This is a genomic window from Pedobacter sp. CG_S7 (genome assembly GCF_040544395.1).
GTDB lineage: Bacteria > Bacteroidota > Bacteroidia > Sphingobacteriales > Sphingobacteriaceae > Pedobacter.
The window spans coordinates 57,672-115,342 of sequence record NZ_JBEONS010000001.1 but is presented as its reverse complement, the minus strand read 5'-3'; the positions used below and the strand labels follow the sequence as shown (position 1 = coordinate 115,342).

The following is a 57,671-nucleotide window of genomic DNA, read 5'->3' as shown; positions in this document are numbered from 1 at the left end:
TTATTGTCAGCCTTTAATCATCCTGATCGCTAAAGAATTTAATTTGACAGAAAGCTATGCTGGCCGAATGACCTACCTCACCCAGGCAGGTTATGCGATTGGTTTATTTTTGCTGGTGCCTTTGGGGGATATGTTTGAACGCAAAAAACAGATTTTAATCATCACCGGCATTGCCGTACTGTCTTTGTTGCTGGCAGGTTTTTCGCATTCTTTTTTTGTGTTGCAAATTGCCAGCGTACTCATTGGAGCCAGCTCTATTGTGCCTCAACTTATTTTGCCTATGGCAGCTAACTTGAGTACGGACGAAAACAGGGGGCACACCATCGGCATCATTATGAGTGGCTTATTAGTGGGTATTTTGGGCTCGAGGGCTATAAGCGGAACGGTAGGCTATTACCTGGGCTGGAGGGCTATGTTCTTTATTGCTGCAGGCCTTTGCTTTCTACTGTTGTTTTTAATGTTCAAACGCTTCCCTAAAAGCTTGCCGACTTTTTCTGGTACTTACCGGAAATTGATGTCAACCATGTTTGGCTATATTAAATCACAGCCTGTACTCAGAGAAGCTTCTCTTATTAATTTCCTCGCCTTCGCTATATTGAGTTCTTTTTGGACAACCATGGTGCTCTTTCTGGCCAACCCGCCTTTTAATTTCCAGTCCTTACAAATCGGACTGTTTGGAATCGCTGGCGCTGCAGGTGCCCTTGCTGCTCCTATGGTTGGTAAATTAAGTGATGGCAAGGATCCCCGTAAAAACATCATTTATGGTTTAATATTGCAAATTATCAGCATTGCGGCTTTTTACTTCACCGGCACACAGCTCTACTTGTTTATTGCAGGAATAATATTAATTGATATCGGTCAGCAGGCCATCCACGTAACCAACCAAACCAGAATTTACGCTTTAATACCTGCAGCACGCAACCGCTTAAATACGATCTTTATGTCGGTAAGCTTTGTAGGTGCTTCCGCAGGCTCTGCGCTGGGTTTATGGCTGTGGGACAAAGGTCAATGGCCTCTTTATTGTTTAGGGGCTGCTACTGTTATCATTTTAAATATTTGTATCTATAGGTTTTATAGTAAAAAATTCAAAGCTTAATATGGCAAACATCCAAATAGAACAAATTCATCCGGCACTGACCTGGAGAATTAGACACGAAGCCATGTATCCTGATATGCCTTATGATTCGGTAAAGCTGAAGAATGACGATGACGGCATTCACTTTGGATTATATGCAAATGACCAGCTCAGCGCTGTAGTTTCTCTTTTTGAACAAGGTGATACTTGTCAGTTCAGAAAATTTGCCGCCCTCCCTGAGGCTCAGGGCAAGGGTTTCGGCCGATTGCTTTTAGCTCATATCATCAGCTATATCAAAGATACTGGTGCTAAAAAATTATGGTGTAATGCCCGTGTAAATGCATCAGGATTTTATGCGAAATTCGGTTTCCAGGAAACAAACAAAACCTTTTTTGAAAATGGGTATGACTTTGTCATTATGGAGTTAGAACTTTAATCTTTATATATTTGTCTATAAATAAAAATCAAATGACTAAAAAGAAAGACGATAAACAAGCACACGTATCTGTAGTCAATGCGAATTCCCTACAGTTTTTAGAAGCTTATATTAATAACCCTTCCCCTACGGGATTCGAATACCCTGGTCAGAAATTATGGCTAGACTACCTTAAACCTTATATCGATGAAAGCTTTATTGATAATTACGGCACTGCCGTCGGGGTAATTAATCCTACGGCAGAATTTAAAGTAGTTATTGAAGCACATGCTGATGAGATTTCCTGGTTCGTGAATTACATTACACCAGAAGGGTTAATTTATGTAATCCGTAATGGTGGTTCTGATCACCAAATCGCTCCTTCCAAAAGAGTTAATATTCATACAGAAAGCGGGATGGTTAAAGCCGTTTTCGGCTGGCCAGCAATTCATACCCGTAATGGTGAGAAAGAAGAAGCACCTGCAATAAAGAATATCTTTTTAGATTGTGGGTGTACCACGAAAGAAGAAGTTGAAAATTTAGGGATACATGTAGGTTGTGTAATTACTTATGAAGATGAATTTATGGTGTTGAATGACCGCTATTATGTTGGTCGTGCTTTAGATAATCGTGTAGGTGGTTTCATGATTGCTGAGGTGGCAAGGTTATTGAAAGAAAATAAAAAAGTACTTCCTTTTGGTCTATATATAGTTAACTCGGTTCAGGAAGAAATTGGGCTTCGAGGTGCAGAAATGATTGCTCACCGCATTAAACCTAACGTGGCCATTATTACTGATGTTACCCATGATACCTCAACCCCTATGATCAGCAAAATTACTCAAGGTGACCTGGCTTGTGGTAAAGGACCGGTGGTTTCATATGCTCCTGCTGTACAAACTAATTTAAATAAGCTTTTAATTGAAACTGCAAAAGAAAATAACATTCCTTTCCAGCGCCAGGCTTCCTCCCGCTCTACAGGTACAGATACAGATGCTTTTGCCTATTCTAACGGTGGTGTACCTTCTGCATTGATTTCTTTACCATTACGGTATATGCATACCACGGTAGAAATGACGCATAAAGAAGATGTGGATAATGTAATCAGTCTGATCTATCATTCCTTATTAAATATTGAGAAAGATCACGACTTCTCTTATTTCAAATAGTAAAAATAAAGAGTTCTTTTCAAGCGCGTATGGGATGACCATACGCGCTTTTCTTTTTATATTTTCTGCACTTCTTTTATTATATTAGAAAAAGCATGTCATAAAGGTTTTTACACTGAATGATGCCGATGCTTTAAAGAAAACAGTGAAGACTTATCCCAATTCTGTATTTCATGAAATTGATAAGGTCTTAACTTCCTTAGCAACCGGACAAGCACCATGCTCGCCCCACCTAAAGCAGTTATGGGCTCCTTAAACAATGCTGATTTCGAGAAACTGGTGGAGTCAAGCCTCATAAAAGCAAAATATGCTATAGCAGTTGATCCGGAAAGCGCTTATGAGATTTTACCGAAAAGGATTAACGAAAAACTAGCAGAACAGAGTGAATTACCAATAGAAACTATGTGATCACCGAAGAGAACCCAGAAAACAACCGTAGATAAAGTGATGAGTGCCACCATTACCAAGCAGATTGGCAAAGAAATTGTACGTGGATTGTTCGGAATGCTTACAGGTAAAAAAACACGTTAGCAGAACTAACACAGGTTTGTTTGGATTTTAAGCTTAATAACCATATTAAAGAAAAATAAATACTTATATCATAAAAAAGTATTTACTTTTACAAACCATATAACTTATAATTATTGTATTTAAATGAAACCAACGTTACTAATATTAGCAGCAGGCATGGCAAGTCGCTATGGCAGCATGAAACAAATAGATGGCTTTGGCCCTAATGAAGAAACTATTATTGACTATTCAATATATGATGCTATTAAAGCAGGCTTTGGAAAAGTAGTATTTATCATTAAAGAAGAGTTTGTAGAAAACTTTAAAGCCATTTTTGAACCTAAATTGAATGGCAAAATTGAAACAGATTATGTATTTCAAAACTTTGATTTAAAACAATTCGGAATTGAAGAGGAAATAGAAAGAGCAAAACCATGGGGTACTGCGCATGCAATTCTTGCTGCTAGAAACACCATTAAAGAACCCTTTTGTGTGATCAACGCGGATGATTTTTATGGTTTTGATGCTTACCAAAAAATGGTGCACTTCTTAAATGAGGAAGTTAATGGAAGTAATTACTCCATGATTGGCTATGAAATTGGAAAAACTTTATCGGAATATGGATCTGTGTCACGTGGGGTTTGCAAAGTAGACGGCTCAGGAAATTTAGAAGAGATTGTGGAACGCACAAAAGTATTTAAAGATGGAGATCATATTGTTTACGAAGAAAATGATACGAAACACCCATTAGCGGTAGATACCAGGGTATCAATGAATTTTTGGGGTTTTACACCTGAAGTTTTCAAAACTACAGAAGACCTTTTCTGCAAATTCGCATTAGAAAATAAAGACAACCCTAAATCTGAATTTTTTATCCCACTTGTAGCTGAAAATCTGGTTAAAAGCAGTACTGCAGATTTCAAAGTAATACCTACAGACAGCAAATGGTTTGGCGTAACTTATAAAGAGGATAAACCAATTGTTCAGGCTAGTATAGACCAATTGATCAAGGACGGTATTTATCCTGATAATTTGTGGAACTAATAAAAAATTAAACAGTCATAAAAAAAGAGCCCTGAAAAATTTCAAGGCTCTTTTTTAGTTTATCGACAATTACTTATTTTTTGTCGTCTTTTACTTCTTCAAAGTCAACATCAGTTACATTATCACCACCATTTGAAGGTTGTTCACCTGTAGGTTGACCAGCATTAGGTTGTGCACCACCTTCTTGACCTGCTTTATACATTTCTTCAGAAGCTTCGTTCCATGCTGCTTGAAGTTCAGCCTGAGCTGCATCAATATCAGCAAAATTTCTAGTAGCATGCGCATCTTTCAGTTTTTTCAAACCGCTTTCGATAGGCGCTTTTTTATCTGCAGAAATCTTTTCACCAAACTCTTTTAATTGCTTCTCTGTAGAGAAGATTAAAGCATCAGCACTATTGATTTTATCGGCTTCTTCCTTTTGAATTCTGTCAGATTCAGCATTTTGTTCTGCTTCTTCTTTCATTTTTTTGATTTCTTCTTCAGTTAAACCAGATGAAGCTTCAATACGGATTTTTTGCTCTTTACCAGTAGCTTTATCTTTTGCACTTACGTGTAAAATACCATTTGCATCAATATCAAAAGCAACTTCAACCTGTGGAACACCACGTGGAGCTGGTGGAATACCATCTAAAATAAAACGACCAATTGTACGGTTTTGAGCTGCCATAGGACGCTCACCCTGTAAAATATGGATTTCTACTGAAGGCTGGCTATCAGCAGCTGTAGAGAAAGTTTCCGCTTTTTTAGAAGGAATTGTAGTATTAGATTCAATTAATTTAGTCATTACACCACCCATAGTTTCGATACCAAGAGATAAAGGAGTAACATCTAATAACAATACATCTTTAACTTCACCAGTTAATACACCACCTTGAATAGCTGCACCAATAGCAACAACCTCATCAGGATTTACTCCTTTAGATGGTTCTTTACCAAAGAATGCTTTTACTGCTTCCTGAATTGCAGGCATACGAGTTGAACCACCTACTAAAATGATTTCATCAATATCAGTGGTTTTTAAATTTGCATTTTTCAAGGCAGATCTACATGGGTCAATAGTACGCTTGATTAAATCACTAGCTAATTGCTCAAATTTAGCACGACTAAGCGTTCTAACTAAGTGTTTAGGTCCAGTTGCATCAGCAGTTATATAAGGAAGGTTAATTTCTGTAGATGTAGTGCTTGATAATTCAATTTTAGCTTTTTCTGCAGCTTCTTTTAAACGTTGCAATGCCATTGGATCTTTATTTAAGTCCATGCCATTTTCTGTTTTAAATTCTTCGGCTAACCATTCAATAATAATATGGTCAAAGTCATCACCACCTAAGTGTGTATCACCGTCAGTAGATTTAACTTCAAAAACACCGTCTCCTAATTCTAAAACCGAAACATCATGTGTACCACCACCACAATCAAACACAACGATTTTCATATCCTTGTGAGCTTTGTCTAGTCCATAAGCCAATGCAGCAGCAGTAGGCTCATTAATGATACGTTTTACGGTTAAGCCAGCGATCTCACCAGCTTCTTTTGTTGCTTGACGCTGAGCATCATTAAAGTAAGCAGGAACAGTAATAACAGCTTCAGTAACTTCATGACCCAAAAAGTCTTCAGCAGTTTTTTTCATTTTCTGCAAGATCATTGCAGAAATCTCTTGTGGAGTATATTTACGGTCGTCAATTTCAACTCGAGGTGTATTATTATCACCCTTAACAACTTTATACGGTACACGTCCAACTTCTTTTGCAACTTCTGCAAAACTGCTTCCCATAAAGCGTTTAATTGAATAAATCGTCTTTGTAGGGTTGGTGATTGCCTGACGTTTAGCCGGCTCACCTACTTTACGTTCACCATTTTCTGCGAATGCAACAATAGATGGCGTTGTACGTTTACCTTCACTGTTGGCTATAACTACAGGTTCGTTACCTTCCATTACGGACACGCAAGAATTTGTTGTTCCTAAGTCTATACCAATTATTTTTCCCATTTTATTAAATCTTTTAATGTATATTTTATTCGATACATCGAGTTAAACAATGCTTGTGCCAAATAACGTTTGGCAGGTAAATGACATAACTTTACGAGCCAATCAGCTAAAATAGAAATATTAATGCTTTTTATATATGACAGGTTGACAGACACTAACTATTTAAACCAAAAAGCCTCTCCAGATGATGAAAACCTATTCCAAAGTAAGCCTTTGAAGCATTAATCTTTTTCATAATATTCGCTTTGTCGACAACATTATGCTTATTTTTAATGCCAACAATTAATACATTTTTTGGAGTATGAACGTCTGCCTTGAATTCCATAATTTTGGTTTTGTAGCCAAAATACTCCAATATTAAAGTTCGAATTCCATCAGTAACCATTTCCGCCTGGCGTTCCATAAAAACACCATGCTTCAATAGAAAATCTAACTCATTATTGGCTTTACCATGCACAATTTCCTTTCTAATTTGTTTGTGACAACAAGGTGCCACTACAATTAACTTTGCACCTGCCACAATACCTTTATAGATGGCATCATCTGTCGCAGTATCGCAGGCGTGAAGCGCAATTAGAAGATCAATTCCCACTGCTTCAAAACTCTGTATTGTACCTTGCACAAAGTTCAAATCATTGAAACCAGAATTTATAGCAATACCATTACAGAGGTCAACCAAGTCTTTACGGTATTCCACGCCCATCACCTTAGTATCCCAATTCATAACCTGGTGCATATAATCGTACAAAGCAAAAGTCAAGTAACCTTTGCCAGACCCCATATCAGCTACATGCTGGACTTGCTCACTTTTCAATTGGTTGAGCATTGGGCTCAATAATTCAATAAATTGATTAATCTGTTTAAATTTTTCCTGAGCATTTTTAAAGACCGTACCATTTACATCAGTAATCCCAAGCTCGAATAAATATTTTTTTTCATGAGAAGCAATAAGCAACCGCTTTTTTTCTTTATTATGCGAAGTAGCACTTTGTGTGTTAAGGGAAGGAGGATTTTTTCTTAATACACTTTTAGCTAAATCTTTAATTTCTAAAATAAAGTCCATTTCAGTACTAAACAAGGTAGCCACACCAAAACCATTATTTATATGATCGACAATTAAATCAAGGCCATCAATTATTCCTAAGTTTTTAACAATATCCTTTGTTTTATACCTAAAAGTAAAGGACAACAAATCGGCTCTTTTAATATTAACGATCCGGACATAAATATTTTTCAAGTCTAATTCAACCCCATTATAATTACTAAGGGAAACTTTTATAAAACAACCATTAGAAATGGAATCAAATATACCCGCTTTAAATTGTTCAATTGTAGTAGACTTATTCATGATGGAATTAGATTTTTAAACAAAAAAATAAATTAGGAAACATCAAAAATAGGCAATTAGAAGGTAGGAAAATACTACTATTAGAACAATATTTGTCTACAAGTGCTTAGTAAATAAAATTGAAATCTATGAGTTCGCAGATCTTGCGAAGATGATCCTCTTTGAAAAAGATCCGGTCATGTAAGCCGGAAAACGCACTTGATTGGACTTTTTGTTGTAGAGCTAACCACTAAAAGCAGTTCTAAATTAACTTTAAGATAACGAAAAAGGAGTAGAAAAATTGATTTTCTACTCCTTTTTTTTTCTCTTATTGTAAAATACTTTTTCACTGACCTCGAATAAAAAAAAGAGGCCCTTTAAGCAATTAAAAAGAAGTATTAAGCTTCTTTAGTTTCTTCTTTTACATCAGGAGTTTCAGACTCAGGTGCTTTTTCAGCAACTTCTTCTTTTTCAACTTCTTCTTTTTCAACTTCGGCAGCAGCAACAGGAGCATCAGCTTTCTTTACTTTACTTCTACCACGACGTGTAGTTTTCTTTTCAGCAGCATCAACTTCTTTACCATAAACCTCATTATAATCAACCAATTCGATCAATGCCATCTCAGCATTATCACCTAAACGATTGTTTAATTTAATAATTCTGGTATAACCACCCGGACGGTTAGCTATTTTAGCAGCAACATCACGGAATAATTCTGTAACGGTGTCTTTATCCTGCAAATAACTAAAAACAATTCGACGAGAGTGTGTTGTATCAGTTTTAGATTTAGTCAACAAAGGTTCAACATACATACGCAAAGCTTTAGCTTTAGCCAATGTAGTTGAGATTCTTTTGTGTTTAATAAGTGATGAAGCCATGTTAGCTAACATCGCTCTACGATGTGAATCTGTTCTTCCTAAGTGGTTTCCTTTTTTACCGTGTCTCATTTTTAAATTTATTCGGTGTGTACCGTCTCTTTGAAATTAATCTGAGGGAATTACACACGATTAACAATATATAATTTGTTGTATTATTCTTCGTCTAACTTGAATTTAGAAAGGTTCATACCAAAAGACAAGCTTTTAGATTTAACCAGTTCCTGAATTTCAGTCAAAGATTTTTTACCAAAGTTTCTGAATTTCAACATATCAGCCACATCGTAAGAAACAAGATCAGCAAGTGTACGTATATCAGCTGCTTTAAGACAGTTCAAAGCGCGAACTGAAAGATCTAGATCAACTAATTCAGTTTTAAGGATCTTACGCATGTGCAGAATTTCTTCATCAACTTCTTTAGTTTCTTCTTTTGCATGAGACTCTAATACAAGATTCTCATCAGAAAACAACATAAAGTGCTGAATAAGAATCTTTGCAGCTTCTTTTAATGCTTCTTCAGGATGAATTGATCCATCAGTTGAAATATCTAAAATTAACTTTTCGTAATCTGTCTTTTGTTCAACACGATAATTTTCAATTGTGTATTTTACATTTTTCATTGGCGTATAGATCGAATCGATAGCTATCACACCAACCAAGGCATCATTAACTTTATTTTCTTCTGCAGGAACATAACCGCGTCCTTTATTGATTGTTAATTCAACCTCCAAAGTAACAGCTTTATCCATGTTACAGACAACTAAATCAGGGTTTAGAACTTCAAAGTTAGTTGAGAATTTAGTAATATCTCCAGCTTTAAATTGATCTTGTCCATTTATGATTATGAAAATCTTTTCAGAATCACCTACATCACCAACCTTTTTAAAACGAACTTGTTTTAAATTAAGAATGATTTCAGTTAAGTCTTCCACTACACCTTTCATGGTAGAAAACTCATGAGATACGCCAGAAAAACGAATACTAGTGATGGCAAAACCTTCAAGCGAAGAAAGTAAAATTCTTCTTAAGGCATTACCAATTGTTACACCGAAACCGGGCTCTAAAGGACGAAATTCAAATGTACCATCGAAATCTGTTGATTTCTGCATGATGACCTTATCGGGTTTCTGAAATGCTAAAATTGCCATTTATAATGTTTTTAGATCGTTATTAATTTTTTGTAACGCAAAAAGATTAACTGCCTATAAAGGCAGCTAATCATATTAGATTACTTAGAGTATAACTCTATTATAAGGTTTTCTTTAATATTTTCTGGAATCTCGTCACGGTTTGGATAAGCCAAGAACTTACCAGTAAGTTCGTTTGCGTTCCAATCTAACCAATTAAATTTATTGATTGTTCTACCTGCAACAGAGTTAGTAATTGATTCAAGAGTTTTTGATTTCTCCCGAACTGCAATAACATCTCCAGCTTTTAATTGATAAGAAGGAATATTTACCACTTCACCATTCACTGTAACGTGTTTATGGCTAACTAACTGACGAGCAGCTGAACGTGTAGTTGCAATACCCAATCTATATACTGTATTATCTAAACGGGCTTCTAATAATTGCAATAGATTATCACCTGTAATACCTTGACGAGCTGACGCTTTAGTAAACAAGTTACGGAATTGGCGTTCCAATACACCATAAGTATATTTAACTTTCTGTTTTTCCATTAACTGTACTGCGTACTCAGATTGTTTACCTCTTCTTTTTGAGGCACCATGCTGGCCAGGAGGATAATTTTTTCTATCTAATACCTTGTCAGGGCCAAATATTGGCTCTCTGAATTTACGCGCGATTTTGGATTTTGGTCCTGTATATCTTGCCATTTCTTTTTGTTTTAAAGTATCATACAACCTTAAGCTGCAGACTCTTAGCTTTAAAAATTAATAAATTAAACTCTTCTCTTTTTCGGTGGGCGACAACCGTTGTGAGGTAGTGGGGTAATATCTTTGATAGAGGTTACTTCAATACCAGCAACCTGCAATGTTCTAATTGCAGATTCGCGGCCTGAACCCGGACCTTTTACAAACACTTCCACTTTACGCAGACCTAAGTCAAAAGCTACTTTACCGCAATCAGATGCAGCTTGACCTGCAGCATAAGGAGTGTTCTTTTTTGAACCCTTGAATCCCATTTTACCTGCTGAAGACCATGAAATAGTTTGACCGTTGTTATTTGTTAAGGTAACAATGATATTATTAAAAGTAGCATTGATGTGTGCCTGTCCAACAGACTCTACTATAACAATACGCTTTTTGGTTACTTTTTTACTTTTAGCCATAATTATACTTCGATACTAATTACTATTTAGTAGCTTTTTTCTTGTTAGCAACTGTTTTTCTCTTGCCTTTACGAGTACGAGAATTGTTCTTAGTACGTTGACCACGCACCGGCAATCCTTTTCTGTGACGCAAACCGCGGTAACAGCCGATATCCATTAAACGCTTAATGTTCAACTGAACTTCAGATCTTAAAGCACCTTCTACTTTAACCTTGTCGTTGATAATAGTACGTATAACAGACAACTCGTCATCTGACCAATCTTGTACTTTTTTGTTTAAATCGATACCTGCCTCCGTTAATATACGTTGTGCAGTAGATCTGCCTACACCAAAGATGTAAGTTAATCCTATTTCGCCTCTTTTGTTTCTTGGTAAATCAATACCTGATATCCTTGCCATATTTTATACTAATGTTGATTATTTGATTAAACGACAGATTGAATAACCCGAACATTCAATCTAATCATACTTCAATAATTTCTTATCCCTGACGCTGTTTGTATTTCGGGTTTTTCTTGTTTATTACATAAAGTTTACCCTTACGACGAATAACCTTGCAATCAACGCTACGTTTTTTAATTGATGACCTAACTTTCATTTTATTTATATCTATAAGTAATCCTGCCCTTTGATAAATCATAAGGCGACATCTCTAATTTAACTTTATCTCCAGGAAGAATTTTGATGTAGTGCATCCTCATTTTTCCAGAAATATGTGCAATTATCTCATGACCATTCTCCAGTTCTACCCGGAACATTGCATTTGATAACGCTTCTCTTATTACACCGTCTTGTTCAATTGAGGCTTGTTTAGCCATATAATATTGATTTTTACTGAATTAGCTGCTACTAAACAGGGTTGCAAAATTAAAGAAAAATAATTAACTATTCTCTTTTTTTCTTTAATACTTCTTCAATAGGCAAAAACGATGATAAAACGTCTGCTTTCCCCCTTTTGACAGCTACCATATGTTCATAATGTGCCGAAGCCCGGTTATCTTTAGTAGTCACGGTCCAACCGTCTGACCAAAATTTCACACCAGCACTTCCAGCATTAATCATAGGCTCAATAGCAAGCACCATTCCATCCTCCAGTTTAATTCCACTGCCACGCTTACCGTAGTTGGGCACTTCTGGTTTCTCATGAAGCTGGACACCTACACCATGACCTACAAGTTCTCTCACTACACCAAAGCCATTATCTTCTGCAAGTTTCTGAATGGCATAACCTACATCCCCAATTCGGGATCCAACTACTGCTTTCTCAACACCCAGCTCCAAACACCTTTTAGTAATGTCTATTAGCTTCTGCCGCTCCACATCAATCTCGCCAATAGCGAAGGTATAAGCAGAGTCACTAAAATAATTATCCTTAATGACTCCACAGTCTACAGAAATCAAGTCCCCCTCTTGAATCACATAATCGCTTGGAAAGCCATGAACAATTTGTTCATTAGGCGATATACATAATGCATAAGGGAAACCATTATAGTTCAAAAATGCAGGCACGCCCCCATTATCTCTTATAAAGGTTTCACCCAATTTGTTTAAACTCATGGTAGTTATACCCGGACCAATAACTGAAGCAATTTCAGCCAAAGCTCCTGACAAAATAACACCACTCGCTCTAATTAATTCGATTTCTTCTGCAGACTTATAATAAATCTTCGACATTCTTAAAATTAAATAACAGCGTTGCTACTACTATTAGCCGCAGGAATTCCCGTACGACCAGTAACTCTGCCAGTCTTCATTAAACCATCATAATGACGCATTAACAAATAACTTTCAATTTGCTGCAAAGTATCTAGTACTACACCAACTAAGATCAATAAAGAAGTACCTCCATAGAAGTGTGCAAATTCAGATTGAATTCCAAATTTCACAGCAATAGAGGGTAAGATAGCGATAACGGCCAAAGCAATTGCACCTGGGAAGGTGATCTTGGAAATCACGTCATCGATAAATGATGATGTAGCCAAACCAGGTTTAACACCAGGAATAAAACCACCATTTTTCTTCATATCATCAGACATTTGTGTAGGATTAACTGTGATAGCTGTATAGAAAAATGTAAATGCAATAATTAAAAAAGCAAATGTTAAGCTATAAGCCAATGAAGTATAATCACTGAACTGGATCAACCAGGTATTTTGAAGATTAGGAAAGAAACCTGTTAATGTTGCAGGAATGAACATCAAAGCCTGAGCAAAGATAATAGGCATTACACCTGCAGCATTTACTTTCAAAGGAATGTATTGTCTTACACCACCGAATTGTCTGTTACCAACAATACGTTTTGCATATTGAACAGGCACTTTACGTATCCCCTGCACAATTAAAATGGTAAAAATAACCACACCAAATAGAGCAACAATTTCAAGTACCAAAGCAATTAGTCCACCATCGCCAACAAACCTAGAACTGATTTCTTGTTGTAAAGCAATAGGTAACCGGGCAATAATACCAACCATGATGATCAGTGAAATACCATTTCCAATACCTTTATCTGTTATTTTCTCTCCTAACCACATTACGAATAGCGTACCAGCTGAGAGCACAAATGTAGAAACCACAAAGAATAAAGTATGGTTAATCATGATGGCTTCTGGCGGAACCTGGGTTTTAACATAACCAATTGCTTGTACAGCAGTAATGGCTACAGTTAAATACCTCGTAATTTGGTTGAGTTTATTACGGCCACTCTCTCCTTCTTTTTGCATTTTCTGGAAAGTCGGTACCGCAATACCAAGTAACTGAACTACAATAGACGCAGAAATATAAGGCATAACACCCAAGGCTAAGATTGAGACCCGAGAGAAAGATCCGCCGGCAAACATATCCAATAGACCTAAAAGACCTGATTTTTCATTATCGCCTAGAGCAGTTGCATCAACACCTGGAAGAACCACGTGAGAAACAAATCTATAAACCAAAAGAATGATAAGCGTAAAAACAATACGCTCTCTCAATTCTTGAATTTTCCAAATATTACTTAAAGTAGTAAACAGCTTCTTCATTAATTACAATTTTTCGATTGAGCCTCCAACAGCCTCAATAGCTTTTTGTGCAGTAGCAGAAAAAGCATGTGCTTTAACTTCTATTTTAGATTTTACTTCGCCGCGGCCTAAAACTTTTACTAGGTCATTTTTAGATGCTAAACCATGCGCTTGCAGGGTAGCAAAATCAATGCTAGTTAAGTTGAATCTTTCTGCTAAGCCTTGTAAAACGTCTAAATTAACGCCTACATATTCTACACGGTTAATTGGCTTGAAACCTACTTTAGGTACACGACGTTGTAAAGGCATTTGACCACCTTCAAAACCTATTTTGGTTTTATGTCCTGAACGAGATCCAGCACCTTTATGACCACGTGTGGAAGTACCACCACGGCCAGAACCAGTACCACGACCAATTCTTTTAACATTTTTTGTAGAACCTGCTGCAGGTTTTAAATTACTTAAGTTCATTTTGAAACTTCTTGTGCTGCCCTTCGCTTTCACTAATCAGGGCAACGGTTAAACATATATAAAGGTTGTTAATGTAAATATATACAATTAAACAACCTTTATTATTAAATATTCTCTAAAGCTATTAGATGATTAACTTTTCTAACCATACCTATAATAGCACCCGTAGCTTCAACTTCTACACTTTTGTTTAATTTTGTTAAACCTAAAGCTTGCATCGTCCGTTTTTGGCGTTCGCTTCTGTCGATGATGCTTTTAATTTGGGTTATTTTGATCTTCGCCATAATATTATCCGTTAAAAACTTTATTTAAATCTACACCACGGTGTTGAGCTACTGTATAAGCATCACGCATTTTAGTCAATGCATCAACTGTTGCTTTTACCACGTTGTGCGGGTTAGAAGAACCTTTTGATTTTGCTAATACGTTATGTACTCCAGCACTTTCTAATACGGCACGCATTGCACCACCGGCAATTACCCCAGTACCTACTGCAGCTGGTTTGATTAATACAAAACCGCCTGAGAATTTACCGATTTGCTCATGAGGAACAGTACCGTGTAATAGAGGAATTTTCACCAAATTCTTTTTAGCATCATCGATACCTTTAGCAATGGCTTCTGTTACCTCTTTCGCTTTACCTAATCCATAACCTACTACTCCATTTTCATCTCCAACCACTACGATAGCGGAAAAGCTGAAAGTACGTCCACCTTTGGTTACTTTGGCAACACGTTGTATGCTAACTAAACGATCTTTTAATTCGATCTCGCTAGTCTTAACTCTTTTTATATTGATAGTTGACATTCTTCTCTATTTTCAGATTAAAATACTAGACCAGCTTCGCGTGCACCTTCTGCCAACGATTTAATACGTCCGTGGTATAGGTAACCATTTCTATCGAAAACAACCTCTTTGATACCTGCAGCTATTGCTTTTTCACCAACCAATTTACCTACAGCAATAGATTGCTCAGATTTGTTACCGTTACCAGCAAAATCTTTTGATAAAGATGAAGCTGAAACTATAGTAATACCAGTTACATCATTAATGATTTGAGCATAAATCCCTTTATTGCTTCTAAATACTGATAAACGTGGACGGTTTTCAGAACCGGTAAGTCTTTTTCTGATTCCTTTTTTTATACGATCTCTACGAGATAATTTTTTCCCTGCCATGATGATTATTTTTTAGAAGCTGATTTACCTGCTTTTCTTCTTAATACTTCGCCTACAAACTTGATACCTTTACCTTTATATGGCTCTGGTGCACGTAACGAACGTATTTTAGCAGCTACCTGACCGATTAATTGTTTGTCAATACTTTCTAAAATGATTTTAGGCGTTTGACCTTTCTCAGAGGTTGTTGTTACTTTAATCTCAACTGGTAATTGGAACACATAATGGTGAGAATAACCTAAAACAAGATCAAGGGTATTACCTTGGTTAGTAGCACGGTAACCCACACCTACTAATTCTTGTTGTATTTTATAACCTTCTGTTACACCAGTAACCATATTATTTATCAAAGCACGGTATAAACCATGTAATGCTTTGTGTCTTTTTTGTTCTGTCGGACGTTGTACAGTTAATACATTGTCTTCAACTTTTACAGTGATATCTGTATCTACTGCTTGTGTTAATTCTCCTTTTGGACCAGTAACAGTTACTAAGTTATCATTTGATACCGTAATTGCTACTCCTGCGGGGATACTAATCGGGGCTTTTCCTACTCTTGACATTTTGTTATCCTCCTTTAATTAATAAACGTGACACAAAACTTCACCACCAATTTTTAATTTGGCAGCCTCTTTATCGGTCATTACACCTTTAGAGGTAGATAAGATTGCGATACCTAAACCATTCAATACTCTTGGCATATTCTCAACACCAGCATACTGTCTTAAACCTGGTTTACTGATACGTGTTAAAGTACGGATTGCAGGAATTTTTGTTATCGGATTGTACTTCAATGCAACTTTAATTATGCCTTGAGTATTGGTATCTTCAAACTTGTAGTTAGCGATGTAACCTTTGTCAAAAAGTACTTTCGTAATTTCCTTTTTAAGATTTGAGGCAGGAATTTCCACAATTCTGTGATTTGCCTTAATGGCATTTCTTACTCTTGTAAGATAATCTGCTATTGGATCTGTATTCATTTTATGAAATTGTGATAGTGGTTTCCTTTCCGAACCATTCGGGACGACCTTCCATCGGTTAATATTTAATTTTGAACGTAATAACGTTAGAAGTTCTACGCTATGCGTACAACTCTAACGTAAAATACGAATTTACCAGCTGGCCTTTGTTACTCCAGGAATTTTTCCTGCTAAAGCCATGTCGCGGAACAATACCCTTGATATGCCAAAGGTACGCATATAACCACGAGGACGACCAGTAATTTTACAACGGTTGTGCAAACGAACAGGTGATGAATTTTTAGGTAATTTATCTAGTCCTTCAAAATCACCTGCAGCTTTTAATTCTGCACGTTTTTCTGCGTACTTAGCTACCATTTTTTGGCGCTTAACTTCGCGAGCTTTTACTCCTTCTTTTGCCATTATAGAGTTGTATTTTGATTTTTAAATGGTAATCCGAATTGTTTTAAAAGTTCCAATGCTTCAACATCATTGGTAGCAGTAGTTACAAACGTAATGTCCATACCTAAAATCTTACTAATTTTATCGATGTTAATCTCAGGAAAAATGATTTGTTCTGTAACACCTAATGTGTAGTTACCTTTTCCATCAAACCCCTTATCATTGATACCTTTGAAATCACGGATACGTGGCAAAGCTACGGAAATTAAACGATCTAAAAATTCAAACATGTTGTTATCGCGTAAAGTTACACGTACACCAACAGGCATACCTTTACGTAATTTAAAGTTCGAGATATCTTTCTTAGATTTCGCACTAACTGCCAGCTGTCCTGCAATGGTACTCATTTCCAGAATTGAACTGTCAATGATTTTCTTGTCAGTTACCGAAAAACGTCCAACACCTTGGTTGATCGAAATCTTAACTAACTTAGGAACCTGCATTACGCTTTTGTAAGCAAACTTATCTTTAAGTGCGATTACAATTTCCTCTTTATATTTACTCTTTAATCTTGGTACGTAAGCCATTATTTGATCTCCTCTCCTGATTTTTTAGCAACCCTAACTAATTTCCCATCAGCGTTTAGCTTTCTGCCAACGCGGGTAGTCTCACCAGTTTTTGGATCAACTAACTGTACATTAGAAATATGAAGAGCAGCTTCTTTTTTAATGATACCACCGTTTGGGGTAGCAGCATTAGGTTTCGTATGTTTTGATACAAGGTTAACACCTTCAATAATTACCCTATTCTTAGCGATAACAACTGTTTGTACTTTACCTTGTTGGCCTCTTGAATCGCCAGCAATCACCTTTACTAAATCTCCTTTACGGATTTTAATTTTTGGTTGTGTAGTTACTTTTTCTTTCATTTTATAATACCTCCGGTGCTAATGATACAATTTTCATGAATTGTTTCTCACGCAGTTCTCTTGCTACCGGGCCAAAGATACGTGTACCACGTGGCTCATCTTGTGCGTTTAATAACACTGCTGCATTGTCGTCGAAACGGATATAAGAACCATCTTTACGTCTGATCTCTTTTTTTGTTCTTACAACAACTGCTTTAGAAACTGTTCCTTTCTTAATGTTTCCAGAAGGCAATGCACTTTTAACGGTAACAACGATCTTGTCACCAATAGAAGCATATCGTTTTCCAGTACCACCAAGCACACGGATAACCAATACTTCTTTTGCGCCGCTATTATCGGCTACATTTAATCTCGATTCCTGTTGTACCATGTTATTTAGCCCTTTCTAAAATTTGCACTAATCTCCAGTTCTTGTTCTTACTCAGCGGACGAGTCTCCATGATCAGTACTGTATCACCAATACCGCAATCGTTTTTCTCGTCATGAGCCATAAATTTGGTAGTTTTCTTAACAAACTTACCATAGATCGGGTGTTTCACTTTACGTTCTACCGCCACAACAACAGACTTATCCATTTTGTTGCTTACCACCAACCCGGTTCTTGTTTTTCTTAATTGTCTTTCCATTTCGACTCTAAAGTTATTTAGTTTCAGTTGCAGACTCCGCTTTGCGCTTAGTCAATTCAGTATTTAATCGGGCAATATCCTTCCTTACCTTAGTAATACGAGTAGGATTCTCAATAGCCGAAATTGTATGCGCAAATCTTAATTTAACTAAGTTTTCTGCTTCTCCTGCAATCCTGGCTACTAGTTCTTCTTGTGAAAGCCCTGTAATTTCTGAGTTCTTCATCTTTTAATTTTTTATTATAAGTAACTCTTATTATGCTTCTACGTAATCTCTACGTACCACAAATTTTGTTTGTATTGGTAATTTTTGAGAGGCTAAACGCATTGCTTCTTTGGCAACTTCCAAAGGCACACCTTCAGCTTCAAAAATAATTCTTCCGGGTCTAACAACGGCTACCCAATATTCTGGAGCACCTTTACCTTTACCCATACGTACTTCAGCTGGTTTCTTAGTAATCGGTTTATCCGGAAATATTCTAATCCAAACCTGGCCTTCACGTTTCATGAAACGAGTTACCGCAATACGGGCTGCCTCTATCTGACGACTGGTAATCCAAGTCGACTCTAAAGATTTGATCCCGAAAGACCCGAATGATAATTCAGCACCACGAGTTGCTAAACCTTTCATTCTGCCTTTTTGCATCTTTCTGAACTTCGTTCTTTTTGGCTGTAACATTTTATTTTATATTATCGTAAAACGATCTGTTAACTAATTATTTACGGGGTCCTCTGTTAGGAGTGTTACCGCCTCTGTTATCTCTACCCTGACCAGGAGCACCGCCTTGACCTGGAGCTCTTCCGCCACGACCTTTGTCGTTTCTTCTGTCGCCACCACCAGCACGGCTATCTCTCTCTCTGCCACCACCAAACGCTCCCTCAGGTCTACCACCTTTACCAGGAGCATTATTGGTTGCACCTATGTTTGGAGATAAATCACGTTTACCGTAAACTTCTCCTTTACAGATCCATACTTTAACACCTATTTTACCATAAGTAGTTAAAGCTTCAGCCAATGCATAATCAATGTCTGCACGGAAAGTATGCAAAGGAATTCTTCCTTCTTTATACTGTTCGCTACGCGCCATCTCTGCACCACCTAAACGACCAGAGGTCATGATTTTGATACCTTCAGCACCCATACGCATGGTTGAAGCGATCGTTGATTTCATTGCTCTACGGAAAGAGATTCTCGCCTCTAATTGTTTTGCAACGCCTTCAGCTACCAATTGAGCATCTAATTCAGGGCGTTTAATTTCAAAAATGTTGATCTGAATTTCCTTTTTAGTCAATTTTTTCAACTCTTCTTTGATCTTGTCAACTTCCTGACCAGCTTTACCAATCACAATACCCGGACGGGCTGTGTGGATAGTAACTGTGATGCGCTTTAATGTACGCTCAATAACCACTTTTGCTACGCCACCTTTTGCAATACGGGCAGCAAGATATTTTCTTATTTTATCGTCCTCAACTAATTTATCAGCATAGTTGTTGCCTCCGAACCAGTTAGAATCCCAACCTTTGATGATTCCTAACCTGTTTCCTATTGGATGTGCTTTTTGTCCCATTTCTGCTAATTAGTTTTGAGTTTCAACGTTTTTACTATCTACTATCAAAGTTACGTGATTCGAACGCTTACGAATCCTATAACCACGTCCTTGTGGTGCCGGTCTTAACCTTTTTAATTGGCGACCACCGCCAACCATTATTGTTTTCACAAATAACTGGCTTTCTTCAGGGCGAGAACCTTCATTTTTTGTCTCCCAATTTTTGATCGCAGATAACAAAAGTTTTTCAACTCTTATTGCTGCTTCTTTATTGGTAAATTTCAAAATATGTAATGCTTTCTCTACACGCTCACCTCTGATAAGATCTACAACCAAACGCATTTTACGTGGTGAGGTTGGACAATTGTTTAATTTCGCTACTGCTTCCATCTCTTAATTATTTTTTCTTTTCAGAGTGACCCCTAAATGTTCTGGTTGGAGCAAACTCTCCCAGCTTGTGACCAACCATGTTTTCTGTTACGTATACCGGTATAAATTTATTACCGTTATGTACTGCAAATGTATGATTCACGAAATCAGGTGAAATCATCGATCTGCGAGACCAAGTTTTAATGACAGACTTTTTGCCTGAGTCATTCATAGAGTTTACTTTCTTCTCTACGTTATGGTCAATATAAGGTCCTTTTTTAATTGAACGAGCCATTATTTCTTCCTTTTCTCTATGATGAAACGATTTGAGTATTTTTTAAGCGTACGGGTTTTAAATCCTTTCGAATAAACACCGTTTCTTGAGCGAGGCTGACCTCCTGATGAGCGACCCTCACCACCACCCATAGGGTGATCGACAGGATTCATCGCTACCGGACGTGTTCTTGGACGACGACCTAACCAACGGTTACGACCTGCCTTACCCAATACTTCATTTGCATGATCAGAGTTAGAAACAGCACCGATTGTAGCCAAACAAGTAACCAAAATTAATCTGGTTTCGCCTGATGGCATTTTCAATGTTGCATATTTACCATCACGAGCAGCCAATTGTGCATAGGCACCTGCGCTACGTGCTAACTGTGCTCCACGACCTGGGTGAATCTCCACATTATGTACAATAGATCCCAAAGGAATATTGGATAATTTTAAAGAATTCCCTACTTCTGGAGTAGCTGTTTCTCCCGAAACTACTGTTTGTCCTACTTGCAACCCTTCAGGTGCAATAATGTAGCGCTTCTCTCCGTCCACATAATGTAATAATGCGATACGTGCAGTACGGTTTGGATCGTATTCAACAGTTGCTACTGTTGCAGGAATATCAAACTTATCACGTTTAAAATCAATTAAACGGTAAGATTTTTTGTGACCACCACCCATGTAGCGCATAGTCATCTTTCCTGTATTGTTACGTCCTCCCGACTTTTTAGAAGATACAACCAATGATTTTTCGGGCTTGGTTGCTGTAATCTCCGTAAAATCAGCCCCAACTCTAAAGCGGGTACCCGGAGTAACTGGTTTAAATTTTCTTAAGCCCATAGTTATATATAATTCAATTCTTATTAAAGATTTGCGTAATAATCTATTGTTTCACCTTCTTTCAGTGTTACAATAGCTTTTTTGTATTTTGGGCTACGTCCTGAAACTAAACCACCTTTTGTATTTCTTGATTTCATTTTACCAACTACCACCATGGTGTTAATTGCTAAAATGCTCACGCCGTACATTTTTTCAATGGCTGCTTTAATTTGTAGCTTATTTGCTTTATTATCTACTTTAAAAGTAAAGCGGTTAGACTTTTCCGTTAATGCAGAAGCTTTTTCTGTTAATACTGGTTTTTTTAATAATTCCATATTACTTGGCAAATGCCTCCTCCAATGTTTTAACAGAATCAGTGGTAAACAAAATTGTACCACAGTTTAATACATCATAAGTGTTCAACTGGTCTGCAGTGATTACTTTTGCTTTCTTAAGGTTTCTGCTTGATAAATAGATATTGTTATTTTGCGAAGGTAAAACCAACAATGTCTTTTCATTAGTCAATTCCAAAGCATTAACTAAATTCAAATAGTTCGTAGTTTTGATTGAATCAAAAGTGAAATCTTCTAAAACCACAACATTATTATCTTGTGCTTTATAACTTAAAGCCGATTTACGGGCTAAAGATTTTAATTTTTTATTCAGTTTAAAACTATAATCGCGTGGCTGAGGACCAAATACGCGACCACCACCATTGAACAATGGCGATTTAATACTACCGGCACGAGCACCACCAGTACCTTTTTGCTTGTATAATTTGCGGGTTGAACCTGCAATTTCATTACGTTGTTTCGATTTATGCGTTCCCTGACGTTGGTTAGCTAAATACTGTTTAACATCTAAATAAATTGCGTGATCAACAGGCTTAATACCGAATACCGACTCAGGAAGTTGCACTGTTGCGCCTGTCTCTTTTCCTGAAATGTTTAATACTTTAACTTCCATCTGCTTACTTATCTAAGATTACGTAAGAACCTTTAGCTCCCGGTACGGAACCACTAACTACCAAAAGGTTTTGATCAGCATAAACTTTCAAAATTTGTAAATTCTGAACCTTAACTCTATCTCCACCCATTCTACCCGCCATACGCATACCTTTAAATACACGAGCTGGGTAAGATGCAGCACCTAATGAACCTGGTGCGCGACCTCTGTTGTGTTGACCGTGGGTTTGACCACCTACACCACTAAATCCGTGACGCTTAACAACACCTTGAAATCCTTTACCTTTTGATGTACCAACAACATCCACAAAATCGCCTTCATTGAAAATGGTAACCGTGATCGTATCCCCTAAGGTCAACGAATCTTCAAACGGCTCAAATTCAACCAATTTACGTTTTGGGGTAGTGTTTGCTTTCGCAAAGTGGCCTCTCAAGGGCATGGTAGTGTTCTTCTCTTTAGCTTCGCTAAAAGCCAATTGAACTGAAACGTAACCGTCTTTCTCTTCGGTCTTTACCTGTGTTACTACACAAGGTCCAGCTTCGATCACTGTACATGGTATGTTTTTACCATCAGCGTCGAATATGCTGGTCATTCCTACTTTTTTTCCAATAATACCTGACATTTTCTATTTTAAATTTAACACCCATCGAAGCAGTAGGGCTTCGTTCAAGGTGGATATACATTCCCGTTAAGGGAGGGCAAAAATAAGAAAGAAATCTTAATTTTCAAACAGTTACGTATTATTTTTTTAATAAATCGTAATTATTTTTAGCAAAGGTGGGAAATAACGGTTGACAAAATAATATTTAGCCAACCAATTTATTGCTTAAACTGAATAGGATTACACCAAGCACAAATAAACCGATGAGCACATATAAATAATCTCTCTCAATTAGAAAGCTAAAGATAGAAAACACGACCCTTGTAATTGGTGTAAAAATTAACAAAAGTGTTCCAAACTGTATAATTGCTCTGCTATCCATAGCGTATAAACCTTTAAAAACAGCTTCCAGAGAGGCGTATTTATTATTCAAAGGCTTAAATACGCTGTAGTCCACAACATCACTATGGAAATAAGACAGATAAAGTAAACCACCTATCAGGACTACTGTCATTGATAAAATAACCCCTACCCTTAATAAAGTCCCTAAAACAATTTGTATATCCCGATCGGCCAGGTAATTTCTAGCTAATTTTTTCATAACCTTCCAGATAAGCCGTTATAAACCATTTGCAATGCTAAAAACACAACCACAACAGCGAAAATAATTTTAAGTTTATCAGTATTCGTGCGAACCAGAATTTTTGAACCTATGGTAGCCCCGCATAGAACCCCTATGGTAACAGGCATAGCAATACCCGGGTCAATTTGACCACGGTGCAAATAAACTACCGCACTGGCCGCCGCAGTAACTCCCATCATGAAGTTACTCGTAGTTGTAGAAACTTTAAAGGGCAAACGCATCACATTATCCATTGCTAAAACCTTTAATGCACCAGAACCGATTCCCAGCAGGCCAGAAATTATACCCGCAAAAAACATGATGATAAAACCGCCAACTACATTATGTACACCATAATATTTAATTCCATTAGCAGTTGGATAACTGCCGTTCAACCTTAATAATCCGGCGAGGTGACTACCCGCTATGCCTTCTGTATGATCTGTTTTTTTACGGACCATCATGACTGCAGAAAATATTAATATTATGCCAAATAAAACAGCTATGTAACCTGTGTTGATATAAACTGTTACCACAGCACCAAAAATTGCACTAACTGTGGTTGCAATTTCAAGAAACATCCCTATACGGATATTGGTGATACCTTCCTTTACATAAGCCGCTGCAGAACCAGATGAAGTAGCTATTACCGAGACAATTGAGGCTCCTATAGCATAATGAATATCTACACCAAGCACGAGTGTCAATAACGGAATAATAATAACTCCTCCTCCCAGACCAGTTAGGGAGCCCACTAAACCAGCCAGAAAAGCACCACATAAAACGATAACTGTGAACAATAGAACAGACATTGTTACAAATATAACATCTGCCTTCAAAACACAATAAATTTAAATTTTTATTGTTAAATTAACAGAACAAAATAAGGTTATGAAAAAAATTATACTTCCATTTATCGCTGTGATATGCTTCGCCTTCCTGTCACCAAACACTTATGCGCAAGATAGCACGAAGGTTGACCCTTCTTTGCAAGGACAATACCAATTAATGCTCAGCAAATCAAGGTCTGCAGATGGCAACAAATTGATTAACGCAGGAAGACTTGCCTCTTTTTGGAGAAATGTTAGGGATACTTTAAATTCAGAAAGAAAAGAATTATATAATGCCCGCACCAAAATTACCGAACAGCAAAAAAGTATCATCGACTTAAAAGAACTAATAGATGGAAAAGATAGTGCACTAACCACTTTGAACACAAAGTTGAATGAAATCACATTTCTGGGTATATCCTTTAGCAAGTCCAATTACAATACTATTGTTTGGACCTTAATAATTGGATTAGGTCTGGCGCTTGCTTTTATTGTCATCCGCTCTACTAAACTCAACCATGAAGCTAAATACAGGTCCAATTTGTACAATGAAATTTCCAGTGAATTCCAGAACTATAAAATGAAGACAAATGACAAAGAAAAAAAGCTAGCAAGAGAGTTGCAAGACGAGCGTAACAAATTTGAAGAGTACAGAAGTACCGGAAGGTAATTAAGAAACTGAATTTAACTAACGAAAAAGGCTGTCTCTGGCAGCCTTTTTCGTTAGTTAAATTCAGTAACTTTCCACCAAATGGATCTCCCCAAATCATAGCTATCTACCTGTGTTTCTACAAAATTGTAATATGTTGTAATAGTTAATTTGATAATAAATTATAGCTTTACAATAAAAGTACGGATTAGAAACCAATAAAAACCAAATATAAGCCGATGAAAAAAACTATTCTAATTGTATTACTATTAAGTACGATACTATTAAAAGCACAAATCCCGGTAAAGCTATCTGGCTATGAAAAAAGAGAAGATGGATCGGCTAAGATTACAGGGAACATTCTTGAAGTGATCTGGCCTACAGATGAAACCAATGCTGGCAAAATAAGAATTGACCTTACTAAAGAAAATCCATTAATTAACAGCTTACAGCTGAGGCAGGATGGAGTGTTTAAAGAAATTGCATCCAATATAGATCCTGCTTTTATACTTACTGTTGGTAAGCGTGATCTTGTGTCACAAAATGGCTGGAATATATTCTTCGATAAAACAGCTTATCTACCGCATAAATCCTATGCACTCCATCTGAATAAAAATAGTGTAGAAGTTAAAACTTCAGGTGCCCGTGTACAAATTATAATCTCCTGAGCTACAGCTGGTGATTTTACCGGAGATTTGGAAATCACTTTGTTCAATGGAAGCCCATTATTAAATATTGCTGCAGTTATGAGTACACAGAAAGATTCTACAGCTATTATTTATGATGCCGGATTAACTAGTGCAGCGAATGATACCTGGACCCAGCTACTCTGGGCTGATCCTGAAAATTATCTTCAGGCCGTTAAAGCAGATGTGCAAGCTGAAAGCCAGGACGTAGCTGTAAAATACCGTACGATCATAGGTGAAACTAAAGGCGGAAGCATAGCTGTATTTCCACCTCCTCATCAATATTTTTATCCCTTGGATAATGCCTATAACTTGAAATTCACCTGGTATGGAGCCAACTACCGTCAAATGGCACCATCTTTTGGCTTAGGGATCAGGCAAGATCTCATGGGCGACCGCCGGTGGGTTCCCTGGTTTAATGCACCACCCGCCACTCGTCAAAGGCTGAATTTCTTTTGTTTATTAAGTGCTGAGAAAGATGGAAAAGTGTTGGAGGATGTAAAAAAGTTCACACATGATGACACCTACAAACCGCTGAATGGCTATTATACGATGGCTAGCCATTTTCATACCGAACATATAGATGATGTACTCACGCATAAACCTATTCCTGAGATGCCGGGTTTTGTAAAGTTACTTAGAAATACAGGCGTTAACATTGTACATCTGGGTGAATTTCACTTGGCTGGAAATCCCAGAGATACTGGTCCGCTACGCTTAACAGAGTTTCAGAAAATGTTTGAAGAATGTAAGCGTTTATCTGAAGGTGACTTTTTGTTGCTGCCCGGAGAAGAACCTAATAGCTATTTTGGTGGTCATTGGATGAATATCTTTCCAAAGCCAGTATATTGGATCATGTCGAGGACACCGGACCAGCCGTTTGTAGAAGAAATTAAAGGTTATGGTAAAGTATACAGGGTTAGGAATAAAGAGGACATGTTGAAGTTGTTAGAGGTTGAAAAGGGATTAGCCTGGACAGCCCATGCCAGAACTAAAGGATCCACAGGTTTTCCCGATAAATATAAAGAAGAGAAGTTCTTTCAATCTGATCGTTTTTTAGGTGCTGCATGGAAGTCAATACCTGCCGATTTATCCCAGCCAAGGCTTGGAAAAAGAGTGCTGGATCTGATGGACGATATGGCGAATTGGGGGCATAGGAAACATGTGATCGGTGAAGCAGACTTATTTAAGCTCGAACCAGGTTACGAGCTATATGGACACCTTAATATAAACTATATTCAGCTAGACCAGCTACCTAAATTTGAACAGGGCTGGCAACCTGTTCTGGATGCAATGGAGACTGGTCGTTTCTTTGTTTCCACAGGTGAGGTGCTGCTGCCAACATTTACGGTAAATGGCAAAAAATCCGGAGAGGAGGCACAGCTGGATAAAAATGGAAAAGCAAAAATTACTTTGGAGATTGACTGGACCTTTCCCTTAAATTTTGCGGAGATCATTTCCGGAGATGGTAAGGAGGTTTATCGTCAGAAGATTGATTTGCGAAATACACATGCCTTCGGTAAGCAAAAATTCGATTTTACAGCAGACCTGAAGAATAGAAAATGGGTAAGAGTAGAAGTATGGGATGCCGCCATTAATGGTGCCTTTACGCAACAGGTTTGGCTGAAATAACCAAGTGAAGAATAGGATATAAAAAAAGGCGCTTCATTGCTGAAGCGCCTTTTTTTATTTTGGAGTATAATTAAACTTTAATTTCTACTTCAACACCACTAGGTAATTCAAGTTTCATCAAAGCATCAACTGTTTTTGAGTTAGAGCTATAAATATCTAACAAACGTTTGTATGCACACAATTGAAACTGCTCTCTAGCTTTTTTGTTCACGTGTGGTGAACGCAAAACAGTAAAGATTTTCTTTTCTGTTGGCAACGGAATTGGTCCGCTTACCACTGCACCTGTAGGTTTAACAGTTTTAACGATTTTCTCAGCAGATTTATCTACTAAATTATAATCGTAAGATTTTAATTTGATTCTGATTCTTTGGCTCATCTTATTTGTTTATTTAAGGCTGCCTGTTAGAGCTATTAATAACAGGCGGCCGATTTATTATTATTAATCCGAAGATTTAACTTTACCTTTTGCTTTTGCAATTACCTCTTCCTGAACGTTTTTAGGAGCTGGATCGTAGTGATCAAATTCCATAGTAGACGTTGCACGACCAGAAGTAATGGTACGTAACTGCGTTACATAACCGAACATTTCTGAAAGTGGAACCAAAGCTTTAATTACCTGAGAACCAGCACGCGTGTCCATACCTTGCAGCTGACCACGACGACGGTTTAAATCTCCCATAACATCACCCATATTTTCTTCCGGTGTAAGCACTTCAATTTTCATGATTGGCTCCATTAATACCGGTTTACATTTAGGTAAAGCTTCACGGAAAGCAGAACGAGCTGCAATCTCGAAAGATAAAGCATCTGAATCGACTGCGTGGAATGAACCATCAATCAAACGTACTTTCATATCAGGAAGCGGGTAACCAGCAACAACACCATTAGACATTGCAGATGCAAAACCTTTCTCTACCGAAGGGATAAATTCACGAGGAATTGAACCACCAACAATTTCGTTTACGAATTGCAAGCCACCTTTTTCAAAATCAGCATCTATTGGCGATATAATAACCTGGATGTCGGCAAATTTACCGCGACCACCAGTTTGTTTTTTATACGTTTCACGGTGTTGAGTTGAACCTGTAATAGCCTCTTTGTAAGCAACCTGAGGAGCTCCCTGGTTAACTTCCACTTTAAACTCACGTTTTAAGCGGTCAATAAGGATATCTAAGTGAAGCTCACCCATACCAGAGATAACAGTCTGGCCAGTTTCCTGATCAGTTTGTACCTTAAAGGTAGGATCTTCTTCAGCCAATTTAGCTAAGCCCATACCTAATCTATCTACGTCAGCTTGAGTTTTAGGCTCAATAGCTAAACCGATAACTGGCTCAGGGAAATTCATTGACTCAAGAACGATTGGGTTTTTCTCATCGCAAAGAGTATCTCCAGTTTTGATATCTTTAAAGCCTACAACCGCAGCAATATCACCAGCACCTACATTAGGAATTGGGTTTTGCTTGTTTGCATGCATTTGGAAGATACGGGAAATACGCTCTTTATTCTCAGAACGAGCATTATATACGTAAGAACCTGCTTCAAGGTTACCTGAATACACACGGATAAAGCACAAACGACCAACGAAAGGATCTGTTGCAATTTTAAATGCCAAAGCTGCAAAAGGCTCTTTTACACTTGGTTTACGTTTAACTTCTTCACCTGTATCTGGGTTTGTACCTACAATAGCGTCTACATCCATTGGCGATGGCAATAATTCCATCACGTAATCTAGCATGGTTTGTACACCTTTGTTTTTGAAAGATGAACCACAAACCATGGGTACAATTTTAGCATCCAAAACAGCTTTACGTAATGCGTCTAAAATTTCACGCTCTGTGATCGATTCAGGAGCTTCGAAGAATTTCTCCATCAAAGACTCATCATAATCAGCTACAGATTCAAGCAATTTCTCTCTCCATTCGGCAACTTCATCAAGCATATCTTCTGGAATTGGCACTTCAGTAAAGGTCATCCCTTTATCATGCTCATTCCAAACAATACCACGGTTGTTAATTAAATCAACTACACCTTTAAAGCTATCCTCAGAACCGATAGGTAACTGCAATGGAACTGCATTGCTACCTAACATACTTTTAACCTGTGCAACAACCTTAAGGAAATCAGCACCTGAACGGTCCATTTTGTTAACAAAACCGATACGTGGTACATTATAGTTATTAGCTAAACGCCAGTTGGTTTCAGATTGAGGCTCAACACCATCAACTGCTGAAAACAAAAACACTAAACCATCTAATACACGTAATGAACGATTTACCTCTACGGTAAAATCAACGTGTCCTGGTGTATCAATAACGTTAACATGGTATTTATCACCTCTGTAATTCCAGTCTACCGTAGTAGCAGCAGATGTAATAGTAATACCACGCTCCTGCTCTTGTGCCATCCAGTCCATAGTTGCTGCACCTTCGTGCACTTCACCAATTTTATGACTAACACCAGCATAATAAAGAATACGCTCAGTTGTTGTGGTTTTACCCGCATCAATGTGAGCCGCAATTCCTATGTTTCTTGTGTATTTTAAATCTCTTGACATTATATTATGATTCTATTTTAGAAACGGAAATGGGAGAATGCTTTGTTGGCTTCAGCCATTTTATGCGTATCTTCTTTTTTCTTAACTGCTGCACCTTCACCTTTAGCTGCTGAAACAATTTCACCTGCTAATTTTTCTTTCATGGTTTTTTCACCACGTTTACGAGCATAAGAAATTAACCATTTCATGCCTAAAGCAATCTTACGGTCAGGTCTTACTTCTGTAGGCACCTGGAAGTTTGCACCACCTACACGACGAGATTTAACCTCTACTGCAGGCATAACGTTAGTTAATGCACGTTTCCATATTTCTAATCCACTCTCTCCTACTTTTTTCTCCGCTAATTCAACAGCATCGTAAAAGATAGAATAAGCAATAGATTTTTTTCCGTCAAACATCATATTGTTTACAAAACGGGTCACCTGAACATCGTTAAATTTTGGATCAGGAAGGATAATTCTCTTTTTTGGTTTCGACTTTCTCATTTGTTGTTCCTCCTAATTATTTCTTTTTACCTTTTGTTGGTGCCGCTGCTACTTGACCTGGTTTAGGACGTTTAGTACCATATTTTGAACGACGTTGGTTACGACCTGCTACTCCTGAAGTATCTAATGCTCCACGAATAATGTGGTAACGTACTCCTGGTAAATCTTTAACACGACCACCACGGATCAATACAATGGAGTGCTCCTGTAAATTGTGACCTTCACCAGGTATATAGGCATTCACCTCTTTACCATTGGTTAAACGTACACGGGCAACTTTACGCATTGCTGAGTTTGGTTTTTTAGGGGTAGTGGTATATACACGTGTACATACACCTCTTCGCTGTGGACAGCTGTCCAACGCAGGAGACTTACTCTTGAACTCCAGTGCTACTCTACCTTTTCTAACTAATTGTTGAATGGTTGGCATTGTTTTTTTTGTTTTTCTATTAAAATTTAAAAACTTTACCCCTAATAAAGGGAATGCAAAGGTAAGAGAATAAGATTTATAAATCAAATACTTAAAGAAAATAAAATCTACTTTTTGCGTGCTTTCTGCAATATTTGCCCGCAAAAGGGCAAACTACCCTAATCAGGTTTTCAACAAGTAGATTTTTTCTGAGATTGAGAGGGATATGGTGTTAATACAGTAAGGTACACCTTACTTAAAAGTATCCAAATAGAGTTTCTCTACCTTCTTACGTGCCCAGTCTGTTTTACGTAAAAATTTTAGACTGGAATTTAATGTAGGGTTATTATTGAAACAATCAATACGTACCAATTTACCCATCTCAGGCCATCCATAATGCCAGACTAACTGTTTCACTATAAACTCAAGTGTCTTACCATGAAGGGGGTTGTTCACTTGTTCTTCTACCTTTTCCATAGTGTAAAATTAGCAAGTAATAACTAAATTTGAACTATGCAATTAAAATTAGGTGATTTTGTTCGTTTTGTCGACGAAAATATTGAAGGTTATATTACCCGTATTATTGATAAAGACATGATCGGTGTAACCGATTCCAATGATTTTGAAATTCCTGTAATGGCTACAAAAGTTACTTTGGTACATGGGGATATTCCTGATGACAATAACCTGGTCCAAAACAGGACCCAGGCAATAGTTCCTGTGGCAGAATTCATAAAAGATGGTGTATACCTGGGTTTGGTTAGTGACCAGCACAGCAATGTAATTGCTCATTTCCATTTAGTGAATGACACTTCCTATCAATTTTTGCTGGCCTTCAGCACTGAAAAAGGAGATCATTTTAAAGGTGAATTTGCTGGGATTATCGCTCCTCATACTGCTGTAAAAATATTTTCTGCAAACATGGGCGATATCCAACTCTGGCCTAAATTTAGACTGGAAGCACTTTATTATACGCCAGCAAGTGTAGAACCGAAAGCTCCACTGGTTTTTAACCAACCTATAAAAGGCAAAGACCTTTCCGTAGCGAAAACTGAAATCGCTTTATTGAAACAAAAGGGCTGGTTAATTCGACTTGATGTACCGCCTGCGGTATTGGATGCCCAAAAACTGAAAGAAAGCTTTTTTAAATAAAATCCATTTTTTCAAGCCTCACTTAATCTGGTTTAGAGCACAAAAAGTCCCGTTTGCTTATGCAACGGGACTTTTTGTGCTCTATTTTCCTAGAAGCCATATCAATGATCAACCTATAGTCATTCTATTTCTCTCTTTTATTTCGTCATCATTGCTGTGATTAATCATCACAGACTGCCCATTCCATATTTACGTCGTGTCTATGCTGCATCAGGCTCCCGCCAAAACTCATTTGTTGGTTTAAGCCTTAAAATGAGAATAGTAGGGTTGCATAAATAGAACCTTCCTGTAGCCTGTAATTGCCAAGTCGTTACCTGGTAACGACCTACCAAGGTCCTAACAATCCTCACTTCTCCAAAAGCAAATTACAGTAAATGTAAAAGGCTGCATCATTTTGAAGTGATACAGCCTTTTACATAGAAATTAGCACAGTAATATACCTTATTTTGGCCAGTGGTTATTGTCTGGGTTTACATCTGGCAATACTTTATCCGCATCTAAAACAACAGACACGACCTCTTCAACCGTTGGATAATGAACTGTCCAGGTTTTATTACGCATCCAAACATCTACAGGCAATTTCACCAAGTCCTTTTTGCCACTTTTTAAAGTAATAGTTAAAAGCACAGGCATTGGCATTTTCTCCAGGTTGGCGATCACAATATTATAACCGTCGGCAACATTATCCTTTTTTGAAACAGTAACACTATTGATGGCCTGGTCCATTTTCCAATTCTCCAGGAACCAACCTTTCCAAAACCACGATAGGTCCTCGCCTGCTCCATTTTCCATAGAGCGGAAAAAGTCTACAGGTGTTGGGTGTTTAAAAGCCCATTCTTTTATATAAGTTTTAAAAGCATAATCAAAACGATCAGCTCCTAAAATCTGATTTCTTAACAAATCGAGTCCCATACCTGGTTTAGCATATAAATTAATACCTATATTTTTCTCAAGCATGGCATCGGGAGATAGCATGATGTATTCCACATCAGGCTTAGCAAGAAATTTAGCTACCATGTGCATATCGAGCGGGCGATCTTTGTATTCACCATTGTTGAAAGCTGCAGAAGACAAGCCGTTGATGAAAGTATTAAACCCTTCATCCATCCAGCCAAATTTACGCTCATTACTACCAACAATCATTGGGAACCAGGTATGTCCAAATTCATGATCTATCACCCCCCAAACACTACCACCTTTAGCTTTCCATCCGCAGAAAACAATACCAGGATATTCCATACCACTAACATTTGCTGCAATATTGATTGCCATAGGATAAGGATATTCAAACCATTGGTTAGAATAATGCTCGATAGATGCCTTTACATATTCTACACCACGGCCATAGGCATCGGTGCCATTGCTTTCTACTGGTTGTGCAGATACGGCCAGTGCTTTTTTACCACTTGGCAAATTGATACGTGCGGCATCCAATACGAAAGCTTTTGAGGAAGCAAAGGCCACATCACGCGTATTTTTCATTCTAAATTTCCACGTCAACCTGTCTTTTGCCGGACGTGATTTTGGGTCAGTCACTTCTGCTTCTGCACGGATAGCAATTTTAGTATCACTGTTCTTTGCTGCATTCCAACGTTTAAGCTGTTCGGCAGTAAACACATCCTGCGGATTCAATAATTCACCAGAACCCATAACAATGTGACTTGCTGGGGCATTTACAGTAAAGTCTACATCGCCAAATTCACAATAAAACTCTCCAGCACCCCAATAAGGCAAGGTATTCCAGCCCATTACGTCATCATAAACACTCAATCGTGGATACCATTGTGCAATGGTAAAGATTTCTCCGTTTTGTGTGGTCAGGTGGCCCATTCTATCTGATCCGTTAATAGGAATCACAAAAGAAAAGTCCATTTTCAGTGTAATTACCCCACCATTAGCTGCTAGTGGCTCATCCAAACGCACCTGCATACGGGTATCTTCTATAATAGTAGTGAATTTTACTGCTTTATTTCTCGAGGAAACCGGCAATCCCTTTATAGCAAAATTTTTAGGTGTATCTTTCTGTGAAATCGTTAATCCTTTAATAACATAGCCACCATCCAACTTTTCACCGCGTGAACCATAACGGCTACCACTTGGAATTAAAGAAGCTCCTCTGGAATCTTTAGCAAACAAGTTTTGATCGAGTTGTAACCATATATAAGGAAGTTTATCCGGACTATTATTCGTATAAGTTATCGTTACAGCGCCGCTAATCGTATTGTTGATTTCATCAAGGTTGGCGCTAATAATATAATCAGCACGATTTTGCCAATATTTAGGCCCAGGATAGCCACTTGCCGAACGGTTTTCGTTACCATTCTGCGTATAAAACAAAGGACTAAAAGCAGCGTGTGGATCGTAATTGCTTTCGGCTATCGTTATGGGCACCTGTGCCCAGCTCGTCATGCTAAAAGTACACAATAAGATTAAAACGAAAAAATGTTTTATAATAGTCCTATTCATATTTAAAAATTAAGGGTATATTAAAAGCAGTAAATGTATCAAATCAATTTTGATACTGCTGTATTGGGAACATTAAAAATACGGTTAATTGCTTAATTGTTACGTTTAAGGGGCTGCATCGGTGGTGTTATACGTTGCCCTGCAGGTAACTTAAGCCATCTTTGATAGGCTTGTGCAATGTAATAGGAATAGTTAAAAGGCCTTTCGCTTTTTATTAAGGCAACAGATGGCCTAAACATATTGATGAAATCTTTTAGCTCCTTCCCCTTCAATTTAATCAATTCATAAACCGTCTGCTCGTTGAAATTGTTTTTGATTTCAGTTTCAAAAGCATCCCGTTCTTCCAACACCCTTATCTTGGCCTGTTCACGCTTGTACTTGCCATAACCTAATGCAAATTGTAAACCGCCGGCCCTGTCGTTATTACTTTTACCCTCAATTCCATCCGTAGAAATACGCTTACTTTCCCTGGCATTCGGGTTTTCAAGATCAAGGTAAGGTGAAAGTTTAGTACTTATAATAGCCACTTCTTTCAGGCTTTTAGCATTAGAAGGAAGAAATATTTTTTTAGGTTTTAAATCTGTCAGGTATAAAGTATCCACATGGTAACCCACAAGAGAAAACTCCAGAATATCACCCTTTTTAGCAGAGATGGTAAATTGACCACTAGCCTTGGTAACCGCAATTTGTTTATTGGTCAGGTTTTTAACGGCTACTTGTTGTAATGGGAAGGTTTTATTTTCAAAATCATAAACGATCCCATTCACGGAACTTTGTGCCAGTAAATTTAAAGGCAGAACAAGAATGAGGAATAAAAGCGTTTTTTTTACCATGGCCAAATTTAGTATAGTTTACTGTGTTCAATCATTAATTTAACAAAAATTAACGATAAATGTTTAAAATCTGTTTATGCAGCCTATACTATAAATAAAACAAGAAACCCTAATACTAGTGTTAACCAGTTTTTTCAAAAACTATTAATCAGGTAGATCGGCTGAAACTTAACAGGTGGTTGAAAAGCAGGTAAAATACAGATTCTGTAAAATTAATTGTTCAATAAGCAACTGAAAATTTTACGCTTTATCAGTGGCGACATGGTAAGTTGGATCTTCGTAAATATTAACAACTATTACATCATTAGCATTTTTCAGTAAAAGACGACAATCCTCACTCAAATGCATTAAATGCAGCTTTTTATCTACCTTCCGATAGCGTTCAGTCAATTTATTTAATGCTTCAATAGCAGACATATCGGTAACTTTGCTATCCTTAAAATCAATAATGACCTCTGCGGGGTCTTCTAACACATTAAATTTTTCGGTGAATGCCGTTACAGAACCAAAAAACAATGGCCCATATATTTCATAATGCTTAATCCCTTTGTCATCAATATATTTCCTAGCCCTGATACGCTTAGCACTTTCCCATGCAAATACCAATGCAGAAATGACAACACCAATCAGTACGGCAAGGGCAAGATTATGGAGCCATACAGTAATTACAGCCACCAGAATGCCAACAAAAATATCTTGCTTCGGCATTTTGTTTAATATTTTAAAACTTCCCCATTCAAAAGTTCCAATGGCCACCATGATCATTACACCAGTAAGAGCAGCCATAGGCAGAAGGCCAATAATAGGGGCACCAAAAAGAATAATCAATAAGATGGTTAATGCGGCTACGATTCCGGAGAGCCTGGCCCTCGCACCTGCAGAAAGGTTAACTAAAGTTTGTGCAATCATTGGGCAACCGCCCATTCCAAAAAAGAAACCATTCAGAATATTTGCACTGCCCTGAGCAATGCACTCCCTATTGCCATTACCCTTTGTTCCTGTAATTTCATCTACTACATTTAAGGTAAGCAGCCCCTCGGTTAAACCAACTGCTGCCATAATAACTGCATAGGGAAGAATGACTTGCAGCGCCTCCAGGCTAAATGGAATGTTTGGAATATGGAATGGCGGAAAGCCACCACTTACAGAAGCGATATCACTTACAGTTTTGGTGTCTATGCCAAAACCAAGAACAATCAGAAACACAATAATGATCGCAACCAGTGATGATGGGACCGCTTTAGTTATTTTTGGAAAAAAGACAACAATAGCCACCGTTAATGCAACCAAACCAACCATAATAAATAATGGTTCGCCTATTAACCAACTCACTTTCCCATCAACAACAGTTTTAAACTGCTCCAGTTGTGCCATAAAAATGATCACCGCTAAACCGTTAACAAAACCATACATTACAGGCTGTGGCACTAAACGAATAAACTTACCTAATTTAAATAAACCCACCAGAATTTGAACGATACCCGCCAGTGCAACTGCTGCAAATACGTATTCGATTCCATGAGTTTGCATAAGGGCAATAATTACAACAACTATTGCTCCGGCACCACCGGATATTAACCCAGGACGGCCTCCAAAAATTGAAGTTACCAGTCCCATTATAAATGCAGCATATAAACCTACCAGAGGAGGAAAACCTGCTAAAATAGCAAAAGACAAAGATTCAGGTATCATAGTCATAGCCACAGTGAGTCCTGCCAAAATTTCAGTTCTGTAGTTAACTTTTTGAGAAAAGTCAAAAAAACGAGTACGGAGAAACATACTTAAATATTATTGTAAAAAAAGAAAACATAGGGGAATTGCCTTAGCTAAAATTGAAGCCTCAGGAATAAAGAGATTCTATTTAAGAAATCAGTGCTTTGTCACCAAGTTATATGAAACTTTATTTAATTTTCTCATTTCGATTGTTGCAAATCTAAAATAAAATATCAAAAACAACAACAATTAAGGGTTCTTCAGAACTTCGCTATATAGCCCCTCATTAAAACTTAACAATATAGCCTTACCGTTCTGCTCAACAATTGGGCGTTTTATAGCACTGGTATGGGTTAGCAGAAAACTAACAACCGAAGCTTGATCAACAACATCCTTTTGCTCTTCCAGACTTAGCTTGTTCCAGGTGGTGCCCTTTTTATTTAGCACAGTTTCCCAACCAAAAATAGCACACCATTGGTTTAACTTTTCAGGGCTAATTCCATTTTTTTTAAAGTTATGGAACTCATAATCAAAACCATTTACCGTTAACCAGTCAAGGGTTTTTTTTACTGTATTACAATTGGGGATACCGTATATTATCATTTATGTGCAAAGATATACATCTAAATTACTTTTTAGATTAATCTATATGATTAACAGCGCCAACATAAATATTTTGACTAACATTGTCAATGAATTAATATACCTCTACTAATGTTTAAATTTACTTTCAGACAGCAAGTTCTAACCGGATTTATTATCTCTTTAATATTTGTACTGTTCTCTGCAGTAACTTCTTATTATAGCGTCAAATCATTAACGCATGAATCTGAATTAAAAAACCATACCTACAATGTAATTAATACCGCAGGAGAAATTGGTCTGAAATTGACTATTGCAGAAAGCAGTATGCGGGGATATATTTTAAGCCAACAGGCACCCTATCTTGTACCTTATACAAAAAACACAGAAGGATTACTGTTTAATATTAACGAGCTGAGAAATTTGATCATTGATAGTCCAGAACAGGTAGCAAAGGTTGATTCTATTGAAAAATATGTTAGCCTTAAAAGCAACTTCATGAAAGAGACTCTTCAGATTAATAATGACATTGATAGAAATGAGGCTATTCAAAAAATCCTGACTAACAAGGGCAAAGAATTAAAGGAAACCGTCGACAAATTTATTAATCAACTCATTAATGCAGAAAAAAAACTTCTTGCACAAAGAAAGGAAGCAACCCTAAGAAGTAGTGAAAAAAGCATTAATACCGTGGTAGGAAGTGCTATTATTATCTTTTGCCTAATCCTATTTTTGTCCTCTTACATCAAAAGAACCTTTGATCAACAAAAATTAATAGAAATCCAGATCCGCAAAAACAACAAGCAACTCCTGAAATTATCAGCAGAAAATACAGAAAAAAACTGGTTACTTTCAAGCGTAACCACCATCAATGAAGCACTGCGTGGAGAACAAGGATTAGAAGAATTATGCAACAATATAATTACTACAATATGCAACGTACTGGATGCACCTGTCGGAATTTTCTTCTTGGCTGATGAAGACCATAACGCACTTAAACTTATTGGAAGCTATGCTTACAAGCGAAATAAAGAAACTATCCAGATTTATAAATATGGTGAAGGATTAGTAGGTCAGGCGGCATTGGAAAAAGCCCCTAAATTATTTAATATAATTCCAGAAAATTATATTAAAGTGAGTTCTGGTTTGGGCAATGCAGCACCACAATGTGTTTACATTAGTCCAATCTTGTTTAATGGAAAAACTTTAGCGGTTATAGAATTAGGCCTAAACAAAGCACCTGACCATGCTGGAATCTTATTTCTACAAACCATAGGCGAAAGTATTGCTGTTGCTATTAACAGTGCTGATGCCAGAATAAAGCTACGAAACCTGCTTCGCCAATTACAACAACAGACCGAAGAATTAGAAACGCAGCAGGAAGAATTACTGACTACAAATGATGAATTGGTTTATAAATCTGAGCAACTCCAGGCATCGGAAGAGGAGCTAAAAGTTCAACAAGAAGAATTAAAGCAAACTAATGTCGAGCTGAAAGAAAAAGCAGAACAATTGGAAGATAGAAATGCCTCCATAAATAAAGTAAATGAAGCTATAAATATCAAAGCAGAAGAACTAAGCATTTCGAGCAAATATAAATCTGAATTTTTGGCCAACATGAGCCATGAATTGAGAACACCTCTTAACAGCATTTTAATTCTGGCCAGAATATTAAATGAGAACAAAGCACAGAATATGAATCCTGACCAGGTGAAGTATGCAGGAATAATTCACAAGGCAGGAAACGACCTTCTTACCCTGATTAATGACATTCTGGATCTAACTAAAATAGAGTCTGGAAAAACGGATTTAAACGTTGAGTCTGTTAGTCCGCTGGAAATTAAGCACGACATGGAAGCATTGTTTAATGAACTGGCCAAAAGCAAAAACATAAATTTCCAGGTAAATGTAGCCGATAATATGCCAGAACGCTTGCTCACAGACCTAACCCGTGTGGAGCAGATTATTAAAAATCTATTATCAAATGCCTTTAAATTTACGCCAAACCAAGGAGAAATCAGGCTTGATATTGCTGAAGCAAATCCGAAACAGAATTTCTACTCCACACAATTAAATAACGAAAAAGCAGTTATTGCACTTACTGTAAAGGATTCTGGGATAGGCATTCCAGCAGAAAAACAACAATTAATATTTGAGGCTTTCCAACAGGCAGATGGTTCTACTAGCAGGAAATATGGAGGTACGGGACTCGGTCTTTCTATTAGTAAAGAACTAGCCAAAATTCTGGGTGGAGAAATACAACTTGAAAGCGCTATTGGTGCCGGAAGTAGCTTTACTTTGTTTATACCGGCGGTTTTTACAGCCGATCAACATATTACTGTTGTAAACAAAACAACAAAACCGGAAATATTTACTAAGAAAGGGTTAATAGTTCCCACACCGCCCGAGGGGAAAGAGCAAGTTATGTTGATTGTTGAGGATGACGAAGTATTTGCTAACGTACTTAAAGATTATGCAATTGAAAAAGGATTCCATCCTATCCTTGCTTTCAGGGGTGATACGGCTTTAGAAATGGCCTTTTCAGAACTTCCTGATGCTATTGTTTTAGACATCATGTTACCTGTGATGGATGGATGGACCATTCTAAAAAAATTAAAAGCAGATCCAAGAACTAAACATATCCCAGTACACATGATGTCTGCGGGTGATGAAAGAGAAGATAAAGCTGAACATGAAGGTGCAATCGGATTCCTAAAAAAACCTATAGAAATAGAACATCTCGACCAGGCCTTTAATTTCATTAAACATTATCACTTAAAATATAACTTTAAAACAGTACTGCTTATTGAAGACCAGGAGCTGCAAAGCATGGTTGTGAAAGAAGAACTGATGAATAAAGGTATAGAAGTTGCACAGGCATTTAGTGGCAAACAAGCATTAGACTTGTTAAAATCCAGGATTTTTGATTGTATTATTTTGGATTTAAACCTTCCTGATATTTCTGGTTTTGATTTATTGGACAAAATTAAAATGCAGCCTCAGCTGATGCATATTCCCGTTGTTATCAATACTGCAATGGAACTTGATGAGAAAAAAATGGCGCACATTATGAAATATACAGAAGCCATGGTCTTAAAATCAACAAAATCAAATAACAGATTGATTGATGAGGTTAGTTTGTTTATTAATAAGCTTAAAAAACAAGACAAGCAGCACTCTATTTTTATTCCAAGCTTTGAAAGCACCTTTCAACAGAAAACCATCCTAATTGCTGATGATGATATGCGTAATATTTTTGCCCTCTCCAGTGCTTTACAGGAGTTCAATTTAAATATCGTTATCGCTAATAACGGAAGGGAAGCCCTGGAAAAACTTACAAAAGAAAAAAACATCAACCTTGTGCTGATGGATATCATGATGCCTGAAATGGATGGTTATGAGGCCATGCGTACTATCAGACTGAATAAAGAATTCGAAAAACTTCCTATAATTGCGCTAACGGCCAAAGCTATGAAGCAAGACAGAGAAAAATGTATTGAAGCAGGTGCAAATGATTACATTTCTAAACCGGTAGATATAGATAAATTACTATCCATGATGCGGGTTTGGTTAAGTTAATATGAAAAATAGTTTAGAACCAATTCCAGAAACCATTACCTACGAAGAGCTTTCGAGCTTAAACAACTTAATTAAACATATTTATGATTTTGATTTCAGCTCGTATTCAGGTGCTTCATTAAAAAGGAGGGTCTCAAGAATCATGGAATTACAGCACCTCAGTATCTTTGACCTGCGTACGCTATTGACCAATAATCCGGAATATTTTGAATCTTTTATAAGGGAAGTCACCGTAAATGTGACAGAAATGTTTCGTGATCCTGATTTCTTTAAAGCTATTAAAAATGAGGTTATGCCCTATATGCAATCTTATCAAAAGATAAAAGTGTGGAATGCAGGTTGCTCCTCTGGCGAAGAACTCTATTCTTTCGCTATCTTATTTATTGAAGGAAAAATATATGACAGAACTTTCTTTTATGGAACAGATATCAATTCGGATGTTTTAGCACAAGCTAAACTTGGTATCTATGACCTCCATAAGATGAAAGTTTATGCCGAAAACTATTTAAAAACCGAGGCAGAATATACGTTATCAGATTACTATACTGCAAAATACAATGCCGCATCTATTAATCATTCTTTAAAGAAAAATATATTGTTCTCTGAACATAACCTGGCCTCTGATGGGGTATTTAATGAGTTTCAATTAATTTCATGCCGTAATGTATTAATTTACTTCAATTTAGAACTTCAAAAAAAGGTTATTACGCTTTTCTATAATAGTTTAGCTAATTTTGGCTTTTTATGCCTGGGTTCTAAAGAATCTTTAAGAGATACAGCATTTGAAAAATTCAGGGTGATTGATAAAAAAAATAACATCTACCAAAAAATAGCCTAGCAGAATATCAATAACAGAAATGACACAAAATAACACGGAAAAGATTAACCTGCTAATTGTTGACGACCGAGAAGAAAACATTGTTGCGTTAGAAGCTCTTTTAGGACGTAATAACCTCAATATCATTAGTACAACTCTACCTAATGAAGCCCTGCGTTTATGCTGGGAATCGGATATAGCTATTGCACTTGTTGATGTGCAAATGCCCGGAATGGATGGCTTTGAGCTCGTAGAAATATTAAAAAACAATCCACGTACAAAAGATATACTGATCATTTTTGTAACAGCTATTTCCATGGACACCAAATATGCCGTTAAAGGGCTGAATACTGGTGCCGTAGATTATTTGTATAAACCTCTAAACCCATTTGTTACTTATGCAAAAGTAGATTCTTTTATTCAGTTTGTGCGCAACCAACGTGCGCTCAAGAAACAGAATCGGGAATTAGAAGCCTTCCAGAAAGAGCTGATTGAAGCCAAAGAGCTTGCTGAACAAGGTAAAAGAATTAAAGAAAACTTCCTTGCTAACATGAGTCACGAAATCCGTACGCCTATAAACGGTATCATTGGTATTGCTACTTTACTGAACAATACTGTGTTAACAGCCGAACAGCAGGAAATGATTAAATTATTAGAGATCTCCTCGCAATCTCTTCTGGGGGTAATAAATGACATTTTAGACCTTTCAAAAATAGAAGCTGGAAAATTCAAAATTAGCAGAACGAAAATTAATTTGGCTAAAAATTGTCAATCGATCATCAACTTATTGAAAATTAGAGCTAGAGAAAAGGGCTTGAATTTAATTTTTGAATTGGATAAGGATTTACCAGAATTGGTAATGGCAGATTCTTTGCGATTAAATCAGATACTGATGAACCTAATTGCAAATGCTATAAAATTTACAACTTCAGGCTCGGTAACTTTAAAAGTTAAGGTTATAAACAGGAAAGGGAATACCATCCAAATCAGATTTTCGATAATCGACACTGGTATTGGTATAGCTAAAGAAAACATTGACAAGGTATTTGAGATTTTTGAACAGGCAGACGAACAGACCACTATCAAATTTGGAGGAACCGGACTTGGGCTTTCCATTGTTAAAAACCTTGCAAAACTTAAAGGTGGAATATTGGAAGTCAGCAGTGAAGAAAATAAAGGCAGTACTTTTTCCTTTATCAATTGGTATGAAGAAGTTGAAAGCGAAAAAATAATTCCTCCAGTTACCCCAGTTGAATTTCTACCCTTTGAGCAGGTAAAAATATTGGTTGCCGAAGACAATACGATTAACCAATTCCTGATTGCAAAGATCTTAAAAAACTGGAATATAGAGATTGAACTAGCCGAGAATGGCCAGGAAGCAATTGATTTGTTAAGTAAAAACGATTACAACCTGATCTTAATGGATACTTTCATGCCGATAATGAATGGGCTGGATGCCATTAAATTAATCAGAAAAGGTTATGCACCTGGCAAAGAAAATATCCCGATCATCACTTTCTCTGCGGCAGTAATGGAAGAAGATAAGAAAACCGCCATTGATGCAGGTGCTGATGATATTTTAAGCAAACCCTTCGAGATGGAAGTCCTCTACAAAAAAATCAAACTATTTGTTGAAGGAAGTCATAGTTAACGATGAACCAATGGTAACCAGGCTCTGAATCAAACTAACACTTTTATCAATTAAAGCTGGTAACTCAGGCTGCTCATCCTTATCAAAAGGAGCCAAAACATAATCAATTTGCCTGCCTTTAGAAAAGTTTTCATCAATGCCAAACCTTAATCGCGGGTAGTTTTGTCCGCCGCACATTTCTTCAATACTTTTCAATCCGTTATGTCCGGCGCTGCTGCCCTTTAATTTCAATCTTAATTTACCGAAGGGTAAGGCAAGGTCATCAACCAATACCAGGATATTCTCTAGCGGAATTTTTAATTCCTGCATCCAATAATTAACAGCCCTACCGCTTAAATTCATGTAGGTGGTAGGTTTAATTACATGCAGTTTTCTTCCCTTATAATTAAGTTCAGCATAATAAGCCAGGCGGAGGAAAGAAAAAGTGCCACCGAGTTCTTTAACCAGCTCATCCGCAATATCAAAACCAATATTATGTCTGGTATGTGCATATTCAGGCCCAATATTGCCTAAACCCACGATCAGGTATTTCATGTCTTTTATTTGAATATTTATAGTTGGCTGCAAATGTAAAGGTTTAAAAGAGAAACAGACCGTATCGTTGACAAGAGATTACCAAAAAACGGTATACAAGGCCACCAGTATTCCCATAATCAGGATGGAGCCAAAGGCAAAACCAGTTGAAACCCGAAACATTGATTTATCTATTTCAATCACGTGAACCTCATTCTCTTTCTGTGGATTGATTAAGGTTATGGCCGCCATAGTTGCTACAATTAAAACAAAGGTGATACTCATCCTATCTAAAAAAGGATAATCTGGAAAACGTCCTCCAGTCCACAGGGGTAAAAATTTCAATATCGTTGAAATTGGAATCGTTAAAAGGGCTCCAGCCATTGCCGCTGCTGCAGTGGTACGTTTCCAGAAAAAGCCAAGTAAAAATATGGCCAAGACCCCAGGAGAAATGAACCCTACATATTCCTGAATAAACTGGTAGGCCTGATCAAGGGATTTTAATGCTGGCGTTACAACTCCTGCAATAACCATCGCGATCACAACAGCCCATCTGCCTACCAGAACCATCTTTCTTTCAGATGCAGTTTTATTAAAATATTTCTTATAAATATCAAGGGAGAAAATAGTTGAAATACTGTTTGCTTTACCCGCCAGGGAGGCAACGATGGCTGCAGTTAGTGCCGCAAATGCAATACCCTTTAATCCGGCAGGCAATAGATTCATTAATGTTGGATAGGCATGATCTGGTTTAATAGCTCCTGAGGCATCCGACATCTCTTGTTGAAACAAACCTTTATTATGCAATACATACATCACAATGCCTGGTAATACGGCTATTATTGGCACCAATAGTTTTAGAAATGCAGCAAATAAAATTCCATTACGAGCAGTTTTCAGATCTGCACCTAATGCACGTTGTACTATATATTGATTGCAACCCCAATAGGCAAGATTATTAATCAACATCCCCCCAAATAACACAGAAAGGCCTGGCAATTCCTTATAATATTTATTTGAAGAGTCAAATATCATGTGAAAATGACTCGGTGCTTCTTTACGCAAAACAGAGAGACCTTTAAAAATATCTTTACCAAAGCCATACTCCTGCGACAATAAAGTCAATGCCAGATAAGTGGTAACTAAACCCCCAATAATTAACACAACAACTTGTATCACATCAGTATAACCAATTACCTTCATTCCGCCTAAGGTTACAATCATAGAAAAAATAATTAGCCCAACAATACTCCATTCAAAACTTATCGGAGAAATGGCTGAAATAGCAAGTGCCCCGAGATAGATGATCGACGTTAGATTCACAAATACATAGACCAATAACCAAAATATGGCCATGATGGTACTTACTTTATCATTATACCGTTTCGATAAGAATTGCGGCATCGTGAATATTTTATTCTTAAGATATACAGGGATAATAAAGATGGCAACAATGATTAGCGTTGCTGCTGCCATCCATTCATAAGTAGAAATAGCCAATCCCAATGCAAAACCAGAACCTGACATGCCGATAAAGTGTTCCGCTGAAATATTGGAAGCTATTAATGAGGCTCCAATAGCCCACCAAGTAAGGGAACCTTCGGCGAGAAAAAAATCTTTTGAACTGGTGGATACCGATTTCTTTTTATGGTAAATGTAATACCCATAAGATGATACGGCAAGGAAATAAATAAAGATAACAAGGTAATCGGCGGTTTGTAATTGGTTCATTAGGTTTTTATAATGGTTAAATATAATAACTTGTTGTACAACAAAAAATTAAATAATAACACCCGGCATCAATGGATAGCCTCCATGCAACGCAGATACAATAGCTGTAATTGTACATAACATCCTTCAGATAGATTTAGTATTAAGTGGTTAGCAGACATAGTTAGGCGAAGAAATAGCATTGTACAGTCAAGCATTTCTTGATTTTACCTAAGAATTTTGTTACAAAGACAAAAGTTTACGATTAAAATTTTAAGGTTTTTGGGAAATATTTTAAGGCTAATTCTTCATAATATGGCTTTAATTCGTTCCAGTTTGGGGGAGTCGGACTTTTAGAATACAAGTCATAAGGATTAAAGAGATCTACCCATTTAAACATCTCCTGATCATGCGCATCCATTAAATGATCATAGGCGTGTTCGCGGTGCTGCGAATAGAAAGAATGGTACCTAAGCATATATAAGGCAGGTTCAGGAAGATAATCTTTGGCCATTTGATAAACATATTCATCGTGGCCCCAAGATAGATGCACGTTTTTCAATCCGCAATTTGGTGTATATACACCGAACTTGGTGTTATATTGCTCGTTGTTTAAATCAGGATTATCTTTAAAAAATTCGGGATATACTATTTTATCGGAAAATGCACAGCCAACAGGAAAAGTATCACCTACCACTGCCCATTGGGGTTCTCCAAAAAGGCATAACACTTTACCCATATCATGTAACAGGCCCACCATCACCATCCATTCCGGATGTCCATCCTTACGTATAGCTTCTGAAGTTTGCAGCAGGTGTTGGAACTGGTCAAGGTCAGTGTCGGGGTCAGAATCATCTACCAGTTCATTTAAAAATTGGAATGCATCCCAAAATGGCATTTCCTTTTTGTTAAACTGAAGGTAGTCTGATTTTTTTTCCAACACAAAGTCATAGCTTTGGTATTTATGATTAAGCCTGTAAAATTCCCTAACAGCATCTTTTTCAGTACTTTCATAATCACGGAAGGCCTCGGTGGCTTTTTCCGTATTAATAGATGCGGGATCTGGATAGCGTTTCAGCAACTCATCTTCCCATTCATCCATACTTTTTAAAGGATTAATTTCTTTAAGATCAAAGTTATTCGAAGAAGGTTCCATTTCAAGTAAGCGTTTAGGTTTTATATCATTGGTAATTCTAAGTTGGGCAATTAATTTCTTTCCTTAACAGCTATTTAGTATATTTATTTACGAAACCGGTTTCGTAAATAACATACATACAGTATGTTTTTATACTTAGTTTAGCAAAAACGGCTACCTATTAAATGAGTAAAATCACCATTAAAATTCTGGCTAAAGAGCTGCAGCTTTCAGTTTCTACGGTCTCAAAAGCCATCAAAGACAGCCATGAGATCAGTAATGAAACCAAACTAAGGGTCACTGAGATGGTTAAAAAGCTAAACTATATTCCAAACGCTTATGCCGGTAGTTTAGGAAGTAGAAATAGTAAAACTATTGGAGTAGTCATTCCCGAAGTGGTAGACAGTTTCTTCGCCCTTGCCATAAATGGTATTGAATCTATTGCGCAAAAAAATGGCTATCATGTACTCATCTATTTAACCCATGAAAGTTTTGAAAAGGAGAAAACGATTTTAAAGGATTTTGAAAGTGGCAGAGTAGATGGGGTTTTGATGTCTGTTTCAAGAGAAACTACACAACATGATCATATTGATGACTTATTAAAAACCGGCGTACCATTAGTGTTTTTCGACAGAACATTTGATGAAATTGAGACGACACAAATCACCACAAATGATTATGAAAGTGCTTACCTTGCTACAGAGCACCTGATAAAAAACGGTTGTAAAAAAATCTTGTTTCTATCATTTTCAAACATACTCTCTATTACCAGTAAACGATTAAGGGGCTATCAGGATGCCTTAGTTGCCCATAACCTGGCGCTGAGTGAAGACAATATCATTCCTTTCTATAAGGAATCAAAAATTGATTATTTAAACTTGAGAAGTAAATTGGAATCTCCAGGAAGTGCTGATGGTATTATTGCCTCTGTAGAAAAGTTGGCAATTCCTATTTACCAGGTATGTGAGGAATTACAATTAAACATTCCCGGTGATATACAAGTGATTAGCTTTTCTAACTTAGAAACTGCTGCATTTTTAAATCCGCCACTTACTACAATCACGCAGCCAGCTTTTGAAATAGGCAAAACTGCTGCAGCTGTATTAATGAAGGCGTTAGGAAAGAAAAAAATAGAATTACTAAAGGAAGAAATTATTATTCCTTCTACAATAGTAATCAGAAAGTCGACCAAGTGTTAATATAAGCATAAACAAAGAAAAGGCTGTATCATTTCATCAATGACACAGCCTTTTCAGCTTAAAAAGGAGATAAATTATTTCTTGCTACCTTCTTGTTCTGCTTGTTTCAATGCTCTAGACATACCTACAGAAACGATAGTATCTTCTGAAGTATTAGTAACCACATAAGCTCCTTTTGCAAGGTCACGTACGCGGAACAAACCACCAACGTCTAATTTAGCAATACTTACTTCAACAGCCTGAGGCATGTCTTTAGGTAAAGCTTTAACACGAAGTTTACGTAATTTCTGAACCATTTTACCACCCATTTTAACACCTGGAGATACACCGGTTAATTTAACAGGAATTTCCATCACGATTTCTTTTGCTTCATCTAACTGAAGAAAATCAACATGTAATAACACGTCTGTAACCGGGTGAAATTGTAATTCTTTAATGATAGCCTTTGTTTTTTTACCGTTAAGGTCAATTTCAACAAAGTTTGCTTCAGGAGTATAAATAGCATCCTTAAGGTCAGTTATTAACACAGCAAAGTGTGCTTGTTCTTTACCACCATACAATACTGCAGGAGCTTTACCATCATAGCGAAGTCCTTTAGCATCGCGTTTCCCTACGTTCTCTCTTAGAGAACCGCTAATTGCGATTGTTTTCATTGTTAATTATTTAAATTGTAATCTATTATTATACTTTAAAAAGCTCACTTATAGAGCCATGTTCATTTACATTTGCAATAGCTTTTGCAAATAATGGCGCTGTACTTAACACCCTAATTTTATCACTGTGGCGTTTTAATGGTATCGTATCCGTAACAATAAGTTCTGAAAGCATGGAGTTTTCAATGGTTTCATAAGCTTTGCCAGAAAGTACCGGATGGGTACAAACAGCTCTTACACTTCTTGCGCCTTTCTCCATAATTAAAGCAGCAGCTTTAGATAGGGTACCTGCAGTGTCACAGATATCGTCAATCAAAACAATATCCTGTCCTGATACATCACCAATGATAGACATTGATTCTATTTCATTGGCTCTTTTACGACGTTTATCACAAATCACCACTTCTGCATTAAAGAATTTGGCGAAGGTACGTGCGCGATAAGAACCACCCATATCAGGCGAGGCAATGGTTAAATTATTTAATCCTAAACTTTTAATATAAGGGACAAAAATAACTGATGCATCCAGGTGATCTACAGGAACATCAAAAAATGCCTGTATCTGAGCGGCATGAAGATCCATGGTCATGATGCGATGAATGCCCGCAGCCTGCAATAAATTAGCGATAAGTTTAGCACCTATAGCTACACGTGGTTTATCTTTCCTATCTTGGCGGGCTAAACCATAATAAGGAACAACAGCAGTAATGTAATGCGCAGAAGCTCGTTTTGCGGCATCAATCATCATCAGCAATTCCATTATATTATCGTTGGGCTGGCAAGTAGACTGGATAATAAAAACATCACAACCCCTTACCGTTTCATCATAAGAAGGTTGAAATTCACCATCACTGAACCGACTTAAGGTAGCTTGCCCAAGTGGTTTGCCGTAGTGGTCGGCAATTTTTAGTGCTAAATCTCTTGTACCTGTTCCGGCAAAAAGTTTAACTGAGTTAAATTGCAAAGGCATGACTGATTGTTATCAATGCTGGGTTAAAAAAAATCGGATTGCGGGTTTATTCACAATCCGAATATTATTATGTTGCCCGACCAGGATTCGAACCTGGACAAACGATACCAAAAACCGTTGTACTACCTTTATACTATCGGGCAATCTTCTGCTTAAAAGGGTTGCTTTTAAACGGAATGCAAATCTAAGCAGATTTTTCACATCTGCAAATAGAATGTGAAAAAAAATTCATTTTTTTATTTAACACCTTATTTAACAGGCCAATTCTTTATTCGATTCTGTTAATTATTGTTAAAGACTATTATCTTTATACAATTTCCGATCTTATTCTTTATTTTCGGCTTCATTTTAATAGCTTACCAATATCCTATTTAAATTAAATGAATTATTCAAAAATCAATAACCTTACTGGCTGGCTGTGCTTTCTGGTCGCTACAATAACTTACATTTTAACATTAGAGCCATCAGTAAGTTTTTGGGATTGTGGTGAATTTATAGCCTCTGCATTTAAAATGCAGGTAGTGCATCAACCCGGTGCTCCATTATTTTTAATGATTCAACGTTTCTTCTCGGCATTTGCTTTCGGAGATGTTACTAAAATAGCCTATTTCATGAACGTAGGTTCTGCAATAGCCAGTGGTGCAACTATATTATTCTTGTTTTGGACCATCACGGCCTTAGCTAAAAAAATGGTTGCCAAAGAAGGTGAAAACTTATCTGCCTCCAACCTCATTACCGTTATGGGTGCTGGTGTGGTAGGTGCCTTAGCCTATACCTGGTCTGATAGTTTTTGGTTTTCAGCAGTAGAATCCGAAGTATATGCCTTATCTTCTTTGTTTACAGCCATTGTTTTCTGGGCTATATTAAAATGGGAAGCAAATGCTAACGAGCCCCGTGCTGATAAATGGCTCTTGTTTATTGCCTATATCATGGGCTTATCCATAGGAATTCACCTGTTAAACTTATTAACAATTCCAGCAATTGCCTTTGTCTATTACTTTAAGAAAACACAAAAACCAACAACAGCGGGCATCATCAAAACCTTCATCATAGGCATCCTGATTCTTGCCGTTATTCAATATGGAATTATACAGTACCTGGTTTCCTTCGGTGCATATTTTGACCTTTTCTTCGTCAACACTTTAGGCCTTGGCTTTGGATCTGGTGTAATAGCCTTTGCAATTTTGGTGATCAGCGGCCTGGTGTGGGGCATACGTTACTCTATAAAGCACGAGAGAAAGATATTAAACCTCGCTTTACTCTCTACTGTACTCATTATTTTTGGCTATGGCTCTTTTGCTATGATCATCATCAGGGCAAAAGCGAAAACGAATTTAAACAACAGTAATCCAGACAATGCCTTCTCTTTCTTAAGTTATTTAAATCGGGAGCAATATGGCGACCGCCCCTTGTTGTTTGGTCCGAATTACAATTCGGAAAGAATCAGCTTAAAAGAAGGTAAAAACATCTATAGAAAAGGCGATGATAAATATGAAGTAGCTGGTAAAAAGACAGACTATGAATACGACAAACTGACGCCATTTCCAAGAATGTACAGTGACGATGAGCGCCATGTTGGTTTCTACAAGGAAATGACAGGTTTAGATGACACAAAATTTCCTAGCTTATTTGATAATGTCAATTTCCTCTTTAAATACCAGATTGGAAACATGTACATGAGGTACTTTATGTGGAACTTTGTTGGTCGCCAGAATGACGACCAGGGACAAGGAAGTTTGTATGAGGGGCAATGGTTAAGTGGCATCAAACCAATTGACGGATTAATGCTCGGTAACCAAACAAACCTCCCTCCTTCCATAGTTGAAAGCAAAGCTTATAACAGGTTTTTCTTTTTACCTTTAATTATTGGATTAATTGGTGCAATATGGCACTTTAAACGAAACCAGAAAGACGCTGGCATTGTTGGTCTGCTCTTCTTCTTCACTGGCCTCGCCATTGTATTATATTTAAACCAAAAGCCACTGGAGCCAAGAGAAAGGGATTATGCCTATGCAGGGTCTTTTTATGCCTTTGCAATTTGGATTGGCTTCGGGGTATTAGCCATAAAAGAATGGCTGTTTAAAAAAATAACCCCTGTAAATGGCGCCATTGGTGCAACGGTTATTTGCTTACTAGCCGCGCCAGTTTTAATGGCTACCCAAGGTTGGGATGACCATAACAGATCTGAAAAAATGGTGCCCCATGACATTGCCGTCGACTACCTGGAGTCTTGTGCACCTAATGCAATCCTGTTTACTTACGGCGATAATGATACCTACCCCTTATGGTATGCACAGGAGGTGGAAAACATCCGACCAGACATACGTTTAGTAAACCTTAGCTTGTTTGACACAGATTGGTATATAGATGGCATGAGGCGTAAGCAAAATGAATCTGCCCCACTGCCACTATCCATGAAACCATCACAATATGTACAGGGAGTAAGGGACGTGATGTATTACCAGGATTATAAAATTGAGGGCGCTGTGGAACTGAAAACTATCGTAGAACTCCTTTTATCAGAAAACGATGAAGACAAGGTTCCCCTACAGAATGGTACTAAAGAAAATTTTATACCAACCAAGAATTTTAAATTAACAGTAAACCCTCAGGAGGTTATTCAAACAGGTACCGTTCCTGCTGCAGATGCTGATAAAATTGCTTCTGCTATAGAATGGAAATTTAATAAAGGATATGTAACTAAAGGAACACTGGCTATGTTTGACATCCTTGCCCATAATAACTGGAAAAGACCGATTTATTTTGCAAGCACTGTACCTTCAGAGCAATTTAACGGTCTGGATAATTATTTATACAGTGAAGGGATGGCTTTACGTTTGTTGCCATTGAAAAAGGATTCAGCAGCAACCTCCAGAGCAGACCTTGTCAATACGCCGGTTTTATACAATAACCTGATGAACAAGTTTATATGGGGAAATGTAAAAACAGCTTCTTATTTAGATACACAATCAGCAGATGATGTTTCGATCTTCACTAACCTTTTTAACACTTCCATTACCAGCTTAATTAAAGATGGTAAAATGGCAGAAGCAAAAAAGGTTGCAAATAGATATTTCGAGGTTATGCCTGATCGGTTTTATGGTATGCGGTCTATGATGGGTGCCTATTTCATGGCAGAGAACTTATACAACCTGAATGATATAGCCAGGGCGAATGCTGTGATTGAAAAATCTGCTGCCTATATTCAAAAAGAACTTACTTACCTTGCTGATGTTTCTGCAAGTAAAAATAGGTTTGTAGGCGGACAAAATGTACAGTTGGGGATGTCATTCTTAAATCAAATGGCACAAACTGCTGAATTACATAAGCAAACACAATTGAGTAAGAAATTACAGGCACAGTTTAGCGCACTGGAAGCCAGGTTTGGCCCTTATTTCCCACAGGGGTAATTACAAACTATAAATACATTTACAAAAAAGTCGTATCATTGATCAATGATGCGGCTTTTTTGTGGTTTAAAACCTATAGTTTAAGTTATAGCTGATAGGCACCTTGTTGCCACCTTGTAGGGACCTCGTTGCGGGTTGGTAGCCCTGCAGCCAAATGAGCTCCCTGCTACCACCCTACCACCTACCTGTTGCCGATAGCGGAATTAAAACCCTAACCTCAATAAAAAGGCCTGTCTTCATCATCGATGAGACAGGCCTTTTAAGCTCTTATTTATTTAAAAAAAGAATTAGTCTTCTGTAACCACGCCCATTGCGCAAAATTTATCAATTCTTTCCGTAATTAATTTTTCTGTTTTCTTTAAACCCAGCTCATGCATATCTTTAATAATTTGTGCTTTTAATGTAGCAGCCATTTTCTCCGGATTTTGATGCGCCCCACCAAGTGGTTCTTTCACAATACCATCAATTAGTTTATTATTAAACATATCTGTAGAAGTCAATTTCAGGCATTCTGCAGCACGTTCTTTATAATCCCAGCTTCTCCATAAAATGGATGAACAAGATTCAGGAGAGATGACCGAATACCAGGTATGCTGCAACATATAAACTTTGTCGCCAATACCAATACCCAATGCACCACCCGAAGCGCCTTCTCCAATAATGAAACAAACAATAGGCACTTTAAGGACAGACATTTCCAACAAGTTTCTGGCAATAGCCTCTCCTTGTCCCCGTTCTTCTGCTTCTAACCCTGGGTAAGCGCCCATGGTATCGATAAAAGAAATAACTGGTTTATTGAATTTTTCTGCAAGCCTCATTAAGCGAAGTGCTTTTCTATAACCTTCAGGATTCGCCATTCCGAAATTACGAAATTGACGCTCTTTAGTATTTTTACCTTTTTGATGACCGATGATCATCACCGTTTGTCCATTGATTGTAGCAAAGCCACCTATGATGGCTTTATCATCTTTAACCGTTCTATCGCCATGAAGTTCGATAAAATCGTCACAGATCATACTGATATAATCTAGCGTCTGTGGTCTTTCGGGGTGGCGGGATAACTGTACTTCCTGCCAACCCGTTAAGTTGGAATAAGTCGATTTCCTGGTTTCCACCAGCTTTTCTTCCAACTCCGTTAAGGTAGCAGACATATCTACTTTTGTTTTATCAGCAACCTGTTTAACCTTTTCAATTTGCTGAATTAATTCCGCAATAGGTTTTTCAAAATCAAATGATGTTTTTATCTGTTCCATAAGTGGGCAGTAAAAATAGACAAAATTTCCCTAATTAATCAAAGCAGTTTTACTAAAGATGTGATATTCACCCGGCAACAATATTTTAGAATAAATAGTGCTGGAAAAATTCAGCGGATTATTGTTTCCATGTTCGTACCAGGTCCCCGCACTTCCAAAATCAACAGTGGCCATTTGGTTCACCACATCGAAGTTTCCTACTATCACCAACGTATTATTAGTATTGCTTAATTTTATAAATTTCACGGCGCCAGCTAAATTGTAAACCGGATTTATAGCATTGAAAACAGGGTTTTTCTTTTTGAGGCTAATAAATTTTGCATAAGCCTGAAACAAAGCTTTACGCTGCTGATCCTGTGCATATTCCCATCGGATGGGCTTGTTGCCCGTTCGGCCATTAAAATCAATAGACACATCGTAACCTAATTCCTGAAATTGCCAGATCATTTTAGGACCGGGCATGGCGAATAAAAATGCCGCAGCAAGCTCCTCTCTTTTTAATCCTGTGGCCAGCTCTTTAATTTGGTAGGCACCTGATCCATTGCCATAACTTGTGTTTTTGAACATTGTTCTTTCTTCATCATGACTTTGACCATACGTTACTAAATGCTGTGGCACACTTAACTCATGGTTAGTATAAAAACCCCAACTAAAATCTGATTTCTCCAGCCAGCCCATGGTTGCCTCATTCATGGTATAATTCAGGTTATTCCAAAGCATCATACCTTCAGCGGCCAGTGCTTTTTCTTCTTGCACATCGGCAAAATGCTCTAAAATAACATAGAAATTATTGGGGTCAAGACTTTTGATATAGCTGTTGTATGCTTTCCAAATGGCCACCCTACTGGCATCATAAACCCGGAATACGGCATCATCAATAGATTTTTTCTGCGTAATACCTTTAGAAAGGTCAAAGCGGAAACCGTCTATTTTATACTCCTCCATCCAAAATTTAATTACATCTTTAACAAAAGCCTGTGTTTCGGCCTTTTCATGGTTAAAATCATAACCTACATTAAAAGGATGTGTAGCCTCAGCATTATACCAGGGGCTATTGCTTGCAGGTTTATTAGCGGACTTATCAAAATAAAGTTGTACCATTGGCGACTGACCGAAAGAATGATTAAGTACCAGGTCAAGAATAACGGCAATACCACGACCATGGCATTCATCGATAAAATTTTGCAATGCCGTTTTAGTGCCATAATATTTATCGGGGGCAAAATAAAAAGAAGGGTTGTATCCCCAGCTTAAATTGCCCTCAAATTCATTCACCGGCATCAGCTCTATGGCATTGATGCCTAGTTCTACCAGGTAATCCAGTTTTTGCAATGCAGAAGCATAACTATGCCCCACGGTGAAGTCACGGATCAGCAGCTCATAAATAACTAATTTATTTTGCTCAGGCCTATTGAAATTGCCCGTATTTTTCCAGGTGTATCCCGGTTTTACCCCCTTCATAACGCTAACAATACCCGTAGTTTTTCCTGTTGGGTAAGCTATTAAATTAGGATAAACTGCATTATCGATATAGCTGTCTTGATCTGGATCCAATATTTTTTCGGTATAAGGATCTGCAATTTTTAAATTATTATCTACCAGAAATTGGTAGGCATATTCTTTGTTTGGATCGAGGTTATCAATTTGCACCCACCATCTTTTACCGTCTGCCGTATTTTTTAACGGATTAATTATCGGCTGCCAATCATTAAAATCACCAATTAAAGCAACAGCAGTTTTTGAGGGTGCATATAAAGTAACGATGGCCGATCGGCCATTATTTAGATAGACTACCCCCTCTTTAGCCCCTGCAGGTAACTCGGCAGTAATTGACCCCGGTAATACAGGGGTAGTTATTACCTCGGGTAAAGAGGTGGATTTTTGGCATGCCGTGGCCAACACCGACAGCGTCAGCAGGAAAAAATAGAGTTTCTTCATTTAGATTTTTTCTTTGTTATCGCGGATATATAAAACAGAAATAGCGCCAAGGATCATAAATATACCAGCCAAAACAATAGCGTATATGGCTTCCCCATTATAGAATCTCTTCACGATCAGTCCTCCAAAAAAACCGTTAATAATTTGAGGCATCGTGATAAAGAAATTAAATATACCCATGTAAACCCCCATTTTTCTTGCAGGAATAGAGCTGGATAAAATGGCATAAGGCATGGAAAGAATACTTCCCCAGGCTAAACCAACACCAATCATCGAATAGATTAAATAATCAGGATTAGAGATAAAATAGATGGAAAGTAAACCAGCACCACCCGCCAGTAGTGAAAAAGCATGTGCTATTTTTTTGCTTGTCGCGTTTGCAATGGTGGGCAACAGTAAGGCATAGATGGCTGAAACGCCATTGTAAACGCCGAACAACACGCCCACCCAATTCCCTGCATCCGCAAATTTAACGGAAGAAGTATCGCCAGGCAGCACTTTATAAATATGCTGTGCAATGGCAGGAGTGGTAAATACCCACATAGAAAACAGGGCAAACCAGGAGAAAAACTGCACCAAACCCAGTTGCTTCATCACAACAGGCATTTTAGAGAAATCTTTAAAAATAGACATTAATCCGGCATCAGGCTCCTTAGGTTCATTATGGTAAAGCTCCATCTCTTCTGGCGGATATTCTTTAGTGGTAACAACCGTCCAGAGTATAGTTAAGATTAAAATAGCTGCACCGGCATAAAACGAATAAATTACATTGGCAGGCACCTGCCCTGCCGCAGCAACTTTAGAGACACCCAAATATTCGGAGAAAATATAAGGTAACCATGACCCGGCAATAGCACCGGCACCAATGAGAAAAGTTTGCATGGAGAAACCAAAACTACGTTGGCTTTCAGGCAATTTATCAGCCACCAAGGCACGGAAAGGCTCCATGGCCACATTTATCGAGGCATCCATGATCATCAGCATTCCGGCACCAATAATAATGGGTGGCATAAAACTGGCCATGGTACCTGAATTTGGCATAATCATTAGTGCAATGGCAGTAAGGATAGCACCAACCAGGAAAAAAGGCCTTCTTCGACCAAAACGGTTCCATGTTTTATCACTATAATAACCTATAATAGGTTGAACAATCATCCCCGTTAAAGGTGCTGCTAACCAAAAAAGAGAAAGATGTTCTACGTCGGCACCAAAAGTCTGCAAAATTCTTGAGGCATTACCATTTTGCAAGGCAAAGCCAAACTGTATACCGAAAAAGCCTGCGCTCAAATTAAATATCTGTGCGGTAGACAACCTAGGCTTTTGCACTAAAACCTTAACCTTATTATTATTCATCAGCATCTATTTATTTTTAGGGTTATGAAGCCTGGGGGTTCTTT

Annotated in this window: 64 protein-coding genes and 1 tRNA gene (1 of these 65 only partly in view); 14 read left to right on the top strand and 51 right to left on the bottom strand. The window is 37.5% G+C overall.

The features are described from left to right. From AAKU52_RS00580 to AAKU52_RS00560, 5 genes are all read left to right on the top strand, one after another. Positions 1-1,096 carry the 3' portion of an MFS transporter gene (locus AAKU52_RS00580; protein ID WP_354329105.1) on the top strand. The gene continues 68 nt to the left of window position 1, outside the view, so only the last 1,096 of its 1,164 coding nucleotides appear in the window; its start codon lies off the left edge, out of view; the stop codon is at positions 1,094-1,096. A gap of 1 nt (position 1,097) precedes the next feature. Then, the gene (locus AAKU52_RS00575; RefSeq protein WP_354329103.1) at positions 1,098-1,511 is read left to right on the top strand and encodes a GNAT family N-acetyltransferase; all 414 of its coding nucleotides are present in this window, start codon (positions 1,098-1,100) and stop codon (positions 1,509-1,511) included. Between the two features lie 32 nt (positions 1,512-1,543). Beyond that, positions 1,544-2,656 (top strand): M42 family metallopeptidase, encoded by a 1,113-nt coding sequence (locus AAKU52_RS00570; RefSeq protein WP_354329101.1) that lies wholly within the window; start codon positions 1,544-1,546, stop codon positions 2,654-2,656. 219 nt (positions 2,657-2,875) lie between these two features. Continuing rightward, positions 2,876-3,064 (top strand): helicase HerA-like domain-containing protein, encoded by a 189-nt coding sequence (locus AAKU52_RS00565; protein ID WP_354329099.1) that lies wholly within the window; start codon positions 2,876-2,878, stop codon positions 3,062-3,064. Between the two features lie 246 nt (positions 3,065-3,310). After that, complete coding sequence (locus AAKU52_RS00560; RefSeq protein ID WP_354329097.1) at positions 3,311-4,210, top strand: nucleotidyltransferase family protein; 900 nt, start codon at positions 3,311-3,313, stop codon at positions 4,208-4,210. A gap of 73 nt (positions 4,211-4,283) precedes the next feature. On the opposite strand, the gene dnaK is transcribed toward AAKU52_RS00560, so the two are convergent. From dnaK to AAKU52_RS00395, 33 genes are all read right to left on the bottom strand, one after another. After that, the gene (gene dnaK / locus AAKU52_RS00555; RefSeq protein WP_354329095.1) at positions 4,284-6,197 is read right to left on the bottom strand and encodes a molecular chaperone DnaK; all 1,914 of its coding nucleotides are present in this window, start codon (positions 6,195-6,197) and stop codon (positions 4,284-4,286) included. Between the two features lie 154 nt (positions 6,198-6,351). Further along, positions 6,352-7,545 carry a class I SAM-dependent methyltransferase gene (locus AAKU52_RS00550; protein ID WP_354329093.1) on the bottom strand — a complete coding sequence of 398 codons (1,194 nt, stop codon included), beginning with the start codon at positions 7,543-7,545 and terminating at the stop codon, positions 6,352-6,354. Between the two features lie 377 nt (positions 7,546-7,922). Then, a complete protein-coding gene (gene rplQ / locus AAKU52_RS00545) occupies positions 7,923-8,471 on the bottom strand; it encodes a 50S ribosomal protein L17 (RefSeq protein WP_354329091.1) in 549 nt (182 codons plus the stop codon). An 83-nt stretch (positions 8,472-8,554) separates the two neighbouring features. Further along, the gene (locus AAKU52_RS00540; protein ID WP_354329089.1) at positions 8,555-9,547 is read right to left on the bottom strand and encodes a DNA-directed RNA polymerase subunit alpha; all 993 of its coding nucleotides are present in this window, start codon (positions 9,545-9,547) and stop codon (positions 8,555-8,557) included. 80 nt (positions 9,548-9,627) lie between these two features. Further along, complete coding sequence (rpsD, locus tag AAKU52_RS00535) at positions 9,628-10,236, bottom strand: 30S ribosomal protein S4 (protein WP_354329087.1); 609 nt, start codon at positions 10,234-10,236, stop codon at positions 9,628-9,630. Positions 10,237-10,301: 65 nt separating this feature from the next. Next, entirely contained in the window at positions 10,302-10,691 is a 390-nt protein-coding gene (gene rpsK, locus AAKU52_RS00530; protein WP_196859748.1) for a 30S ribosomal protein S11, read from the bottom strand. 22 nt (positions 10,692-10,713) lie between these two features. Then, positions 10,714-11,091 (bottom strand): 30S ribosomal protein S13, encoded by a 378-nt coding sequence (rpsM, locus tag AAKU52_RS00525; protein ID WP_354329084.1) that lies wholly within the window; start codon positions 11,089-11,091, stop codon positions 10,714-10,716. A gap of 82 nt (positions 11,092-11,173) precedes the next feature. Further along, positions 11,174-11,290, bottom strand: coding sequence for a 50S ribosomal protein L36 (rpmJ, locus tag AAKU52_RS00520; RefSeq protein WP_196859746.1), 117 nt, complete (start codon positions 11,288-11,290; stop codon positions 11,174-11,176). 1 nt (position 11,291) lies between these two features. Beyond that, positions 11,292-11,510, bottom strand: coding sequence for a translation initiation factor IF-1 (gene infA, locus AAKU52_RS00515; protein ID WP_008244555.1), 219 nt, complete (start codon positions 11,508-11,510; stop codon positions 11,292-11,294). A gap of 67 nt (positions 11,511-11,577) precedes the next feature. After that, the gene (gene map, locus AAKU52_RS00510; RefSeq protein WP_354329081.1) at positions 11,578-12,366 is read right to left on the bottom strand and encodes a type I methionyl aminopeptidase; all 789 of its coding nucleotides are present in this window, start codon (positions 12,364-12,366) and stop codon (positions 11,578-11,580) included. Positions 12,367-12,374: 8 nt separating this feature from the next. Continuing rightward, positions 12,375-13,712, bottom strand: a complete 1,338-nt coding sequence (gene secY, locus AAKU52_RS00505; RefSeq protein ID WP_354329079.1) for a preprotein translocase subunit SecY — start codon at positions 13,710-13,712, stop codon at positions 12,375-12,377. Between the two features lie 3 nt (positions 13,713-13,715). Then, positions 13,716-14,162: a 50S ribosomal protein L15 gene (gene rplO / locus AAKU52_RS00500; RefSeq protein WP_354329076.1), complete on the bottom strand. Its 447-nt coding sequence runs from the start codon at positions 14,160-14,162 to the stop codon at positions 13,716-13,718. Positions 14,163-14,266: 104 nt separating this feature from the next. Further along, a complete protein-coding gene (gene rpmD / locus AAKU52_RS00495; protein ID WP_354329074.1) occupies positions 14,267-14,446 on the bottom strand; it encodes a 50S ribosomal protein L30 in 180 nt (59 codons plus the stop codon). Positions 14,447-14,450: 4 nt separating this feature from the next. After that, positions 14,451-14,969: a 30S ribosomal protein S5 gene (gene rpsE / locus AAKU52_RS00490; RefSeq protein ID WP_354329072.1), complete on the bottom strand. Its 519-nt coding sequence runs from the start codon at positions 14,967-14,969 to the stop codon at positions 14,451-14,453. A gap of 17 nt (positions 14,970-14,986) precedes the next feature. After that, the gene (gene rplR, locus AAKU52_RS00485) at positions 14,987-15,340 is read right to left on the bottom strand and encodes a 50S ribosomal protein L18 (RefSeq protein WP_354329070.1); all 354 of its coding nucleotides are present in this window, start codon (positions 15,338-15,340) and stop codon (positions 14,987-14,989) included. A 5-nt stretch (positions 15,341-15,345) separates the two neighbouring features. Next, a complete protein-coding gene (rplF, locus tag AAKU52_RS00480; protein WP_354329068.1) occupies positions 15,346-15,903 on the bottom strand; it encodes a 50S ribosomal protein L6 in 558 nt (185 codons plus the stop codon). 18 nt (positions 15,904-15,921) lie between these two features. Next, the gene (gene rpsH / locus AAKU52_RS00475) at positions 15,922-16,320 is read right to left on the bottom strand and encodes a 30S ribosomal protein S8 (RefSeq protein ID WP_354329066.1); all 399 of its coding nucleotides are present in this window, start codon (positions 16,318-16,320) and stop codon (positions 15,922-15,924) included. 132 nt (positions 16,321-16,452) lie between these two features. Next, positions 16,453-16,722, bottom strand: a complete 270-nt coding sequence (gene rpsN / locus AAKU52_RS00470; RefSeq protein ID WP_354329064.1) for a 30S ribosomal protein S14 — start codon at positions 16,720-16,722, stop codon at positions 16,453-16,455. Next, entirely contained in the window at positions 16,722-17,288 is a 567-nt protein-coding gene (gene rplE / locus AAKU52_RS00465) for a 50S ribosomal protein L5 (RefSeq protein ID WP_354329062.1), read from the bottom strand. The genes rpsN and rplE overlap by 1 nt, the downstream gene beginning before the upstream one ends. Further along, positions 17,288-17,629 carry a 50S ribosomal protein L24 gene (rplX, locus tag AAKU52_RS00460; RefSeq protein WP_502931005.1) on the bottom strand — a complete coding sequence of 114 codons (342 nt, stop codon included), beginning with the start codon at positions 17,627-17,629 and terminating at the stop codon, positions 17,288-17,290. Before rplX ends, rplE begins: the two co-directional genes overlap by 1 nt. Before the next feature lies 1 nt (position 17,630). Then, positions 17,631-17,999 carry a 50S ribosomal protein L14 gene (rplN, locus tag AAKU52_RS00455; protein ID WP_008244575.1) on the bottom strand — a complete coding sequence of 123 codons (369 nt, stop codon included), beginning with the start codon at positions 17,997-17,999 and terminating at the stop codon, positions 17,631-17,633. Between the two features lies 1 nt (position 18,000). Then, a complete protein-coding gene (rpsQ, locus tag AAKU52_RS00450; protein ID WP_133556531.1) occupies positions 18,001-18,255 on the bottom strand; it encodes a 30S ribosomal protein S17 in 255 nt (84 codons plus the stop codon). 13 nt (positions 18,256-18,268) lie between these two features. Further along, complete coding sequence (rpmC, locus tag AAKU52_RS00445) at positions 18,269-18,478, bottom strand: 50S ribosomal protein L29 (protein WP_354329058.1); 210 nt, start codon at positions 18,476-18,478, stop codon at positions 18,269-18,271. A gap of 30 nt (positions 18,479-18,508) precedes the next feature. Further along, complete coding sequence (gene rplP / locus AAKU52_RS00440) at positions 18,509-18,931, bottom strand: 50S ribosomal protein L16 (protein WP_354329056.1); 423 nt, start codon at positions 18,929-18,931, stop codon at positions 18,509-18,511. 37 nt (positions 18,932-18,968) lie between these two features. Further along, entirely contained in the window at positions 18,969-19,820 is an 852-nt protein-coding gene (gene rpsC / locus AAKU52_RS00435) for a 30S ribosomal protein S3 (RefSeq protein ID WP_354329054.1), read from the bottom strand. 9 nt (positions 19,821-19,829) lie between these two features. Then, positions 19,830-20,189, bottom strand: a complete 360-nt coding sequence (gene rplV / locus AAKU52_RS00430) for a 50S ribosomal protein L22 (protein ID WP_354329052.1) — start codon at positions 20,187-20,189, stop codon at positions 19,830-19,832. 7 nt (positions 20,190-20,196) lie between these two features. Then, positions 20,197-20,463, bottom strand: coding sequence for a 30S ribosomal protein S19 (gene rpsS / locus AAKU52_RS00425; RefSeq protein WP_133263136.1), 267 nt, complete (start codon positions 20,461-20,463; stop codon positions 20,197-20,199). Next, entirely contained in the window at positions 20,463-21,287 is an 825-nt protein-coding gene (gene rplB / locus AAKU52_RS00420; protein ID WP_354329049.1) for a 50S ribosomal protein L2, read from the bottom strand. The genes rpsS and rplB overlap by 1 nt, the downstream gene beginning before the upstream one ends. A gap of 23 nt (positions 21,288-21,310) precedes the next feature. Continuing rightward, positions 21,311-21,601 carry a 50S ribosomal protein L23 gene (gene rplW / locus AAKU52_RS00415; RefSeq protein ID WP_354329047.1) on the bottom strand — a complete coding sequence of 97 codons (291 nt, stop codon included), beginning with the start codon at positions 21,599-21,601 and terminating at the stop codon, positions 21,311-21,313. A gap of 1 nt (position 21,602) precedes the next feature. Next, a complete protein-coding gene (gene rplD / locus AAKU52_RS00410) occupies positions 21,603-22,232 on the bottom strand; it encodes a 50S ribosomal protein L4 (protein WP_354329045.1) in 630 nt (209 codons plus the stop codon). Between the two features lie 4 nt (positions 22,233-22,236). After that, complete coding sequence (gene rplC, locus AAKU52_RS00405; protein ID WP_354329043.1) at positions 22,237-22,854, bottom strand: 50S ribosomal protein L3; 618 nt, start codon at positions 22,852-22,854, stop codon at positions 22,237-22,239. Between the two features lie 184 nt (positions 22,855-23,038). After that, on the bottom strand, positions 23,039-23,434 hold the full coding sequence (locus AAKU52_RS00400) for a DUF1634 domain-containing protein (protein ID WP_354329041.1): 396 nt from the start codon (positions 23,432-23,434) through the stop codon (positions 23,039-23,041). Then, entirely contained in the window at positions 23,431-24,267 is an 837-nt protein-coding gene (locus AAKU52_RS00395) for a sulfite exporter TauE/SafE family protein (protein WP_354329039.1), read from the bottom strand. The genes AAKU52_RS00400 and AAKU52_RS00395 overlap by 4 nt, the downstream gene beginning before the upstream one ends. A gap of 79 nt (positions 24,268-24,346) precedes the next feature. Between AAKU52_RS00395 and AAKU52_RS00390 the strand changes: the two genes are divergently transcribed. The 3 genes from AAKU52_RS00390 (at position 24,347) to AAKU52_RS00380 (ending at position 27,252) form a co-directional block, all read left to right on the top strand. Beyond that, the gene (locus AAKU52_RS00390; protein ID WP_354329037.1) at positions 24,347-24,955 is read left to right on the top strand and encodes a hypothetical protein; all 609 of its coding nucleotides are present in this window, start codon (positions 24,347-24,349) and stop codon (positions 24,953-24,955) included. Between the two features lie 218 nt (positions 24,956-25,173). Continuing rightward, on the top strand, positions 25,174-25,602 hold the full coding sequence (locus tag AAKU52_RS00385; protein ID WP_354329035.1) for a hypothetical protein: 429 nt from the start codon (positions 25,174-25,176) through the stop codon (positions 25,600-25,602). Between the two features lie 78 nt (positions 25,603-25,680). After that, positions 25,681-27,252, top strand: coding sequence for a CehA/McbA family metallohydrolase domain-containing protein (locus AAKU52_RS00380; protein ID WP_354329033.1), 1,572 nt, complete (start codon positions 25,681-25,683; stop codon positions 27,250-27,252). A gap of 70 nt (positions 27,253-27,322) precedes the next feature. On the opposite strand, the gene rpsJ is transcribed toward AAKU52_RS00380, so the two are convergent. The 5 genes from rpsJ to AAKU52_RS00355 form a co-directional block, all read right to left on the bottom strand. Continuing rightward, positions 27,323-27,628, bottom strand: a complete 306-nt coding sequence (gene rpsJ / locus AAKU52_RS00375; protein ID WP_008244591.1) for a 30S ribosomal protein S10 — start codon at positions 27,626-27,628, stop codon at positions 27,323-27,325. A gap of 63 nt (positions 27,629-27,691) precedes the next feature. Beyond that, positions 27,692-29,806 carry an elongation factor G gene (gene fusA, locus AAKU52_RS00370; protein ID WP_354329031.1) on the bottom strand — a complete coding sequence of 705 codons (2,115 nt, stop codon included), beginning with the start codon at positions 29,804-29,806 and terminating at the stop codon, positions 27,692-27,694. 17 nt (positions 29,807-29,823) lie between these two features. Next, the gene (rpsG, locus tag AAKU52_RS00365) at positions 29,824-30,291 is read right to left on the bottom strand and encodes a 30S ribosomal protein S7 (protein WP_354329029.1); all 468 of its coding nucleotides are present in this window, start codon (positions 30,289-30,291) and stop codon (positions 29,824-29,826) included. A 16-nt stretch (positions 30,292-30,307) separates the two neighbouring features. Further along, complete coding sequence (gene rpsL, locus AAKU52_RS00360; protein WP_008244597.1) at positions 30,308-30,721, bottom strand: 30S ribosomal protein S12; 414 nt, start codon at positions 30,719-30,721, stop codon at positions 30,308-30,310. Positions 30,722-30,952: 231 nt separating this feature from the next. Further along, positions 30,953-31,177, bottom strand: coding sequence for a VF530 family protein (locus AAKU52_RS00355; protein ID WP_354329027.1), 225 nt, complete (start codon positions 31,175-31,177; stop codon positions 30,953-30,955). A gap of 36 nt (positions 31,178-31,213) precedes the next feature. On the opposite strand from AAKU52_RS00355, the gene AAKU52_RS00350 reads away from it, so the two are divergent. Then, positions 31,214-31,852, top strand: a complete 639-nt coding sequence (locus tag AAKU52_RS00350) for a DUF8465 domain-containing protein (RefSeq protein WP_354329025.1) — start codon at positions 31,214-31,216, stop codon at positions 31,850-31,852. A 441-nt stretch (positions 31,853-32,293) separates the two neighbouring features. Here AAKU52_RS00350 and AAKU52_RS00345 read toward each other — a convergent pair whose 3' ends face one another. From AAKU52_RS00345 to AAKU52_RS00330, 4 genes are all read right to left on the bottom strand, one after another. Continuing rightward, positions 32,294-34,318 (bottom strand): M1 family metallopeptidase, encoded by a 2,025-nt coding sequence (locus AAKU52_RS00345; protein ID WP_354329023.1) that lies wholly within the window; start codon positions 34,316-34,318, stop codon positions 32,294-32,296. A gap of 92 nt (positions 34,319-34,410) precedes the next feature. Further along, the gene (locus tag AAKU52_RS00340) at positions 34,411-35,151 is read right to left on the bottom strand and encodes a hypothetical protein (RefSeq protein ID WP_354329021.1); all 741 of its coding nucleotides are present in this window, start codon (positions 35,149-35,151) and stop codon (positions 34,411-34,413) included. A 240-nt stretch (positions 35,152-35,391) separates the two neighbouring features. Then, on the bottom strand, positions 35,392-36,930 hold the full coding sequence (locus tag AAKU52_RS00335; protein ID WP_354329019.1) for a SulP family inorganic anion transporter: 1,539 nt from the start codon (positions 36,928-36,930) through the stop codon (positions 35,392-35,394). A gap of 183 nt (positions 36,931-37,113) precedes the next feature. After that, a complete protein-coding gene (locus tag AAKU52_RS00330) occupies positions 37,114-37,467 on the bottom strand; it encodes an arsenate reductase (protein ID WP_354329017.1) in 354 nt (117 codons plus the stop codon). 111 nt (positions 37,468-37,578) lie between these two features. Between AAKU52_RS00330 and AAKU52_RS00325 the strand changes: the two genes are divergently transcribed. The 3 genes from AAKU52_RS00325 to AAKU52_RS00315 are packed head-to-tail and all read left to right on the top strand — an operon-like array spanning position 37,579 to position 43,493. Continuing rightward, positions 37,579-41,025 (top strand): response regulator, encoded by a 3,447-nt coding sequence (locus AAKU52_RS00325; RefSeq protein ID WP_354329015.1) that lies wholly within the window; start codon positions 37,579-37,581, stop codon positions 41,023-41,025. 1 nt (position 41,026) lies between these two features. Beyond that, positions 41,027-41,863: a CheR family methyltransferase gene (locus AAKU52_RS00320; RefSeq protein WP_354329013.1), complete on the top strand. Its 837-nt coding sequence runs from the start codon at positions 41,027-41,029 to the stop codon at positions 41,861-41,863. 19 nt (positions 41,864-41,882) lie between these two features. Beyond that, positions 41,883-43,493 (top strand): hybrid sensor histidine kinase/response regulator, encoded by a 1,611-nt coding sequence (locus tag AAKU52_RS00315; protein ID WP_354329011.1) that lies wholly within the window; start codon positions 41,883-41,885, stop codon positions 43,491-43,493. Here AAKU52_RS00315 and pth read toward each other — a convergent pair. From pth to AAKU52_RS00300, 3 genes are all read right to left on the bottom strand, one after another. Beyond that, the gene (pth, locus tag AAKU52_RS00310) at positions 43,467-44,027 is read right to left on the bottom strand and encodes an aminoacyl-tRNA hydrolase (protein ID WP_354329009.1); all 561 of its coding nucleotides are present in this window, start codon (positions 44,025-44,027) and stop codon (positions 43,467-43,469) included. The genes AAKU52_RS00315 and pth overlap by 27 nt on opposite strands. A 78-nt stretch (positions 44,028-44,105) precedes the next feature. Next, on the bottom strand, positions 44,106-45,737 hold the full coding sequence (locus tag AAKU52_RS00305) for a sodium:solute symporter family transporter (RefSeq protein WP_354329007.1): 1,632 nt from the start codon (positions 45,735-45,737) through the stop codon (positions 44,106-44,108). Positions 45,738-45,981: 244 nt separating this feature from the next. Then, positions 45,982-46,872 carry an inositol oxygenase family protein gene (locus AAKU52_RS00300; protein WP_354329005.1) on the bottom strand — a complete coding sequence of 297 codons (891 nt, stop codon included), beginning with the start codon at positions 46,870-46,872 and terminating at the stop codon, positions 45,982-45,984. A gap of 164 nt (positions 46,873-47,036) precedes the next feature. On the opposite strand from AAKU52_RS00300, the gene AAKU52_RS00295 reads away from it, so the two are divergent. Continuing rightward, positions 47,037-48,050: a LacI family DNA-binding transcriptional regulator gene (locus tag AAKU52_RS00295; RefSeq protein ID WP_354329003.1), complete on the top strand. Its 1,014-nt coding sequence runs from the start codon at positions 47,037-47,039 to the stop codon at positions 48,048-48,050. A gap of 74 nt (positions 48,051-48,124) precedes the next feature. Here the strand turns inward: AAKU52_RS00295 and AAKU52_RS00290 are convergent, their stop codons facing one another. From AAKU52_RS00290 to AAKU52_RS00280, 3 genes are all read right to left on the bottom strand, one after another. Beyond that, on the bottom strand, positions 48,125-48,703 hold the full coding sequence (locus AAKU52_RS00290; protein ID WP_354329001.1) for a 50S ribosomal protein L25/general stress protein Ctc: 579 nt from the start codon (positions 48,701-48,703) through the stop codon (positions 48,125-48,127). 28 nt (positions 48,704-48,731) lie between these two features. Continuing rightward, positions 48,732-49,673 carry a ribose-phosphate pyrophosphokinase gene (locus tag AAKU52_RS00285; RefSeq protein WP_354328999.1) on the bottom strand — a complete coding sequence of 314 codons (942 nt, stop codon included), beginning with the start codon at positions 49,671-49,673 and terminating at the stop codon, positions 48,732-48,734. 72 nt (positions 49,674-49,745) lie between these two features. Then, positions 49,746-49,816: transfer RNA gene (locus AAKU52_RS00280), tRNA-Gln, on the bottom strand. Positions 49,817-50,053: 237 nt separating this feature from the next. Here AAKU52_RS00280 and AAKU52_RS00275 point away from each other — a divergent pair. Further along, positions 50,054-53,083 (top strand): protein O-mannosyl-transferase family, encoded by a 3,030-nt coding sequence (locus AAKU52_RS00275; protein WP_354328997.1) that lies wholly within the window; start codon positions 50,054-50,056, stop codon positions 53,081-53,083. A 287-nt stretch (positions 53,084-53,370) separates the two neighbouring features. Here the strand turns inward: AAKU52_RS00275 and AAKU52_RS00270 are convergent, their stop codons facing one another. From AAKU52_RS00270 to AAKU52_RS00260, 3 genes are read right to left on the bottom strand one after another with little or no spacing between them, the layout of a single operon-like run. Beyond that, a complete protein-coding gene (locus tag AAKU52_RS00270; protein ID WP_354328995.1) occupies positions 53,371-54,336 on the bottom strand; it encodes an acetyl-CoA carboxylase carboxyltransferase subunit alpha in 966 nt (321 codons plus the stop codon). A 30-nt stretch (positions 54,337-54,366) separates the two neighbouring features. Further along, a complete protein-coding gene (locus tag AAKU52_RS00265) occupies positions 54,367-56,274 on the bottom strand; it encodes an alpha-amylase family glycosyl hydrolase (protein ID WP_354328993.1) in 1,908 nt (635 codons plus the stop codon). Further along, entirely contained in the window at positions 56,275-57,627 is a 1,353-nt protein-coding gene (locus AAKU52_RS00260; RefSeq protein ID WP_354328991.1) for an MFS transporter, read from the bottom strand. It abuts the gene before it with no gap. Positions 57,628-57,671 lie beyond the last annotated feature (44 nt).

Coding starts and splice junctions, on each gene's coding strand:
- fusA (WP_354329031.1), bottom strand. CDS start 29,806: ATGTCAAGAGATTTAAAATACACAAGAAACATAGGAATTGCGGCTCAC.
- AAKU52_RS00325 (WP_354329015.1), top strand. CDS start 37,579: ATGTTTAAATTTACTTTCAGACAGCAAGTTCTAACCGGATTTATTATC.
- AAKU52_RS00560 (WP_354329097.1), top strand. CDS start 3,311: ATGAAACCAACGTTACTAATATTAGCAGCAGGCATGGCAAGTCGCTAT.
- rplV (WP_354329052.1), bottom strand. CDS start 20,189: ATGGAAGCAGTAGCGAAATTAAACAATTGTCCAACCTCACCACGTAAA.
- rpmD (WP_354329074.1), bottom strand. CDS start 14,446: ATGGCGAAGATCAAAATAACCCAAATTAAAAGCATCATCGACAGAAGC.
- rplQ (WP_354329091.1), bottom strand. CDS start 8,471: ATGAGACACGGTAAAAAAGGAAACCACTTAGGAAGAACAGATTCACAT.
- rpsG (WP_354329029.1), bottom strand. CDS start 30,291: ATGAGAAAGTCGAAACCAAAAAAGAGAATTATCCTTCCTGATCCAAAA.
- AAKU52_RS00330 (WP_354329017.1), bottom strand. CDS start 37,467: ATGATAATATACGGTATCCCCAATTGTAATACAGTAAAAAAAACCCTT.
- AAKU52_RS00335 (WP_354329019.1), bottom strand. CDS start 36,930: ATGTTTCTCCGTACTCGTTTTTTTGACTTTTCTCAAAAAGTTAACTAC.
- AAKU52_RS00565 (WP_354329099.1), top strand. CDS start 2,876: ATGCTCGCCCCACCTAAAGCAGTTATGGGCTCCTTAAACAATGCTGAT.
- secY (WP_354329079.1), bottom strand. CDS start 13,712: ATGAAGAAGCTGTTTACTACTTTAAGTAATATTTGGAAAATTCAAGAA.
- AAKU52_RS00355 (WP_354329027.1), bottom strand. CDS start 31,177: ATGGAAAAGGTAGAAGAACAAGTGAACAACCCCCTTCATGGTAAGACA.
- AAKU52_RS00270 (WP_354328995.1), bottom strand. CDS start 54,336: ATGGAACAGATAAAAACATCATTTGATTTTGAAAAACCTATTGCGGAA.
- rplD (WP_354329045.1), bottom strand. CDS start 22,232: ATGGAAGTTAAAGTATTAAACATTTCAGGAAAAGAGACAGGCGCAACA.
- AAKU52_RS00320 (WP_354329013.1), top strand. CDS start 41,027: ATGAAAAATAGTTTAGAACCAATTCCAGAAACCATTACCTACGAAGAG.
- rplN (WP_008244575.1), bottom strand. CDS start 17,999: ATGGTACAACAGGAATCGAGATTAAATGTAGCCGATAATAGCGGCGCA.
- rpsQ (WP_133556531.1), bottom strand. CDS start 18,255: ATGGAAAGACAATTAAGAAAAACAAGAACCGGGTTGGTGGTAAGCAAC.
- AAKU52_RS00395 (WP_354329039.1), bottom strand. CDS start 24,267: ATGTCTGTTCTATTGTTCACAGTTATCGTTTTATGTGGTGCTTTTCTG.
- AAKU52_RS00285 (WP_354328999.1), bottom strand. CDS start 49,673: ATGCCTTTGCAATTTAACTCAGTTAAACTTTTTGCCGGAACAGGTACA.
- rpmC (WP_354329058.1), bottom strand. CDS start 18,478: ATGAAGAACTCAGAAATTACAGGGCTTTCACAAGAAGAACTAGTAGCC.
- AAKU52_RS00265 (WP_354328993.1), bottom strand. CDS start 56,274: ATGAAGAAACTCTATTTTTTCCTGCTGACGCTGTCGGTGTTGGCCACG.
- rpsM (WP_354329084.1), bottom strand. CDS start 11,091: ATGGCAAGGATATCAGGTATTGATTTACCAAGAAACAAAAGAGGCGAA.
- rpsS (WP_133263136.1), bottom strand. CDS start 20,463: ATGGCTCGTTCAATTAAAAAAGGACCTTATATTGACCATAACGTAGAG.
- rpsL (WP_008244597.1), bottom strand. CDS start 30,721: ATGCCAACCATTCAACAATTAGTTAGAAAAGGTAGAGTAGCACTGGAG.
- AAKU52_RS00570 (WP_354329101.1), top strand. CDS start 1,544: ATGACTAAAAAGAAAGACGATAAACAAGCACACGTATCTGTAGTCAAT.
- rpsK (WP_196859748.1), bottom strand. CDS start 10,691: ATGGCTAAAAGTAAAAAAGTAACCAAAAAGCGTATTGTTATAGTAGAG.
- AAKU52_RS00540 (WP_354329089.1), bottom strand. CDS start 9,547: ATGGCAATTTTAGCATTTCAGAAACCCGATAAGGTCATCATGCAGAAA.
- AAKU52_RS00340 (WP_354329021.1), bottom strand. CDS start 35,151: ATGGTAAAAAAAACGCTTTTATTCCTCATTCTTGTTCTGCCTTTAAAT.
- rpsD (WP_354329087.1), bottom strand. CDS start 10,236: ATGGCAAGATATACAGGACCAAAATCCAAAATCGCGCGTAAATTCAGA.
- rplP (WP_354329056.1), bottom strand. CDS start 18,931: ATGTTACAGCCAAAAAGAACGAAGTTCAGAAAGATGCAAAAAGGCAGA.
- AAKU52_RS00550 (WP_354329093.1), bottom strand. CDS start 7,545: ATGAATAAGTCTACTACAATTGAACAATTTAAAGCGGGTATATTTGAT.
- rplO (WP_354329076.1), bottom strand. CDS start 14,162: ATGAACTTAAGTAATTTAAAACCTGCAGCAGGTTCTACAAAAAATGTT.
- AAKU52_RS00290 (WP_354329001.1), bottom strand. CDS start 48,703: ATGAAAACAATCGCAATTAGCGGTTCTCTAAGAGAGAACGTAGGGAAA.
- rpsJ (WP_008244591.1), bottom strand. CDS start 27,628: ATGAGCCAAAGAATCAGAATCAAATTAAAATCTTACGATTATAATTTA.
- pth (WP_354329009.1), bottom strand. CDS start 44,027: ATGAAATACCTGATCGTGGGTTTAGGCAATATTGGGCCTGAATATGCA.
- AAKU52_RS00380 (WP_354329033.1), top strand. CDS start 25,681: ATGAGTACACAGAAAGATTCTACAGCTATTATTTATGATGCCGGATTA.
- infA (WP_008244555.1), bottom strand. CDS start 11,510: ATGGCTAAACAAGCCTCAATTGAACAAGACGGTGTAATAAGAGAAGCG.
- rplB (WP_354329049.1), bottom strand. CDS start 21,287: ATGGGCTTAAGAAAATTTAAACCAGTTACTCCGGGTACCCGCTTTAGA.
- AAKU52_RS00350 (WP_354329025.1), top strand. CDS start 31,214: ATGCAATTAAAATTAGGTGATTTTGTTCGTTTTGTCGACGAAAATATT.
- rplF (WP_354329068.1), bottom strand. CDS start 15,903: ATGTCAAGAGTAGGAAAAGCCCCGATTAGTATCCCCGCAGGAGTAGCA.
- AAKU52_RS00400 (WP_354329041.1), bottom strand. CDS start 23,434: ATGAAAAAATTAGCTAGAAATTACCTGGCCGATCGGGATATACAAATT.
- rpmJ (WP_196859746.1), bottom strand. CDS start 11,290: ATGAAAGTTAGGTCATCAATTAAAAAACGTAGCGTTGATTGCAAGGTT.
- AAKU52_RS00315 (WP_354329011.1), top strand. CDS start 41,883: ATGACACAAAATAACACGGAAAAGATTAACCTGCTAATTGTTGACGAC.
- AAKU52_RS00575 (WP_354329103.1), top strand. CDS start 1,098: ATGGCAAACATCCAAATAGAACAAATTCATCCGGCACTGACCTGGAGA.
- rpsC (WP_354329054.1), bottom strand. CDS start 19,820: ATGGGACAAAAAGCACATCCAATAGGAAACAGGTTAGGAATCATCAAA.
- AAKU52_RS00295 (WP_354329003.1), top strand. CDS start 47,037: ATGAGTAAAATCACCATTAAAATTCTGGCTAAAGAGCTGCAGCTTTCA.
- rplC (WP_354329043.1), bottom strand. CDS start 22,854: ATGTCAGGTATTATTGGAAAAAAAGTAGGAATGACCAGCATATTCGAC.
- rpsE (WP_354329072.1), bottom strand. CDS start 14,969: ATGTCAACTATCAATATAAAAAGAGTTAAGACTAGCGAGATCGAATTA.
- AAKU52_RS00385 (WP_354329035.1), top strand. CDS start 25,174: ATGAAAAAAACTATTCTAATTGTATTACTATTAAGTACGATACTATTA.
- AAKU52_RS00305 (WP_354329007.1), bottom strand. CDS start 45,737: ATGAACCAATTACAAACCGCCGATTACCTTGTTATCTTTATTTATTTC.
- dnaK (WP_354329095.1), bottom strand. CDS start 6,197: ATGGGAAAAATAATTGGTATAGACTTAGGAACAACAAATTCTTGCGTG.
- rplR (WP_354329070.1), bottom strand. CDS start 15,340: ATGGCAGGGAAAAAATTATCTCGTAGAGATCGTATAAAAAAAGGAATC.
- rplE (WP_354329062.1), bottom strand. CDS start 17,288: ATGGCTTACGTACCAAGATTAAAGAGTAAATATAAAGAGGAAATTGTA.
- AAKU52_RS00345 (WP_354329023.1), bottom strand. CDS start 34,318: ATGAATAGGACTATTATAAAACATTTTTTCGTTTTAATCTTATTGTGT.
- AAKU52_RS00260 (WP_354328991.1), bottom strand. CDS start 57,627: ATGAATAATAATAAGGTTAAGGTTTTAGTGCAAAAGCCTAGGTTGTCT.
- rpsN (WP_354329064.1), bottom strand. CDS start 16,722: ATGGCAAAAGAAGGAGTAAAAGCTCGCGAAGTTAAGCGCCAAAAAATG.
- rplW (WP_354329047.1), bottom strand. CDS start 21,601: ATGGAATTATTAAAAAAACCAGTATTAACAGAAAAAGCTTCTGCATTA.
- AAKU52_RS00390 (WP_354329037.1), top strand. CDS start 24,347: ATGAAAAAAATTATACTTCCATTTATCGCTGTGATATGCTTCGCCTTC.
- rpsH (WP_354329066.1), bottom strand. CDS start 16,320: ATGAATACAGATCCAATAGCAGATTATCTTACAAGAGTAAGAAATGCC.
- AAKU52_RS00275 (WP_354328997.1), top strand. CDS start 50,054: ATGAATTATTCAAAAATCAATAACCTTACTGGCTGGCTGTGCTTTCTG.
- rplX (WP_502931005.1), bottom strand. CDS start 17,629: ATGAAAGAAAAAGTAACTACACAACCAAAAATTAAAATCCGTAAAGGA.
- AAKU52_RS00300 (WP_354329005.1), bottom strand. CDS start 46,872: ATGGAACCTTCTTCGAATAACTTTGATCTTAAAGAAATTAATCCTTTA.
- map (WP_354329081.1), bottom strand. CDS start 12,366: ATGTCGAAGATTTATTATAAGTCTGCAGAAGAAATCGAATTAATTAGA.